Origin of the sequence: Orrella sp. JC864 (assembly GCF_037026685.1) — a bacterium.
GTDB lineage: Bacteria > Pseudomonadota > Gammaproteobacteria > Burkholderiales > Burkholderiaceae_B > Orrella.
Map to the genome: position 1 here is coordinate 1 of NZ_JBANET010000005.1, position 55,216 is coordinate 55,216.

The window sequence follows — 55,216 nt, forward strand, 5'->3', positions numbered from 1 at the left end:
CTACCAGCTCAGCCCCAATCCCGTGGCCAGCTGCTTCTCGTTCAGGCTTTCGCGCCCGCCGCTGACCTGGTTGCGCGAATAGCTCAGGAACCACGATACCCAGTCGGTCAGGCGATAGCGCACGCCCACGGCCGCATCCAGGCCGAAGTCGGCGGCGTTGTCCAGGGGACGGGACAGCTCGCCGGCGGTGTAGAACTCCAGGCGCTGGCTGCCCAGGTAGCGCTTGTAGTCCCAGCGCAGGCTGGCGGCGTAGAAGTTGTCCGAGCCGCCGTCGTCGTAGTCGTAGCGCACCCGGCCCAGCAGGGCGGCCAGCGAGAAGGCGCCCAGCTCGTTGTCCCAGAACTGGTAGCCCGGACCGGTGCCCACGGCGGCCTGCCGGGACAGTTCCTCGATCTGGTCGCGCTTGTACATGGCGCGGCTCTGCCAGAAGAAGGCGTCGCTCAAGAAGCGGTCGCTCGACCAGGTGCCGCCGTAGCTGTGCTCGGTGGTGGCCGCATCGTCGGTCTTGCGGACGTAGCTGGCGTTCAGCTTGTGGCGCCAGCGGCCGTGGCGCGCTTCGGTGGCCAGGTCGGCCACGTAGTCCTCGGTGCGGGTCGAGGCCGTCTTGTAGTTCAGCCCGAGATCCAGCGTGCCTTGCCAGAGCGCGTCGTTCACGAAAGGGCGCGGCCTGATCACCTGTTCGAGCTGGGCCAGCGCCACGGGCCGCTGCGCTTGCGAAGTGGCGATCAGCACGCCGCCTGCGTCCACGCGCCGCAGGCGCGCCAGGCCGCTCCGGCACCCAGCAGGGCCAGTGCGGTGCTAAGGGCCAGCGCGGCGCAAGCCAGGCCATGCGGCAGGCGGACAGGTATCGGGCCGGGCAGGATGGCGCGCGGGCGCGCGGGCGGGGCAAGGGCGGTTTTCTTCATGGCGGAAATGGTAGAGGCAAGGCGAGGGCCGGCATCGCCCTGAATCACTCCATTACAGCTTTCAGAAAGTTGTCACCCGGCTGTCTTTCGGCTGCTGCATCATCGCGGCTCCACCGGGATCGCGCCTTGCCGGCGCGGGCCCGGGCCCCGTGGCCGCGCACCGGCGCCGCCATCCTTTGACGACTTTTTGACGGTCAGGCGGCGATGATGCTCCACGGTTCAACAGCGTCGGCGCACCGGCGGCTGCCCGCGCGCGGCCCCGTCGCCCCACCCTCGTTCATGACAGCGGATATCGTCGTTTTCCTGCGCAGCAAAAAGTTCTTCGGATCGCAGATCGTCGCCTTTCCGGCGCTCTACCAGATCAAGCAGTGCTGGCCGGGGCATCGGCTGCGCGTGGTGGCGCAGGACGACGTCGGCCACTATTACCGTCCTTTGCCGTGGGTGGACGAATTCGTGCAGACGCGCGGGCTGCGCACCAACCTGGCCGTGCTGGCGCCCCAGACCCGGGCCATGGTGGCGCTGCACCATACCAGCGAGCAGTACGCGCTGATCGCCTGCCTGAAGCGCCCGCCCCTGCGGCTGGGCTACCGCAACGGGCGCGTGGGCGACTTTGCCTGGACTCATGCCTGCGACAAGCGGCTGGACGAATACATCGGCCTGAGCTACATGAACCTGCTGCGCACGGTGCATGCCTTCGATCCGGTGGAGGCGGCCCGGCGCTGCTTTGCCGAAGTGGCCGCGCTGGCGCGCGAGCAGCCGCGCCAGACCGACGTCGTGCTGGTGCCCGGCGGCGGCCACGGGGCCTACAAGCGCTGGGGAGTGGACAACTTCCTGAAGCTGGCCGAAGGCCTGAAGGCACGGCTGGGCCGGGACACGACCTTCAGCTTCGTGCTGGGCCCGGTCGAGCAGGAGGCCTATCGGACCCTGCAGGCGCTGAACCGGCCCGATTTCAGCCTGCTGATGTCGCGGCCCTATCCCGAGCTGGCGCATCTGATGGCCCGCGCCCGGCTGGTGGTCGCCAACGATTGCGGGCCTTCGCACCTGGCGCAGGGCACCGGCGTGCCCTATGTGGGGATATTCCATCGCAGCAACCCCCAATGGTTCTGGGTGCGGCCCAATGCCCGCAAGGTCATTCCCGAGAACGAGGCCCAGGGCATCCGGTCTATCCCGCCCGAACGGGTTTTGCAGGCCTGCCTGTCGGTGCTGCGCGCGCCGGCCGCCTTGCAGCTGGCGCCCTCGCAAAGGCGCTACGCGCCCGCGGCGGTGGGCGATGACGACATGCCGTCCCTGCTCACGCCAGCGTAGGCCGGGCCCTCGGCCAACGCCGTTTCCTGGGCGGCGGGCCGCCGGCATGGCGCAAGCGCTTTATTTTTTGACTTTTTGTAATCGTTTCTGTCGTCTCGGGAGTGGGCGCTTACCCGAGCTGGCCGCCGCCCGGGCTGCGGCATCCTGATCGCGGCGGATGGTCTAATGGCGCCTGGCGGAGCCGGCGGTCGGCCTGCGCCTCCGAATCTCAGGAGCCCTTTGCGTGAATAGCCTTGCCACGCCCGAGCAGGTTTGCGTCGCCGTCGTCGGCGGCGGGCCGGCGGGCTTGATGGCCGCCCAGGAACTGGCCGCCGCCGGGGTGCGGGTCGATCTTTACGATGCCATGCCCTCGGTCGGCCGCAAGTTCCTGCTGGCCGGCCGCGGCGGCTTGAACCTGACGCACAGCGAAGCCTGGCCCGCTTTCCTGTCGCGCTATGGCGCCATGCCGCCGGCCCTGCGGCAGGCGCTGCAGGCCTTCGATGCGCAGGCGGTGCGCGATTGGGCGCACGGACTGGGCGTGCAAACCTTCGTGGGCAGTTCCGGCCGCGTGTTTCCGCAAGAGATGAAGGCAGCGCCTTTGCTGCGCGCGTGGCTGCATCGCTTGCGCGTCCAGGGTGTGCGCCTGCATATGCGCCATCGCTGGCAGGGCTGGGACGCGGCAGGCCGCCTGGTGTTCGGCACCGGAGCCGGCGAGCTTGCGGTGCAGGCCCGCGCCGTGGTGCTTGCGCTGGGCGGCGGCAGTTGGCCGCGCCTGGGCTCGGATGGCGCCTGGCTGCCCTGGCTGGCTGCGCGCGGCGTGGCGGTGCGGCCTTTGCTGCCGGCCAATTGCGGCTTCGAGGCGCGCTGGAGCGAGCATTTCGCCAGCCGGCATGCCGGCACCGCCCTGAAGTCGGTGGCGCTGGCCTTGGCGCCGCAAGGCCCTTGGCGGCCGGGCGAATGCATGGTGACCGCCCACGGCCTGGAAGGCGGCGCGGTCTACGCCTTGTCGGCCTGCCTGCGCGAGGCCATCGGCGCGGCCGCGCCGGCGCCGCTTTACCTGGACCTGCTGCCCGGCCGCGACGCGGCCTGGGTGCGTGCCGAACTACTGCGCCCGCGCGGGGCGCGTTCCTGGAGCAGCCACCTGCGCACCCGCCTGAACCTGCCCGCGGTCAAGGTCGCGCTGCTGCGCGAGTGCCTGGGCGCACAGCGTTTCGCCGATCCGCTGGCGGCGGCGCAGGCCCTCAAGTGCCTGCCCGTGCCGCTGTTCGCGCCCCGGCCGCTGGAGGAGGCGATCAGCTCGGCCGGCGGGGTGGCCTTCGAGGCCATGGACGGGCACGGCATGCTCAAGGCCGTGCCCGGTGTGTTCTGCGCGGGCGAAATGACGGACTGGGAAGCGCCTACCGGCGGCTACCTGCTGACCGCCTGCCTGGCGCAGGGCGCCGCCGCGGCGCGGGGCGTGCGCGCCTGGCTGGACGGATAATTTTTGTTACCTATGTGTCTGCATGTCTCCGTATGATTGCCGGCATTACCGGGCAGCTTACGGGAACCTGAAAGCCGGTGCCCGATCACAAGCTGCAAAGTGGGGAACGGCATGGTGCAGGCATATTCAGGCTGTTCGGTGCAAGCCAGCCAGGCGTACGGCGACCTGGTCTCGAGAACGACCGACGACGCGGGCGAGCAGGCCGAGCTGCTGCGCGCGGTGCCCAGGCGCTATTACCAGACCGGCATGGGCCGCTACCTGGGCGGCTTCGACGGCTTCATGCTGCCCGACATCATCTACGGCCGCGAATGGCAGAACCAGCCGCTGCTGCGCTGCGTGGCCATGCCGCCGGACCTGTGCACCTTCTTCGTGCCCAGCCGCCCGGCCGACGCCATGCGCGTGGACGTGCGCCAGGTCGAAACCGGCGCGATCGCCTACCAGCCGGCCGGCAGCGATTTCGACGTGCACACCTGTTCCGGCTCGGGCGTGGTGTACTTTACCGTGAGCCAGCAGGCGCTTCGCCAGGCGGCCATGACCCTGGACCCCGAGCTGTGGGAGTCGCGCATCGGCGAGCCGCTGATACTGAAGGTGGCCGATGCCGGGCTGGTCCGCAAGCTGGTGGACGGGGCGATCGCGGCTGCGCCGTACTGGCTGGCGGCGGGCATGGAGCAGTCCTGGGCCCACGAATTGCGCCAGTCCTCCCTGAGCGCGCTGCTCGGCGCGGTGGGCCAGGCCTGCGACGCCCGGCATCCGCGCAACCGGGCGCAGCAAGGGCTGCTGCACGCCGGCCAGCTGGCCCGGCGCGCGCGCGATTTCATCGAAGGCATGCTGCCGCGCCGCGTGACGGTGCTGGACATCTGCGGCGAACTGGGCGTGAGCCGGCGCACGCTGCAGGACGTATTCCAGCGGGTGCTGGGCATGAGCCCCGTGAGCTACCTGCGCATGGTGCGGCTGCACCGCGCCCGCCAGGACCTGCGCCGGCCGGTCCTGCCTTCGGTCTCGGTGGGCCAGGTCGCCACGCGCTGGGGTTTCCTGCATCCCAGCCAGTTCTCGGTGGACTACCAGCGGCTGTTTGGCGAACTGCCCTCGTATACCTTGCGCAAGGCCTATGCCGGCAGCCCGGGCGCGGCGTACCGGCCGGCGCCGGGCGCGGCGGCAAGGGCCTAGCGATAGGCGGCGATCAACTCGCCCAGCACCTGTACGCCAGCGCGGATTTTTTCTTGCGGCACGGTCACGAAGCTCAGGCGCAGGGTGTTGTGCGCCGCCTGCCCGCCGGCATAGAACGGCGCACCCGGCACGAAGGCCACGCCGCGCTCGATGGCCTGCGCCAGCAGGCGCGTGGTGTCGATGTGCGCAGGCAGGGTGACCCAGATGAACATGCCGCCTTGCGGCACCGTCCAGCTGGCCTGCGCCGGAAAATGCTCGGATAGCGCCTGGAGCATGTACTCGCATTGCAGGCGGTAGCGTTCGCGCACCCGCGGCATGTGCTCGGCCAGGAAGCCGTCCTTGACGATCTCGTAGACGGCCATCTGCGTCAGGCTGGCGGTATGCAGGTCGGTGGCCTGCTTGGCCTGCACCAGCTTGTCGATCAGCGCCGGCGCCGCGCACAGGTAGCCCAGGCGCAGCCCCGGCGATAGCACCTTGGAGAACGAACCCAGGCGCACCACGTTGGCGCCGGCCTGCCCGGCCAGGGCCAGCAGGCCGGGCAGCGGTTCGCCCGCGTAGCGCAGTTCGCCGTACGGATCGTCCTCGACCAGGGGCAGGCCCAGGCGCGCGGCGGCCTGCACCAGGGCGTGGCGGCGCGCCAGGTCCAGCGTGCGGCCGGTGGGATTCTGGAAATTGGGCAGGGCGTACAGGAAGCGCGCGTCGGCGGCCAGTTCGGGCGTCAGGGCCTGGGGCAGCAGGCCGCCCTCGTCCGAGGGCACGGCCTTAAAGCGCGGCTGGTAGAGGCTGAACGATTGCAAGGCGCCCAGGTAGCTGGGCGTCTCGACCAGCACCTTGCTGCCCGGATCGATCAGGACCTTGCCCAGCAGGTCCAGTCCCTGCTGCGAGCCCGACAGGATCAGGACCTGCGCGGGCGAGACTTGCGCGCCCTGGGCGCTCAGGTGCTCGGCTACCCAGGCGCGCAGCGGCGCGTAGCCTTCGGTGGGGCCGTATTGCAGCGCGTTGCGTCCGGCCGTGGACAGCACCCGGTCGTAGGCGGCCTGCACGGCCTGGACCGGAAAGCCCTCGGGGGCGGGCAGGCCCCCGGCGAAGGAAATGATCTCGGGCCGTTCGGTGACTTTCAGTATCTCGCGGATGGCCGAACTGGTGAGTTGGCGTGCGCGTTCGGAAAACGAAAACAGAGAGTCGGACTGCTGGTCCACGGTAGGCCTCGTGCGGATGGATGCGCGGCACCGGGGTGGCTGCCGCGGGCGAAAGCCTGGAGAATACGCGCTTCGAGGCAAAAAGCACCGGTACACCTTTCATCATGTTCACCATCACAGTCCAGGCCGGCGCCGCCAAGGCGCAGTATTACGCCGAGCTGGCCGCGCAGGCGCGCGCGTTGCTGCACGGCGAGCGCGACCGCATCGCCAATGCCGCCAACCTGGCCGCCCTGGTGTGGGCGGTGGTGCCGGGGATCAACTGGGCGGGGTTCTATTTCTTCGACGGCGCCGAGCTGGTGCTCGGTCCTTTCCAGGGCAAGCCGGCCTGCGTGCGCATTCCCCTGGACCGGGGCGTGTGCGGCGCCGCCGCAAGCCAGCGGCGCACCCAGCTCGTGCCCGACGTGGCGGCCTTTCCGGGGCACATCGCCTGCGATGCCGCCTCGCGGGCCGAAATCGTCGTGCCGCTGGTGCGCGATGGCCGCCTGCTCGGCGTATGGGATGTCGACAGCCCCGAGCCGGGCCGCTTCGACAGCCAGGACCAGGCGGGCATGGAGGCGCTTTGCGCCATCTACCTGGACAGCCTGGCGCCGCCGCAGCCGGCGGGCCCTATGGCCTAGGCGGCGCCGGGTTGCGCCTGCCATGGCGCAGCAGCGGCAGGCACAGCGCCAGCACCGCCACGCCCACCCAGGCCCCCGCGCCGGCGTACAGGATGCTGGACCAGGTCAGTGCCGCGCACACCAGCACGAGCAGCAGCGGGGTCAAGGGATAGAGCGGCACCTTGAAGGGGCGCGGGGTCTGGGGCTCGATCACCCGCAGCCGCCATAGCGCCGCGGCGGTCAGCATCATGAAGAACCAGAACACCGGCGCGGTATAGGCCACCATGGCCTCCACGCCTTCCTGGCGCCAAGCGCCGAAGGCGATCAGCGCCAGGGTGATGGCGCCTTGCAGCAGCAGCGCGCGCGCCGGCGAGGCGCTTTGCGGGTTCCAGGCGCCCAGCGCGCGCAGGGCCGGGACATCCTGGCCCAGGGCGTAGTAGATGCGTCCTCCGGTCAGGATGCAGGCGTTGATGGTGCTGCCGGCCGTCGCGCAGATCAGCAGGCTGAGCACCACGGCCGCGTCCGGGCCGGCCACCTGGCGCAGCACCGCCGCGCCGACCGCGTGGGTGTCGCGCAGGCCTTCCAGGCCGAACAGGTTGAGAAAGCCCAGGTTGATGAGCAGGTAGCAGGCGGTGACCACCAGGGTGCCCAGCACCATTACGCGCACCAGGTCGCGCTGCGGGTTGCGCAGCTCGCCGCTGAGATAGGCCGCTTCGTTCCAGCCGCCGAAGGTCAGCAGCACAAAGACCATGCCCATGCCCAGCATGCCCGCGATGTTGCCGTCCGGGCGCGCCGGCGCGGCGCCCGGCAGCCCGGCGGGCGCGCCCGAGCCCGGCTCGGCGGCGAAGGCTGCCATGGCCACCACGGCCAGCGCGGTCAGCGTCAGCGTGGTCAGGACGATCTGCAGGTGCTTGGAGCGGCGGGTGCTCAGCACGTTCAGCGCCGTCAGCGCCGCCACCGCGCTGGCCGCATGCACGGCCGGTCCGTAGGGCGTGCCGGGCCACAGCGGCAGCAGGTCCTGGGCGTATTCGCCGTAGATGAAGGCCACGGCCGCGATGCCGCCGGTCTGGATCACGGTGCCCCGCGCCCACGCGAACAGCATGCCGGTGCGCGCGCCCCAGGCGCGGCACAGGTAGTGGTATTCGCCGCCGGCCCCCGGATAGGCCGAGCCCAGTTCGGCATAGCATAGCGCCCCGACCAGCATGACGGCGCCGCCGGCCAGCCACAGGCCGATGTACAGCTGCTCGGTGGGCGCATGCGCGGCCACCAGCGGCGGAAAGCCGAACACGCCGATGCCCACCACCACGCCGATCAGCACCGCGGTGCCGTCGAGGACGGACAGGCCTGCGCCTGCGCGCCGGCCCACGGTCCTGGGTATGCCTGCCCGTATCGTCAAGCTTGCGCTCCGCCCGGCTGCCGCGCGGCTAGCGCGTGGCGCGCCAGCCCGCCGCCGCGCCCGGCGCGGCCACGGCCGTGATGCCGCCGGGGCCGACCTCGCCCTCGTAGCGCTGGCCGTCCAGCGTGAATTGCAGGCGCGCGCCGCGCAGCCGTGCGTCGGCGATGGGCAGGGACCGGCCCTGGCGCTGCGCGGTGCCCTGCACCCTCTGGAAGTCCTGCGTCAGCGACAGCGTGAAGCCGCCCTGCGGGCCGGATACCTGCCATTGGCCTTGCACCTTGGCCGGCACGATCCACAGATAGACGCGCCGGCCGTCCACCTCCTCGGTGGCGTCGGGTTCCCATTCGGCCATGGTGAAGGCGTGCGACACGACGCGCGTGCCGGCCGGCAGCTTGTCCAGGATGACCGGCCGCAGCTTCAGGTTGACGTCCGGCAGCAGGTACATGGTCAGCACGGTGGCCTGGCTGAAATCGGTCTTGAAGAGATCCTGCTGGCGGAACTGGACCTTGTCGGCCACCCCGGCGTTGCGGGCATTGGCGCGCGCCTCGGCGACGCGGTCCGGATCGATGTCCACCCCCAGCGCCCCGCGCGCCTGGCGGTCGCGCACGGCGGCGATCGCGATGCGGCCATCGCCCGAGCCCAGGTCGATCACGTAGTCGTCCGGCCGCACGTCCGCCAGGCGCAGCATGGCCTGCACCACCGCCTCGGGCGTGGGCACGTAGGGCACGTCCAGCGTCTGGAACTGCGCCAGCGCCGGGGCCGCGGCCAGCGCCAGGGCGGCTGCGGCCAGGCGCGCGGCGGCTCGCACAGGCCTTGCGGCCGTCAGGAAAAGGCTCATGGGGATCTCCTGCAGAGAAAACGGGCTGGCAGCCGCCCGCCGCCCGGACCGGCCCAGGGGCCGTCTACGTCCATACAACTTTAAAGACTTTAATCGGACGGGCCACCGTCATGGAAGTTCATAAAGATGTCTACGGGTTTTCCCTGGTTCCACCCGGCACGGCCTCGGAAAAAAAGTGGAAATGTTCATGTTTGAAAACGCTGGATGTTTAGATTTATGAACATCGGCGGTATATTGCTGCGTCTTTCCGGGCAAGCGCACCGCCTCGCGTCCCTGCCGCTTGCCGCCGTTAAAAGCTTCCGCCGCCGTCATGTCCGTCACTCCCATCGAAATCCTGGCCACGGCGCTGTTCGCGCTGGCCGTGCTGCACACCTTTTCCGTCCCGGTGTTCGCCCGCCTGGCTCACCGCAACGGCCCGCACGCGGGCATCTGGCACCTGCTCTCGGAAGTCGAGGCGGTGTTCGGCGTCTGGGCCTTCGTGCTGATCGTGGGCATGGCGGCGCTGGCGGGCCCGTCCTCGGCCATCGAGTACCTGGACACCCGCAATTTCACCGAGCCGCTGTTCGTGTTCGCGATCATGGTCGTGGCCGCCAGCCGGCCGATCATCGACCTGGTTGGGTGGCTGGTGCGGGTGATCTCCCACGCGCTGCCCATGCCGCGCGAGCTGTCCACCTTCTTCGTCACCCTGTCGGTGGTGCCGCTGGCCGGCTCGCTGGTCACCGAGCCGGCGGCCATGACGCTGGCCGCGCTGCTGCTGCGCCGCGCCTATTTCAGCGTGCCCGGGCAGACCGGCTTCAAGTACCTGACCCTGGGCGTGCTGTTCGTGAACGTGTCCATCGGCGGGGTCATCACCGCCTATGCCGCCCCGCCCGTGCTGATGGTGGCCGGCACCTTCGGCTGGGATACGGCCTACATGGCCACGCATTTCGGCTGGCGCGCGGCCATCGCCGTGTTCCTGAACGCGACGGTGCTCACCTTCGTCTGCCGCAAGGCCCTGCTCGCCGGCGAAGTCGGCCGCCAGCACGGCGCCGCCGAGACAAACGAGAGCCGGCCGGCGGTGCCCTGGCCCTTCATCGCGATCCACGTCGCCTTCCTGGTGGCCGTGGTGCTGACCGCGCACCATCCCGCGGTTTTCCTCGGCCTGCTGATGCTGTTCATCGGCTTTTGCGAGGCCTACAAGCGCCACCAGTCGCGCCTGATGATCAAGGAGGGCCTGATGGTGGGCTTTTTCCTGGCCGGCCTGGTGGTGCTGGGCGGCTTGCAGCGCTGGTGGCTGCAGGACCTGCTGGGGGGGCTGTCCCCCATGGTGCTGTTCTGGGGCTCGGCGGCGCTGACGGCCATCACCGACAACGCCGCGCTGACCTACCTGGGCTCGCTGGTCGAGGGCACCTCCGACATCTGGCGCTACATGCTGGTGGCCGGCGCGGTCTCGGGCGGCGGCCTGACGGTGATCGCCAACGCGCCCAACCCGGCGGGCTTTGCCATCCTCAAGGGCACCTTTCCCGACGGGGCGATCTCGGCTGGCCGGCTGCTGCTGGCCGCGCTGGCGCCCACGCTGGTGGCCGCCTGCCTGTTCCTGCTGCCGGTCTGAGCAAAGGCCCGGTATGCCCGCCGTTTCCCCGGGTGTTCGGGCTACCGGCACGCGCAGCAAAACCCGTTAAAATCCAGCGTTTTACGTCTTTGTTGCGTTCCGGGCCGCGCGGCTCATGCGCGCCGCGGCCCGAAGCGATCCGGGGCGGTATCCCCGGGGAGTCCATATCGTGCCGATCTATGCCTATCAGTGCAGCGCCTGCGGCCATGCCCAGGACGTGCTGCAGAAAATGTCCGACAGCCCGCTGACCGTGTGTCCCGCCTGCGGGCAATCCACCTACGTCAAGCAGGTGACCGCCGCCGGTTTCCAGCTCAAGGGATCGGGCTGGTACGTGACCGATTTCCGCAACAACAACGGCGGCGGCGCCAAGCCGGCCGGCAAGCCCGCCGAGGGCGCGGCGCCGGACAGCGGCGCCGGCGCCGCGTCCGGCAGCACCGCTTCGGGCGGTGCTGCTTCGGGCGGTGCTGCTTCGGGCGGTGCTGCTTCGGGCGGTGCCGCCACGCCGGCGCCGGCCGCGCCCGCAGCCGCGCCGGCGGCGTAAGCGGCGGGCCGCCCCGCTTTTCCTGGCCTCGCGCCGGCGCGTCCGGCCGGGGCCTGCAAAGATCCAACCCATTACGGAGCTATCCCGCATGCGTACGTGCTACACCGGCCAGGTCTGCCGCGATCATCTCGGCCAGACCGTGACCCTTTTCGGCTGGGTGCATCGCCGCCGCGACCACGGCGGCGTCATCTTCATCGACCTGCGCGACCGCGCCGGGCTGGCGCAGATCGTGTTCGATCCCGATGACGCCGAATCCTTCGCCGCGGCCGAACGCCTGCGCAACGAGTTCTGCGTGCGCGTGACCGGCCTGGTGCGCGAGCGCCCCGAGGGCACCGTCAACAAGGACCTGGCCTCGGGCGAGGTCGAGGTGCTGTGCAAGCAGATCGAGATCCTGAACGCCTCGGTCACGCCGCCCTTCCAGCTCGACGATGACAACCTGTCGGAAACCACCCGGCTCACGCACCGGGTGCTGGACCTGCGCCGCCCGCAGATGCAGCGCAACCTGATGCTGCGCTATCGCGTGGCCATCGAGGTGCGCAAGTTCCTGGACGGCCTGGGCTTCATCGACATCGAGACGCCCATGCTCACCAAGAGCACGCCCGAGGGCGCGCGCGACTACCTGGTGCCCTCGCGCGTGAACGCCGGGCATTTCTTCGCGCTGCCGCAATCGCCGCAGCTGTTCAAGCAGATGCTGATGGTGGCCGGCTTTGACCGCTACTACCAGATCACCAAGTGCTTCCGCGACGAGGACCTGCGCGCCGACCGCCAGCCCGAGTTCACGCAGATCGATTGCGAGACCTCGTTCCTGTCCGAGACCGAGATCCGCGCCATCTTCGAATCGATGATCCGCCACGTCTTCAAGACCGTGCACGGCGTCGAGCTGCCCGAGCCGTTCCCGGAGATGACCTACGAAGAGGCCATGCGCCGCTATGGCTCGGACAAGCCCGACCTGCGCGTGGCGCTGGAGTTCACCGACCTGAACGACGTCATGCAGGACGTCGAGTTCAAGGTCTTCTCGCAGGCGGCCCTGACCCCGGGCAGCCGCGTGGTGGCGCTGCGCGTGCCCGGCGGCGGCGCGCTCTCGCGCAGCGAGATCGACGCCTATACCCAGTTCGTGGGCATCTACGGCGCCAAGGGCCTGGCCTGGATCAAGGTCAACGAGGCCGCCAAGGGCCGCGAGGGCCTGCAGTCGCCCATCGTCAAGAACATCCACGACGCTGCGCTGGCCGAGCTGCTGCGGCGCACCGGCGCGCAGGACGGCGACATCCTGTTCTTCGGCGCCGACCGGGCCAAGGTGGTCAACGACGCGCTGGGCGCGCTGCGGGTGAAGATCGGCCACAGCGAGTTCGGCCGCAAGCAGGGCCTGTTCAGCGATGGCTGGCGCCCGCTGTGGGTGGTGGACTTCCCCATGTTCGAGTACGACGAGGAAGCCGGCCGCTACACCGCCGCCCACCATCCCTTCACCAGCCCCAAGGACGGCCACGAGGACCTGCTCACCACCGATCCGGGCAAGGCGCTGGCCAAGGCCTACGACATGGTGCTCAACGGCTGGGAGATCGGCGGCGGCTCGGTGCGCATCCACCGCGAGGAAGTGCAGAGCAAGGTGTTCCGCGCCCTGAAGATCGATGCCGAGGAGGCCCGCGAAAAGTTCGGCTTCCTGCTCGATGCGCTGCAGTACGGCGCGCCGCCGCATGGCGGGATCGCCTTCGGCCTGGACCGCATCGTCACCATGATGACCGGCGCCGAGTCGATCCGCGACGTGATCGCCTTCCCCAAGACCCAGCGCGCCCAGTGCCTGCTGACCCAGGCGCCGTCCGAGGTCGACGAGAAGCAGCTGCGCGAGCTTCACATCCGGTTGCGGCAGACCGAGGTGAAGTAAGCAAGGGGCGCGGCATGTCGGTGATCCGCGTCGTCAGCTACAACATTCACAAGGGCCGCTCGGCCCTTGGGCGGCGCCAGTCGCTCTACGAGCTGCGCCTGGGCCTGCATGGGCTGCGCCCCGACCTGGTCTTCCTGCAGGAAGTCCAGGGCCGCAACGAGGTCTCCAACGTGCTGCATGCCCAGCACGAATCGCTGGCCGCCGGCCTGCACATGGAAGCGGCCTATGGCCGCAACGCCATCCGCGCCGCCACCGACCACGGCAATGCGCTGCTGTCGCGCTTTCGCATCCTGAGCTACGAAAACCAGGACATCTCCGACCACCGGATGGAGCAGCGCGGCCTGCTGCATGCGCTGGTCCAGATCAAGGACCAGCAGGTGCATTGCTTTGTCGTGCACCTGGGTCTTTTCGCCGGCAGCCGCGTGCGGCAGATCGGCGCGCTGGTCGACCGCATCGACCAGCTGGTGCCCGACGACGCGCCGCTGCTCATCGCCGGCGATTTCAACGACTGGAAGGACACCCTGTCGCCGCTGTTCGTGCGGCGGCTGGGCGTGTACGAAGTGTTCGCCCACGCGCAGCGCGCCCACAACCCCGGGCTGCCTACCTTGCGCGAATCGGTGCGCAGCCTGCGCGATGCCCTGCTGCACGGCCAGCCCCGCCCCGGCGGCAAGGGGCCGGTGCTGCGCAACAACCAGCTGGGCGTGGAAGGCGCCTTCTGCCTGCTGCCGCCGCCGCGCACCTTCCCGGCCGCCTTCCCTTGGTTCCGGCTCGACCGCATCTACCAGCGCGGCTTCGCGGTGCGCAGCGCGCGCGTGCTCAGCGGCGCGCCCTGGCGCGCCCTGTCGGACCATTCGCCCATCCTGGCCGAGCTCGAACTGCCGTGAAGCGTCCCGCCGCCCGGCTGCATTGGACCGAAGACAACGAGGTCGCGCTGCTGGAGAACGGCCTGGCCCTGTTCCCGGCGCTGTTCGAGGCCATCGGGCAGGCTGCCGACAGCGTGCACCTGGAGACCTACATCTTCCGGCTCGACGACGTGGGCCAGGCCCTGCTCGGCTGCCTGGAGCGGGCCTGCGCGCGCGGGGTCAAGGTCAGGGTGGCGATCGACGGCTACGGCAGCGCCGGCACCGCCCGGGCGCTGCAGGCGCGGCTGGCGGCCATGGGGGCGCAATGCCGCATCTACCGGCCCGAGCCGCGCCGCGCGGCCTGGCTGGTGCCCAACCGCCGGCGCCTGCGCCGGCTGCACCGCAAGACCGCGGTGATCGACGGCGAACTGGCGTTCATCGGCGGCATCAACGTCATCGACGACTATGCCGACGAGTCCGATGCGCGGCGCATGGATGCGCCCAGGTTCGATTACGCGGTGCGGGTGCGCGGCCCGGTGGTGTCCGAGCTGGCCCATGCCCAGGCCCTGCTGTGGGTGCGCATGAACCCGCCGGGCCGCCGTCCCGCCGGCTGGCGCTGGCTGCAGCGGCTGCGCCCGCCGGCGCCGCCGGCCGTGCCGGCCGGCCGCACGCGGGCCGCGCTGGCCCTGCGCGACAACCTGCGCAACCGCAAGACCATCGAGGCCGCCTATCTGCACGCCATCGGCCAGGCCCGGCGCGAGATCGTCATCGCCAACGCCTATTTCCTGCCAGGCCGCAGTTTCCGCAAGGCGCTGCGCCAGGCCGTGCTGCGCGGCGTGCGGGTGCGGCTGCTGCTGCAAGGCATGGTCGAATACCGCATGCAGTACCACGCCACGCGGGCGCTGTATGACGAGCTGCTGCGCCACGGCATGGAAGTCTACGAATACATGCCCAGCTACCTGCATGCCAAGGTGGCGGTGGTGGATGACTGGGCCACGGTGGGTTCGTCCAACCTGGATCCGTTCAGCCTGCTTTTGGCGCGCGAAGCCAACCTGATGGTGCGCGACGCCGGTTTCGCCAGCCAGTTGCGCGCCTCGCTGGAGCGGGCCATCGACACCGGCGGGCGGCGCGTGCTGGCCCACGACTATGGGCGCCGGGGCTGGCTGCACCGGCTGGCCGATGCCGTCTCGCATGTGCTGTTGCGCATCGCCGTGGCGCTGACGGGCAAGGGTGGCGAATACTAACTTTTCGTATAGTTTGGATACCGCATGTCGTCAGCGGGAAATGCGGCCGGGCACTACACTGGCTCTCCCTGCGCGCGCCCGCGCCGCACCCTGCCTTAGTCAGAAGGAGACTGCAGTATGGCCAGCCACCCCTCCAGCGAGCAACATTCGGGCACGGTGGCCGTGCGCAAGGTGGCCGTGCTGGGCGCAGGCGTCATGGGCGCGCAGATCGCCGCGCATTGCGCCAACGCGGGCGTGGCGGTCGTGCTGTACGACCTGCCTGCCCCGCAGGGCCCGCGCAACGGCATCGCCGAGGCGGCCATCGCCAGGCTGCAAGGCATCAAGCCCGCGCCGCTGGCCGCGCCGGGCCTGGGCGCGCGCATCCAGCCGGCCAACTACGCCGAGCACCTGGACCTGCTGGCCGACTGCGACCTGGTCATCGAGGCGGTGGCCGAGCGCCTGGAGATCAAGCGCGAGCTCTACGAAAAGATCGTGCCGGCGTTGGGTCCGCACGTGATCCTGGCCTCCAACACCTCGGGCCTGTCCATCGGCGAACTGGCCAAGGTGCTGCCGGCCGGGCTGCGCCCGCGTTTTTGCGGGGTGCACTTCTTCAATCCCCCCCGCTACATGCACCTGGTCGAGCTGATTCCCACGGCCGAGACCGAGGCCGGGCTGCTGGACCAGTTGGAAACCTTCCTGGTCTCGGCGCTGGGCAAGGGCGTGGTGCGCGCGCGCGATACCCCCAATTTCGTGGGCAATCGCATCGGCGTGTTCGGCATCCTGGCCGCCGATATCGAGGCGCGCAGGTTCGGGCTTACCTACGATGTGGTGGACGAGCTGACCGGCAAGCGGCTGGGCCGCGCCAAGTCGGGTACCTACCGCACGGCCGACGTGGTGGGCCTGGATACGCTGGCCCATGTGATCGAGACCCTGCAGCGCGGCTTGCCCGAGGATCCTTTCCGCAGCCATTTCGCCATGCCGCGCGCCCTGTCCGGCCTGCTCGAGAAAAAGGCCCTGGGCCAGAAGAGCGGCGCGGGCTTCTACCGCAAGGAAGGCAAGGACATTCTGCGCCTGGATCCGTCCAGCGGCCGCTACGTGCCGGCCGAGGGCCGCGTCGATGACGAGGTGGCCGCCATCCTGGCCCAGCGCGACGCGGGCGCGCGCCTGAAGGCGCTGCGCGAATCCGAGCACCCGCAGGCGCGCTTCGTGTGGGCGCTGCTGCGCGACACCTTCCATTACAGCGCGGTGCACCTGGCCCAGATCGCCAATAGCGCGCGCGACGTGGACCTGGCCATGCGCTGGGGCTTCGGCCACGAGCAAGGGCCATTCGAGCTCTGGCAGGCCGCGGGCTGGCGCCAGGTGGCCGGCTGGATCGCCGACGACATCCGTGCCGGCGAGGCGCTGTCCTCGCAGCCGCTGCCCGAATGGGTCACCAAGGGGCCGGTGCCCGAGGCGGGCGGGGTGCATACCACCAAGGGTTCCTGGAACCCCCGGCTGGGCCGCTTCGAGCCGCGCTCGGCGCTGCCGGTCTATGCCCGGCAGATCTCGCCGCTGCGGCTGTTCGGCGAACTGGGCCGCTCGGCCACGCGGGTCTCGGCCGCGGGCGGGCGGGTGCTGCACGAGGACGAGGCGCTGCGGCTGTGGACCCTGCCCGCGCCGCACCCGGCCGACGTGCTGGTGGCCTCGTTCAAGACCAAGATGCACACCATCAGCCCGCAGGTCACGCGCGGCCTGCTGCAGGCCATCGAACAGGCCGAGGCGGGCTTTCGCGGCCTGGTCATCTGGCAGGACGGCCAGCCCTTTTCGGCCGGGGCCGATCTCAAGGCCATGCTGCCGGCCTTCCAGGAGGGCGGCCCGCAGGCGCTGGAGCCCGAAGAGCGCCGCATGCAGGAGCTGGCCCTGCGCCTGCGCTATGCGCAGGTGCCTACCGTGGCCGCGCTCAGCGGCCTGACGCTGGGCGGCGGCTGCGAGCTGGCGGTGCACTGCGCCAGCCGCGTGGCCCATCTGGAAACCTATATCGGGCTGGTCGAGGTGGGCGTGGGCCTGGTCCCCGGCGCGGGCGGGCTGGCGTATTGCGCGCGCCGCGCCGCCGAGCAGCAGGCGCTGGCCGCGCCCGGTGCGCCGCTGCTGCACTTCCTGCAGAAATTCGCCCAGGCCGTGGCCGGCGCCAAGGTGGCCGGCTCGGCGCGCGAAGGCATCGCGCTGGGCTATCTGCGCGAGTCCGATCCCATCGTGATGAACGAGCATGAGCTGCTCTACGTGGCGGTGCGCCAGGCCCACATGCTGGCCGAGGCGGGCTGGCGCGCCCCGGTGCCCGAGCGCTTCCCGGTGGCCGGGCGCGACGGCATCGCCACGCTGACCGCGCAGCTGGTCAACCTGCGCGAAGGCGGCTATATCTCCGAGCACGATTTCCTGCTGGGCCGCACCGTGGCCGAGGTGCTGTGCGGCGGCGAGGTCGATCCGGGCACGCTGGTGGACGAGCACTGGCTGCTGGCGCTGGAGCGCCGCGCCTTCCTGTCGCTGCTGGCGCACCCCAAGTCGCAGGCGCGCATCGAAGGCATGATGAAGACCGGCAAGCCGGTGCGCAACTGAAAGGAGCATCCATGACCCGCAACGTGCAAGACGCCTACATCGTCGCGGCCACGCGCACCCCCATCGGCCGCGCCCCGCGCGGCAGCCTGCGCCACTACCGGCCCGACGACCTGCTGGCCATGACGCTGCGCGCGCTGATGGCGCAGGCGCCCTCGCTGGATCCGGCCGCCGTCGAGGACGTGATCGCCGGCTGCGCCATGCCCGAGGGCTCGCAGGGCCTGAACGTGGCGCGCATCGCGGCGCTGCTGGCCGGCCTGCCGGCCAGCACGGGCGGCGCGACCGTCAACCGCTTTTGCGCCTCGGGCCTGACCGCGGTGGCCATGGCCGCCGACCGTATCCGCGTGGGCGAGGCCGACGTGCTGATCGCCGCCGGCGTCGAATCCATGAGCCAGAACCCGCCGCTGGGCGCCAACCCCTCGTTCAGCCCGGACATCTTCGCGCGCGACGAGAACCTGGGCATCGCCTTCGGCATGGGCCTGACCGCCGAACGGGTAGCCGCGCAATGGCAGGTCTCGCGCGAGGACCAGGACGCCTTCGCGCTCGAATCGCATCGCCGGGCGCTGGCCGCGCAGGCCGCCGGAGAATTCGCCGACGAGATCACGCCGGTCAACGTGATCAACCGCAGCCCCGATCCCGCCACGGGCGAGATCAAGACGCGCAGCGCCCAGCTGCTGGCCGACGAAGGCCCGCGCGCCGACACCAGCGCCCAGGCGCTGGCCCGCTTGCGCCCGGTGTTCGCCGCGCGCGGCAGCGTCACCGCCGGCAACAGCTCGCAGACCTCCGATGGCGCGGGCGCGCTGCTGGTGGTGTCCGAACGGGCGCTCAAGACCCACAAGCTGACGCCGCTGGCGCGCTTCGTGACCTTCGCCGTGCGGGGCGTGCCGCCCGAGATCATGGGCATCGGCCCCAAGGAGGCCGTGCCGGCCGCCCTGAAGCAGGCCGGCCTGAAGCTGGGGCAGATGGGCTGGATCGAGCTGAACGAGGCCTTCGCCGCCCAGTCGCTGGCGGTGATCCGCGACCTGGGGCTGGATCCGGCCGTGGTCAATCCGCTGGGCGGGGCGATCGCGCTGGGCCATCCGCTGGGGGCCACGGGCGCCATCCGCTCGGCGACCGCCATCCACGCGATGCGCCGGCGCAAGCTCGACTACGCCATGGTGACCATGTGCGTGGGCACCGGCATGGGCGCGGCCGGGATCTTCCAGCGGGTCTAGCGGCGCCGGCCCCGCGGGCCGTGGGCATGCGGGCGGCCAGCCGGCGTCAACAGGCCCTAGGCCATCACGTTGCGCATCTTGATCCGCGAACAGATCACCATGCAAAGCACGCCCAGCGCGGCACAGAACGCCAGGCCCACGCGGATGCCCGTGAGCACCGACAGGTGCGAGATGGCGATGCCCACCGCCGCCGTGCCGGCCGCGCTGCCCACGGCCCGGGTGGTCTGCACCAGGGCCGAGGCCACGCCCACGTCGGCGCGGTCGGCCAGCATCTGCATGAACAGCGTCAGGTTGGGCAGCAGAAAGCCCAGGCCCACGCCGTTGACCAGGAACACCGCCAGGATCCACCAGGGCGCGCTGCCCGTCTCCAGCGTGAGCACGGCCGCCGAGCCGGCGGCCAGCAGCGCCGCGCCGAAGACCATCAGGCGCTGGGGCTCGTTCTGGCGCGGGAACAGCCGGCCGTTGATGATGCTGCCCACCGGGATGCCCGCCACCAGCGGCGTCATCAGCAGGCCGGCCTGGCTGGGCGAGAAGCGCAGTTCGTGCTGCAGCAGCAGCGGGCCGTAGAAGATCAGGATGAACATGATGGCGCCGGTGGCGACCGCCGCCACGTTCAGCAGCTGCGATTGCCGGCTGGCCAGGATGCGCAGCGGAAAGATCGGCGCGGCCACCCGGCGCTCGAGCGGGATCAGCAGCGCCCAGGCGCCCAGGCCCACCAGGGCCAGGCCCAGGCCCCACCACGGACGGGCATGCTCGCCGGGCGCGAAAGCCAGCTCCAGCGCGGCCAGCGGCGCGGCCACGCCGGCCACCAGCAGGAAGGCGCCGCGCCAGTCGATGCGCCGTTCGCCGCGATGCAGCGAGCACATGTTGGGAAAATGGCGCGCCAGCAGGTACAAGGCCGCCAGCGCCGCCACCGGCGTGATGAAGAAGGCGGCCCGCCAGCCCAGCGCCTGCGTGATCGCCCCGCCCAGCACGGGCCCCACCCCGCTGGAGACGGCGAAGGTGGCCGAGACCATGGCCATCCAGCGCACCCGGTCGTGCGGCAATGGGAAGAGATCGGCCGGGGCGGCGAAGGCGGTGGCGATCATCATGCCCCCGCCCACGCCCTGCAGCACGCGAAAGGCGATCAGCTGCGGCATGTTCTGCGCCAGCCCGCACAGCACCGAGCCCAGCGCCACGATGGCGACCGAGGCCAGCATCAGCCGCTTGCGCCCGTAAAGATCGCCCAGCCGTCCGAACACCATGATGGACGCGGCCGTGGCCAGCAGGTAGCCGGTGCCCACCCAGGCATAAAGCGACATGCCGTCCAGCGCCTGGGCCACGCGCGGCATGGTGGTGCTGACGATGGTGGAATCGAAGGCGACCAGCACCACGGTGGCGCAGACGCCAAGCATGGCCAGGAGAAGTTCGCGGTGGGATCGTTCGGCGGGGGAGCTACTGGGGGAGTCTTCGGCAGGCGGCGCGTTCATGCCGCAAGAATAGCACCGCGCCCCCGGGCGCTTGTATCAGATTTCTTACAGCCGGCGCGGGTCCTATTTCATGAAATGGTAGGTCACCAATATGCCGACCACCCCGAGCACGGCGGCCCACGACCAGTTCGAGGCCAGCAGCCCGCGCTCCTCGCGCTGGGCCGGCGGCTCGGCCTTGGGCAGGCGGCAGGCGTGGTCCGTGAAGGCGGCGAAGAAGGCCTCGATGATGTGTTCGGCCGCGCCGCGCACCGCCTTTTCGCCCAGCTCCTGCAGCTTGCCGCCCACTTGCGCGGCCACCGTGTAGGACACCCGCGTGCCCTTGTCCTTGGGGCTGAGGTTGACCTGCGCGGTGCCGATCACCAGGCCGGCCGCCTGGCCCTTGCCCTCGAAGGCCAGCGTACAGCCGTTGGGCGCGTCCACGTCGGCGATCAGCAGCTCGCCCTGGTAGCTGGCCGCGATGCCGGCCACCCGGGTTTGCACCGTGACCAGGAACTCGGCATCGGAGACCCGCTCGACCTGGGTGCAGCCGGGCAGGCACTTCTGGATCACCGCCGGGTCGTTCAGGGCCTGCCAGGTCTGGTGCTGCGTGGCGGGAACCCATTGAGCATCTGAAAGGCGCATGGCTGTCTCCTGCTCTGTCGTTGTGGTTCTTTTGCGTCTATTTTGGACCTGCGGCGCCGGCTTGGCTAGCGGCGCGGGCAAGCCTGTGCAACCAGGCATTACCGGGCGGCGGGGCCGGGCGCGGCCTAGGGGATGTGTTGTACATTCCCGGAAATCTTTCCTCCGGCCCCATGGGTCCGGGCCTGGCGGCCCGTTGCGCGTTTACCGAACATGTCCCTGCAGATCCTCATCGTCCGCACGTCCTCGCTGGGCGACCTGGTTCACATGCTGCCCGCCATCTCGGACATCGCCCGGCACGTCGAAGGCGCCCGGATAGACTGGCTGGCCGAAGAGTCCTTTGCCGAAATACCGGGCTGGCATCCGGCCGTGCGCGAAGTCATCCCGGTGGCCCACCGGCGCTGGCGGCGCGCCTGGTGGTCCGGCCCGGTGCGGGCCGAGCGGGCGGCGCTGCGGGCGCGCCTGAAGGCCGTGCGCTACGACATCGTGCTGGACATGCAGGCGCTGCTCAAGTCGGCGTGGCTGGTGCGGCAGGCGCGCGGCGTCAAGCACGGGCTGGACTGGAAATCGGCGCGCGAGCCGCTGGCCTCGTTATTCTACGACGTCAAGCACAAGGTCGAGTTCTGGCAGCCGGCCGTCACGCGCCAGCGCCAGCTGGCCGCATCGGTGTTCGGCTACCGCCCCGCGGGCGCGCCGGATTTCGGCCTGCAGGCCTTCGCCCGCGGCGCGGGCGCCGAGACGGGGCCCTATGCGGTCATCATGCCTTCGGCCAGCCGCGACGACAAGCTCTGGCCCGAGGACGACTGGCGCGCGGTGTTCGACCAGCTGCAGGCGGCCGGGCTGCAGCTGCGGCTGCTGGCGGGCAACCCGGCCGAGACCGAGCGCGCCCGCGCCCTGCTGGGCGGGCGCGCCGACGCGGTGGTGCTGCCGCGCATGGACCTGACCGGCATCGCCCGCGAGCTGGCCGGCGCGCGCGTGATGGTGGGGCTGGACAGCGGGCTGACCCACCTGTCGGCCGGGCTGGGCCGGCCGACCGTGGGCATCTACAAGGCGTCCACGCCTGTGCGCACGCCCTTGGTCGGCAGCGCCTATACCGCCAGCCTGGGCGACCGGGGCGCGCCGCCCTCGCGCGATGCGGTGCAGCGCGCGGTCGAGCAGGCGCTGGGCTACCGGCCCGGCGGCTAGGAGCACCGCGCCATGCCCTCGCGCGCCGTCTATACCCTGGCCCTGCGCGCGCTGGCGCCCGCGCTCTGGCTGTGGATGGCGCGCCGGGCCCGGAGCGCCGGCGGGCAGTGGCAGATACTGGGGCGCGAGCGGTTCGGCCGCCATGACCGGCCGCCCTTCGCGGCGCGGCCGGTGTGGGTGCATGCCGTCAGCCTGGGCGAGACGCGCGCCGCCCAGCCCTTGCTGCATGCCTTGCTGGCGCGCGGGTTGCCCGTGCTGCTGACCCACGTCACCGCCACGGGCCGCGCCGAAGGGCAGCGCCTGTTCGCGGCGGCCATCGCGCAGGGGCAGCTGGCGCAAGCCTGGCTGCCCTACGACTTTCCCGAGGCGGCCGACCGTTTTTTGGCGCACTTCCAGCCGCGCTGCGGAGTGCTGGTCGAACGCGAGCTTTGGCCCAACCTGCTGGCGGCGGCGCGCCGGCGCGGCGTGCCGATGACGCTGGCCAGCGCGCGCTTTTCCGAATCCTCGCTGGCGCAGGCGCGCTGGCTGGGCGCGGCGCTGCGCGAAGCGCTGGGCGGGCTGCAGGCCGTGCTGGCGCAAACCGGGGCGGACGCCCGGCGCCTGGCGCTGGCCGGCGCCCGCGACCCGCAGGTCGTGGGCAACCTGAAGTTCGATGTCCAGTTGCCCGCCGCGCAGTTGCAGGCCGGCCGCGCCTGGCGCGCCGCCCTGGACCGTCCGGTGCTGGCCGTGGCCAACACCCGCGAAGGCGAGGAGGCGCCGCTGGCGCAGGCGCTGGCCCGCTGGCTGCAGGCCGCCGGCCAGGCGCGGCCCTTGTGCCTGTTCGTTCCCCGCCATCCGCAGCGCTTCGAGCAGGCTGCCCAGGCGCTGGCCCAGGCGGGGCTGGCGGTGGTCCGGCGCAGCGCGGGCCAGTTGCCCGGCCCGCAGGCGCAGGTGCTGCTGGGCGATACGCTGGGCGAGATGCCGTTCTTCTATGCCGCCGCGGACGTGGCCATCGTGGCCGGCAGCTTCGCGCCGCTGGGCGGGCACAACCTGATCGAGGCCTGCGCGGCGGGCCTGCCCGTGATCGTGGGCCCGCACACCCACAACTTCAAGCAGGCCGTCGAGGACGCGGTGGCCGCGGGCGCGGCGTTGCGGGCGGACGATGCGGCCCAGGCGGTCAGCCAGGCCGCATCCCTGCTGGAGGATGCGGCGCGGCGCGCCCGCATGGGCGAAGCCGCCCGCGCCTGGACGGCGCAGCACGCCGGGGCCACCGGCCGGATCCTGGCGGCCTTGCCCGGCTTGCAGGACTGAGGTCGGGGGGCGCTTGCCGCCCGCCGTCAGCGCGGCGCCTGCGGCAGCCGGACGGCCTCGGCGTTGAACTGGCGCGCCAGCTGCGCCGGATCGCGGCCCGTCTCGGCCGGCGGGATGCCCAGCCAGCCGCGGCCGATGGCGAACACCGCCGCGTTGGCAAGCATCACGAGAACGAAGAGGACGCGCATGCGGGGCTCGCTGGGGCTGGGGGGAGAAACGGGTTACGGACGCGGGCCGCCGGTTGGCGGGCAGTCCTTCGGCGGACATGATGCACCGGCCAGGCGCGCCAGTCCATCGAGCACCGGGTGCGCGACGTATTGGATGGCCGGCGGCGGCAGGCCGCGGGCGGCGGCGGCGGCGTGCAGCATGGCCTGCGTCTCGGCCTGGACCTCGGGCCAGCCGCCGCCCGAGACGTATAGCGCGGGCGGCCGCCCGTAGCGCGCCAGGGCCTGCAGCCATTGGCGCAGCACCGCGCCGGCCTGCGCGGCGGCCACGCCGGTGACGATGGCGGCGTGGGTGTCGCCGGGGTAGTCCTGCACGCTGCCGGCCGCGTGCGGCAGCTCCGCCGTGCCGTGCGCCAGCGAGGCGCGCATCAGGGCCGGCCCGGGCAGGATCAGCCCGCCGGCGTAGCAGTCGTCCGGTCCGGTGGTATCCAGGGTGGTGGCAGTGCCGAAGGTGGCCAGCATCATGGGCGGGCGCGGCGCGGCCAGCGCGCTCCAGACGCCCAGCACGGCCATCCAGCGGTCCGCCCCCAGCTGCGCGGGATCGGCATAGCCGTTGCGCAGGCCCAGCATGTCGCGCGCCGGCCGCACCCATTGCACGCCGTAGCCGGCTTGCGCCAGCATGGCTTGCAGGCGCTCGGCCATGCGCGGGCCGGCCACGTTCACGCCCAGCGCGGCGCCGCCCGTGCCCGGCAGTTCGGCCAGGCGCGCCGGCAGGGTGTGCAGCTCGGCATGGGCCAGGGCGATGACCTGGCCCTCGGGCGCCGGCCCCGCGCGGGTCCAGCCCAGCTTGATGCGGCTGTTGCCGGCGTCCAGCAGCAGCTTCATGCCGGCCTGACCGAGACTTCGCCGACCAGCACCGGCTCGATGCCGGTGTCGGTGGCGACCTGCAGGCGGCCCTGCGCGTCGGTGCCGCAGGCCAGGCCGGCCAGCAGCGTGCGGCCGCCTTCGATGACGCGCACCGGCGCATCGCGCAGCACGTCGACCTGCGCGTGGCGCGCCACGAAGGGCGCGTAGCCGCTTTGCACGTACAGGGACACCGCCTGCCCGCAAGCCTGCGCCACGGCCTGCACCAGCGCGGCCGGATCGCCCTGCGGGCACACCTGCGACCAGTCGGCCACCTCGCGGCCCAGCGCCTGGCTCAAGGCGGCGGCATTGCGCAGGTTGATGCCCGCGCCGACCACCACCACCGGCAGGCCGCTGCCGGCATGCCGGATGCTTTCGACCAGCACGCCGACTAGCTTGGCCTGGCCGAACTGGATGTCGTTGGGCCATTTCATGCCCAGCTGCGCCGCGGCAGGCCCGGCCTGCCCGCGCAGCGCCTCGCAGATCGCCACGCCGCAGGCCGGCGACAGGGCGGGCAGCCGCTCTAGCGGCACCGGGGCCGCGAAGGCGCAGGAGAACATCAGCGCATCGCCGCGCCGGTTGTCCCAGCGCCGGCCGGCGCGCCCGCGGCCGCTTTCCTGCAGCCAGGCGCCTTGCAGCCAGGGCAGCGGCGCAGGGTCGCCGGCGCGCGCCAGCGCGATCAGGTCGGCGTTGGTCGAGCCGGTGGCCTCGGCCCAGGCCAGGCGGCCGAAGCCGGGCAGCCGGGCCCGCAGCGATGCGGCGAAGTCGTCGGCGCCGGGCAGCACCGGGGCCGGAGGCAAGGTATTCATGGGCGCGATTTTACGGCGAGCGCCGCCGCCGGCTTTGCTACAGTGCAGGCTGCAAGCAAAACAGCAGGAAGCAAGCCATGGCAGCAAGAACCGAAACCGAGGTCTTCGACGGCAAGGCCGGTCCCATCGACTGCGCGCTGGACTGGCCCGACAGCCCGCGCGGCTGGGCCCTGGTGCTGCATCCGCATCCCCTGCAGGGCGGTGCGCGCGACAACAAGGTGGTCACCACCATTGCGCGCGCCTGCGTGCAGCAGGGCCTGGTGGCGGTGCGGCCGGATTTTCGCGGCGTGGGCAAATCCGCCGGCCAGTTCGATCGCGCCGTGGGCGAGACCGAGGACATGCTGGCGCTGGTGGAGCAGTTCGCGCAGCGGTATCCCGAGCAGGCCGGCGGGCCCTGGGTGCTGGGCGGCTTTTCCTTCGGCAGCGCGGTGGCCGCGGCGGTCTACGGCACCCTGGCCCAGGGGCAGGCGCGCCTGCCCGGGGCGGTGATACTGGCCGGCACGGCGGTCAAACGTTTTGCCGACGGGCGCGGCCAGGTGCCCGAGGACGCCCTGCTGGTGCATGGCGAACAGGACGATGTGGTGCCGCTGGCCGAGGTGCTGGACTGGGCGCGGCCCCAGAGCCTGCCCATCTGCGTGGTGCCCGGGGCGGGCCACTTCTTCCATGGCAAGCTGCTGGTGCTGCGCCAGCTGGTGCAGGCGCGCCTGCTGGCCTTGAAGGCGGGCTAGGCCGCCTGGTCCAGCGGCTTTTGCGGCGGGTGGCTGCGCACGAAGTCCTCGAACTCGCCCACCGGCAGCGGCCGGGCCAGCAGGAAACCCTGCACCTGGTCGCAGTGCAGGCTGCGCAGCTTTTCCATCTGCGTGGCGGTCTCCACGCCCTCGGCCACCACTTCCATCTTGAGCGAATGGGCCAGGGCCACGATGGCCGAGACGATGGCCTCGCCTTCCTCGCCGTGGGCATCCAGGCCGTTGGTGAAGAAGCGGTCGATCTTGAGCTGCTGCACGCGGAACTGCTGCAGGTAGGCCAGGCTGGAATAGCCGGTGCCGAAATCGTCGATGGCCACCTCGAAGCCGCAGCGGTGAAAGGCGTGGATCACCTCGGCCGTGCGCCGGGCGTTGTCCATCGCCACGCTTTCGGTGATCTCGAAGATGATGCGCTGCGGCGTCACGCCCGCCTCGCAGGCGATGGCGTGCATGCCTTCGACGATGCCCGGATAGGACAGTTGCTTGGGCGAGAGATTGACGGCGATCACCAGGGGCGGCAAGCCTTGCTCGTCCCAGCGGCGCAGCTGCTGGCAGACCTGGCGCACCACCCAGTAGCCGATCTCGATGATCTGGCCCGAGCGTTCGGCGATGGGAATGAACTCGCCCGGCGGCACGATGCCCAGGGTGGGATGCTGCCAGCGCAGCAGCGCCTCGGCGCCGGTCAGCCGCTGCGAGGCGCCTTCGAACTTGGGCTGGAAATGCAGCGTCAGGGTGTCGCGCGTCAGGGCTTCCTGCAAGCCCTGCTGCAATAGCAGCATGCGCAGCGCGTGTTCGCCCATGCTGGCCTCGTAATGGCGGTAGGTATTGCGGCCCTGCTGCTTGGCCGAATACATGGCGATGTCGGCGTGCTTGATCAGGTCGCCCACGTCCTGCGCGTCGTCCGGATACATCGAGATGCCGATCGAGGGCGTGACGCGCAGCGCCGTGCCGCCGGCCTGCAGGTCGGCGCGCATGGCCCACAGGATCCCGTCGGCGATCTGCCCGGCCAGTTCCCGGCTGGTGTCCTCCAGCACGACGACGAATTCGTCGCCGCCCAGCCGGGCCACCATGTCGTGCGGGCGCACGTGCCGCCGCAGCCGGCCCGCGAAAGCCTTGAGCATGCCGTCGCCGATGGTGTGGCCCAGCGAGTCGTTGATGGTCTTGAACCCGTCCAGGTCCATGAACAGCACCGCGAAAGGCCGCTGGCCGGGCTGCGCGTGCTGCAGGCAATGCTCCAGGTGCTTGAGCAGGGTCGAGCGGTTGGGCAGCTCGGTCAGCGGGTCGACCGTCTCGAGCTGCCGCAGCGCGCGCGATACGCGGCTGAGCGAGCCGGTCAGCTCGCGCGTGGAGGTGTCGTGGCGGTGCTCGATCAGCGCCAGCACCAGGGTGATGGTCAGCAGCATGGCGGTGATCGCGGCCGCGGCCAGGCCCAGGCCCGTGCCGCTGAGCTCGCTGGCGGCCAGGCATACCGAGCCGGCCGCGAAGCGGGCCGCGCCCATGCCGGTGTAGTGCATGCCGGTGATGGCCGCGGCCATCACCAGCGCGGCGGCCAGGCGCTTGGCCAGCAGCATGCGGCTGGACGCGCGCAGCTGGTGGGCGATCCAGAGCGCGGCGCTGGAGGCGGCCACGGCGATCAGCACCGATAGCGCGAGCAGCGCCGCGTCGTACTGGATGGCCGGGTACATGCGCATCGCCGCCATGCCCAGGTAGTGCATGGACACGATGCCCGCGCCCATGACCGCCCCGCTGAGCGCCAGCCGCCGCCGGCCCAGTTCGGGCTGGCTGGAGACGTGCAGGGCCAGGCACGAGGCCAGGATGGCGATCAGCAGCGAAACCGCCGTCATGCCCAGGTCGTAGCCGACCTCGATGGGCAGGGACAGGGCGATCATGCCGACGAAGTGCATGCACCAGATGCCGGTGCCCAGCGACACGGCGCCGCCGATGAGCCAGTAGTAGCGGCGCGGATTGCCCTGCAGCAGCGCGATGCGGCTGACCAGGCCAAGCGCCGTATAGGATGCCAGCGCCGCGATCAGCAGCGACATCAGGACGATCCGGAAATCGTAGGTTCCGTACATAAGGATCGCGCGGCGCGAATGGTGCAAGGGCCCGCGCCCAGGCGCGGACAGGGCGCTAATCATAGCCCACGCCCTTGACGCCGTCTTGGCGGCGCGCAAGGCGCAACACCGGCGCGCGCGGGCGCCGGCGGGGCTGCGGAACCGATGCCGGTCGCGGCGGTCCGACTGCCTGCCTATAATTGGACGCCTCCGGGACCGCGGCGCGCGGTCCCCTCACACCTGCGATGCTCATGACGAAATTCCCCGCTTTCGACCGTTACTCCCTGACCGCCCGCGCGGCGCTGGCCGGCCTGGCGCTGGCCCTGGCGCCTGCCTTGGCCCCGGCCCAGAACCCCAATCCCCAGGTGGCGCAAACCGGCAAGCCGGCAGAGGTGCCGGTCGTGCCGGTCTCGGAAGTCTCGCCCATCCCCGCCCCGACCATCGCCGCGCGGGCCTGGATCGCGGTGGACGTCAACAGCGGCCAGGTGCTGGCCGCTTCCAATCCCGAGCAGCAGGTCGAGCCCGCCTCGCTGACCAAGATCATGACGGCCTATCTGGCCTTTACCGCGGTCGACGAGAACCGCCTGTCGCTGGACCAGCAGGTCAACGTGTCCGAGACTGCCTGGAAGACCGGCGGCTCGCGCATGTTCATCGAGCCGCGCAAGCCGGTCACGGTCGGCGAGCTGCTGCAAGGCGTGATCGTGCAGTCCGGCAACGACGCCTCGGTGGCGCTGGCCGAGGCGGTGGCCGGCAGCGAAGCGGCCTTCGCCACGCTGATGAACCAGGAGGCCGAGCGCCTGGGCATGACCCGCACCCACTTCATGAACGCCACCGGCCTGCCCGACCCGCAGCACGTAACGTCGGTGCGCGACCTGGCCACGCTGGCCACCCACCTGATCGTCAACCATCCGCAGCATTTCCACTACTACAAGCAGCGCGAGTTCACCTACAACAACATCACCCAGGCCAACCGCAACCGCCTGCTGTGGGCCGATCCTTCGGTCGACGGCATGAAGACCGGCCACACCGAGTCGGCCGGCTACTGCCTGGTGGCCACTGCCCTGCGAGGCGAGCGCCGCGTGCTGACCGTGGTGGTGGGCACCGACAGCGAAGCCACCCGCGCCGAGGAAAGCCTCAAGCTGCTGAACTGGAGCTTCCAGAACTTCGACACCGTCAAGCTGTTCGACAAGGACCAGCCCGCGGTCGAGGCCCGCGTCTGGGAAGGCAAGGCCCAGACCGTCAAGCTCGGCCCGCCCGAGCCCGTGTGGATCACGGTGCCGCGCGGCAAGGCCGGCGAGATCAAGCCGGTGGCCCAGCGTCCCGATCCGCTGGTCGCGCCGCTCGAGCAAGGGCAGGCCATCGGCACGGTGGCGCTGACCCTGGACGGCAAGAACCTGCGCGTCGAGCCGCTGGTGGTGCAGCAAGGCGTCGAGCGCGCCGGCTTCTTCGGCCGCATGACCGACATGGTCAAGCGCTGGTTCGAATAAGGGCGCGCCCGCCATGTCCATACCCGGCGTCGCGCCCGGCACGCCGGCCTTCCTGAACGGCGAGTTCCTGCCGATCGAGCAGGCCAGGGTCTCGGTGCTGGACCGCGGCTTTCTCTTCGGCGACGGCGTCTACGAGGTCGTGCCCGTGTATGGCGGGCGGCCGTTGCGCATGGCCGAGCACCTGGCGCGCCTGGCGCGCAGCCTGGCGGCGGTGCGCATCGCCTCGCCGCGCGACGAGCAGGGCTGGCGCGCGCTGGTGGCCGAACTGGCGCGGCGCAGCCCTGTTCCCGATTGCCTGGTCTACCTGCAGGTCACGCGCGGCGTGGCCCGGCGCGACCATGCCTTTCCCGTGGATCCGGCCGTCACCCCCACGGTGTTCGGCATGGCCAGCCCGTTTTCCCCGCCGGACGCGGCCCTGCGCAGCCGCGGCCTGCATGCCCTCGGCATCGAGGACGAGCGCTGGCTCAACTGCCACATCAAGGCCACTTCGCTGCTGGGCAACGTGCTGGCCCGGCAGCGCGCCGTCGATGCCGGCGTGGACGAGGTGCTGCAGTTTCGCGATGGCCTGCTGACCGAAGGGGCGGCCAGCAACATCTGGGTGGTGCGCAAGGGCATCCTGATGGCGCCGCCCGTGGGCCGGCTGCTGCTCGAAGGCATCCGCTACGGCCTGACCGCCGAGCTGGCGCAAGAGGCCGGCGTGCCCTTCGAGGCCCGTCCGCTGTCGCTGGCCGAGGTGCGCGGCGCCGACGAAGTGCTGGTCACCTCGGCCTCGCGCGAGATCCTGCCCATCGTGCGCCTGGACGGCGAGCCGGTGGGCGCGGGCGTGCCCGGGCCGGTGTATGCGCGCCTGCGCGCCGGCTACGATGCCCGGATCGCCGCCTTGCGCGCGCAGCCGGCAGTATGATTGACGGAGCTGGCGCCCGCATCGGACGCCGGCCCATCCGCCATGCCCACGCTGCCATGAACATACCGCCCGAACAGTCGCTCATCGAGTATCCGTCCGATTTCCCCATCAAGGTCATGGGGCGCCAGGACCCGACGCTGGCGCAGGTGCTGACCGAAGTGGTGCTGCAATTCGATCCCCAGTTCGATCCGGCCACCGTCGAGATGCGGCCCAGCCGGGGCGGCAACTACATCGGCCTGACCTTTACCGTGCGGGCCACCTCGCGCGAACAGCTGGACAACCTGTACCGCGCGCTGCATGGCCATCCCATGGTGGCCGTCGTGCTCTGATGCCGCCGCTGCGCACGCATTGGCTGGCGCGCCCGGCCGATTACGCGCGTACCTGGCGGGCCATGCGCGATTTCACCGAGGCGCGCGATGCGGCCACGCCCGACCAGCTGTGGCTGGCTGAGCACCCGCCGGTCTACACCCTGGGCCAGGCCGGCCTGCCCGAGCACGTGCTGGCCGCCGGCGACATCCCGGTGGTGCGCACCGACCGGGGCGGCCAGGTCACCTACCACGGGCCGGGCCAGCTGCTTCTGTACCCTTTGGTGGACCTGCGCCGCGCCGGCCTGCTGGTCAAGGGCTACGTGCACGGCCTGGAGCAGGCCGTGATCGACATGCTGGCCGGCCTGGGCATCGCCGCCTGCCGCAGGCCCGGCGCGCCGGGCGTCTACGTGCGCGCGCCCGACGGCGGGCTGGACAAGATCGCGGCGCTGGGCATCAAGATCCGGCAGGGCCGCGCCTACCACGGCCTGGCCCTGAACGTGGCGATGGACCTGGCGCCGTTCGGCGGCATCAATCCCTGCGGCTATGCCGGGTTGCGCGCCACCGACATGGCCGCGCACGGCGCGCCGCTCACGCTGGAGGCGGCCGCCGAGCAGCTGGTGCCGCACGTGCTGCGCGCCTGCGCGCCGCGCATGGCCTGCGCCTGAAACGCTGGCCGCTTCCGCGCGGCCGGACGCCAGGCGGTACACTGGCGTTTTGTCCCGGCCGCCGGCCCGTTGCCGCGGCCGCCGTCGACAAGGTGCCTTTCATGTCCGTCCCCCCGACCCCCGCCGAGCGTGCCGCCGAGACCGCCGCGCCGGCCTACGACGCCACGCAAAAGCAGAAGGCGCAGGCCAAGACCGCCCGCATCCCCATCAAGGTCGTGCCCGTCGAGCGCCTGAAAAAGCCCGAGTGGATCCGCGTGCGCGCCGCCGCGCCCGGCTCGCGCTTCTACGACATCAAGCGCATCCTGCGCGAGCACAATCTGCACACCGTCTGCGAAGAAGCCTCGTGCCCCAACATCGGCGAGTGCTTCGGCAAGGGCACGGCCACCTTCATGATCATGGGCGACAAGTGCACGCGCCGCTGTCCCTTCTGCGACGTGGGCCACGGCCGGCCCGATCCGCTCGATGCCAATGAGCCGCTGAACCTGGCGCGCACCATCGCCGCGCTCAAGCTGTCCTACGTGGTCATCACCTCGGTGGACCGCGACGACCTGCGCGACGGCGGCGCCGGCCACTTCGTCGACTGCATCCGCCATGTGCGCGAACTGTCGCCCGCCACCCGCATCGAGGTGCTGGTGCCCGATTTCCGCGGCCGCCTGGACCGCGCCCTGCACATCCTGGACGCCTGCCCGCCGGACGTGATGAACCACAACCTGGAAACCGTGCCGCGCCTGTACAAGCAGGCGCGCCCGGGTTCGGACTACCAGCATTCGCTGCGCCTGCTGTCCGAGTTCAAGGCCCTGCATCCGGACGTGCCCACCAAGTCGGGCCTGATGCTGGGCCTGGGCGAGACCGACGAGGAAATCCTGCAGGTCATGCGCGACATGCGCGCGCACAACGTCGACATGCTGACCATCGGCCAGTACCTGCAGCCTTCCGAGCACCACCTGCCGGTGCTGCGCTACGTCCATCCGGACACCTTCGCGATGTTCGAGCGCGAGGCCTACGCCATGGGCTTTACCCACGCGGCCGTGGGCGCGATGGTGCGTTCGTCCTATCACGCGGATGAGCAGGCGCACGCTGCCGGCGTGCAGTAATACGAAAGACCAGTCTTATCGGAGTCAAGCAGGCATGGATCTGGGTATCGCAGGAAAGACCGCCCTGGTGGGCGGCGCAAGCAAGGGATTGGGCTACGGCTGCGCGCTGGCGCTGGTGCGCGAGGGCGTGAACGTGGTCATCGTCGCGCGCGGGCACGACGCGCTCGAGGCGGCGCGACAGCGCCTGCTGGCCGAGCGCACGCGGCCCGACAGCTTCGTGAAGGCCGTGGCCGTGGATATCACCACGCCGCAGGGCCGCGAAGCCGTCTTTGCCGAGCAGGCCGACTTCGACATCGTGGTGACCAACGCTGGCGGTCCGCCGCCGGGCGATTTCCGCGACTGGGACCGCGAGGCCTGGGTCCGCGCGGTCGAGGCCAACATGCTCACGCCCATCGAACTGATCCGCGCCACGGTGGACAAGATGGCCGAGCGCGGCTTCGGGCGCATCGTCAACATTACCTCCAGCGCCGTGAAGGCGCCCATCGACGTGCTGGGACTGTCCAACGGCGCGCGCAGCGGCCTGACCGGTTTCGTGGCCGGGGTGGCGCGCAGCGGCATCGCCGCGCGCGGGGTGACCATCAACAACCTGCTGCCCGGCGCATTCGAAACCGATAGGCTGACGTCCACCTTCTCGGCCGTGGCGGCCAAGACGGGCAAGGACATCGAGGCCCTGCGCAAGGAGCGGCTGGCCGGCATCCCTGCCCGTCGCTTCGGCAACGCAGAGGAATTCGGCGCAATCTGCGCCTTTCTGTGCAGCGTGCATGCCGGCTACATGACCGGCCAGAACGTGCTGGCCGACGGCGGCACCTACCCCGGCACCTTCTGACGTCCGGGCAGGGCGCGCGCACCGGCCACGGCGTATCGCAACGCCTGCTGGCCGGCCTGGGCGCGCCCGTTCGTTTAGCTCCCTCCCATTTGCGGTCAGGCCCGCCCGCGTGCCGGCGGCTGGTCTGCGCGCGCCATGCTTCCCCGCACCCGTACACGGGTGGATTGCTGCGCCGCAGCTCAGGGAAAACGCCTAGAAAACCGGGGTCCAGGGCTCGGTAAAATCTGTCCATAAAATAAACATATAATCCACATTATGGACAATTTCGATGCCTGTTGAGACTGCGGAAGCCAATCCGATGATGCCGTACCAGTATCCGAATCCTTCGGATGCGCTGCCGGAAATCGTCATTCCCAACGCCATTCCCACCGACGACCGCCTGTGGGTGCCTCAGGCCGAGAACGTATGGTTTCGCCCGCTCTGCCTGAACGCCAGCCAGGGCTATTGGATGAACCTGCTGAAAGTGCGCAAGTCGGGCGTGCTGAGCCGCCACCGCCATCCCCAGGCCGTGCACGGTTTCGTTCTGAAGGGCCGCTGGCGCTATCTCGAGCACGACTGGGAAGCGACCGAAGGCAGCTATGTGTTCGAGCCGCCGGGCGAGACCCACACGCTGTACGTGCCGCCCGACGTGGAAGAGATGATCACGTACTTCCAGGTCAACGGGATCATGTACTACACCGACCCCTGGGGCAAAGGCAACGGCTACGAGGACGTCTTCACCAAGATCGAGATGTGCCGCAAGCACTTCGCCGCGGTCGGCCTGGGCGAGGACTACGTGCAGCAGTTCATCCGTTGACCATGGCGCACGCAAAAGCCCGATACGACTTCACCGGCCGCGTGGCGGCGGTCACCGGCGGCAGCAACGGCATCGGCGCCGAGGTGGCCGCCCAGCTGCGCGGCCATGGCGCCACCGTGGTGGTGTGGGACCTGCAGCCGCCGGCGGGCGGGCTGCCGGCCTGCCGGATGGACGTGACCGACAGCGACAGCGTGGCGCGCGCCTGCGGCGATACGCTGGCGCGTTACGGACGCTTGGACATGCTGGTGAACAATGCCGGATTCGCCGGGCCCACGGTGCCGGTGGACGAATACGAGCCGGCCATGTGGGACCGCATCCTGCAGGTGAACTTGACCGGCGTGTTCAACGTCTGCCGTACGGTCGTGGCGCACATGCGGCAGGCAGGCGGCGGGCGTATCGTCAACATCGCCTCGCTGGCGGGCAAGGAAGGCACGCCCAACGCATCGGCCTACAGCGCCGCCAAGGCGGGGGTGCTGGCCTTGACCAAATCGCTGGGCAAGGAACTGGCCGCCACGCCGATCCGGGTCAATGCCGTCGCCCCGGCGGCGGTGCGCACCAGCCTGCTCGCGCAAATGGCGCCGGAGCACGTACAGACGATGATCGACAAAAGCCCCATGCAGCGCCTGGGCGAGCCGGCAGAGGTGGCCGAAATGGTTGCGTGGCTGTGTTCGGATTCGTGCACGTTCAACACCGGCGCCGTGTTCGACCTGTCGGGCGGCCGCGCCACCTATTAGGACACGCGAGCAGGCATCCCGGCTTCCCGGAACTTCCCGATTTCGCGCTTCGAAAACCGGCCGCCACGGCGCACAGCCGCGGCGGCCGCGAGAAACCCTGCGCGCCGGCAAGGCGCGATTCCACTATCCATATGGAGACGATTGAATGAAAAAGCTTTCCCTGCGCACCGCGGCCTTCGCCCTGTTTGCGACCTTGGCGTCGGGCGCCGCGCATGCCGACTATCCCGCACGGCCGATCCAGCTGATCGTGCCCTGGGCGGCCGGCGGGGGCACCGATTCGGTGGCCCGCTTCCTGGCCAGCGGCCTGGAGCGGGAACTGGGCCAGCCGGTCAACGTGATCAACCGCCCGGGCGCGGGGGGCGTGATCGGCCATACCGCGATCGCCCGCGCCCGCCCGGACGGCTACACCATCGGGCTGGCGACGGCTGAACTGGCGACCTACCATTGGATGAAGACTTCGCCGACCTCGTACAAGGACATGCAGGCGATCTCGCAGGTCAATTTCGATGCGGCCAGCTTCAGCGTGAAGGCCGACAGCCCCTGGCAGGATGTCAACGCCGCATTTGCCGCGATCAAGTCCGAGCCGGGCAAGTACAAGCTCTCCGGCATTCCCGCCGGCGCCGCCTATCACCTGGCCCTGGCGCGCGCCTTAAGCGATGCCGAGATCGACCCGCGCAGCGTGGTCGTGGTGCCCAGCCAGGGTGCCGCGCCGGGCTTCCAGGAACTGGCCGCCGGCGGCGTGCACATGGTGACGTCCGCGGTGCCGGAGGGCAAGTCCATGCGCGACGCCGGGCTCATCAAGACGCTGGCGGTGATCTCCGACAAGCGGCTGGATGCCTATCCCGACATCCCGACCATCGGCGAGGCAACCGGCCGGGAACTCTCGGCCGGCACCTGGCGCGGCCTGATCGGCCCCAAGGGCATGCCCGAGGAAGCCGTCGCCCGACTGGCCGAGGCGGCCCGCAAGGTCACCGCATCGCAGGAGTTCAACGAACTCATGGGCAAGGCGGGCTTCGGCGTGAAATGGAGCGATCCGCAAGCGTTCGCCGCCTTCATGGCCGAGTCCGACGCCACCAGCGGCGAACTGATCCAGCAACTCGAACTGGTGCGCTGAGCACGCCAAGCAGGAGACCGACATGCGAGTCAATGATGCCATCATCGGCATGGTGCTGGCGGTATGCAGCCTGCTGCTGCTGGGCTATGCCCGTACCTTGCCGGTCATGCCCGATCTTGGCCACGGACCGGGCACGTTTCCGGCGCTGGTCGGTTATGGCTTGCTTGCCGGTTCGCTGGGGCTGATCGTCTCGGGTCTTAGGGCGCGCCGTGCGCCTCGTGCCGAAGCGGCGCCGGCGGCGGCCGATGAGGGTGCCGATGCCAGCGCCGCCGGTATCGGCGGCGCAGCCGGGCCGGGCGCCCGGGCCCGGGGCGACCGTCTGCGCGCCGTCCTCTACGCACTTTCAGTGCCGGCGGCGGTCGCGGCCTACGTGTGGCTGTCCGAGGATCTCGGCTTTCCGCTGGTCTCGTTCGCCATCATCGCGTCGATGACGGCATGGCTGACGCGCCGCTGGCTGCTTGCGGCCGGCGTGGCCGCCGTGGCGACGGCGGTCATCTGGTACGCCTTCGCGCAGGTCTTGCAGGTTCCGATCCCCCGGGGCTTCTTCTAAGAGACAAAAATGGGCGACTTCATGATCGCGCTGGGCAATGTCCTGAGCGCGCAGATCCTGCTGACCATCCTGGCTTGCTCGCTGTTCGGCTTGTTCGTGGGGGCTATCCCCGGGTTGACGGCGACCATGGCCACGGCGCTGCTGGTGCCGCTGACCTTCTTCATGGATCCGATCCAGGCCATTGCGGCCATCGTGTCCGCCACGGTGATGACGATCTTCGCCGGGGACATCCCGGGCGCGCTGCTTCGCATTCCCGGCACGCCGGCTTCGGCCGCCTATACCGATGATGCCTACCTGATGGGCCGCCAGGGGCGCGCCGGCCTGGCGCTGGGAATCAATCTGATTTGCTCGGCAATAGGTGGCGTGCTCGCCGTGATCGTGGTCATGCAGTTTGCGCCGGCGCTGGCGCGGATCTCGCTGAATTTCACCAGCGACGAGTATTTCTGGCTGGCCCTGCTGGGCCTGTCCAGTGCCGTGCTGGTGGCGCGGGGCAGCCCCTTGAAGGGCAGCATTTCGTTGGGCCTGGGCCTGTTGCTCGGCATGATAGGGATCGACCGCGTGATGGGCGTACCGCGCCTGACCTTCGACAGCATGGACCTGGCCGCAGGCATCACGATTCTGCCGACGATGGTGGGCGTTTTCGCCGTCGCCGAGCTGCTGCGCAAGGTGCCGCTGCTGCGCCGTCCGCAATCCAGGCTCACGCCTTTGGAGGCCGGCCCCGTGTTCAAGGGAGCGGGGCCGCTGCTGTGGCGGTACAAGCGCTCGGCCGTCGGCGGCAGCATGACCGGCACGGTGATCGGCGTGCTGCCCGGCGCGGGCGCCGACATCGCGGCATGGATTTCCTACGCGATATCCAAGAAATTCTCCAAGACCCCCGAAAAGTACGGGACGGGACATCCCGAGGGCATCGTGGCCGCCAGCGCGTCCAACAACGCGGCGCTGACCGGCTCGTACGTCCCGGCGCTGGTGTTCGGCATTCCGGGCGATACCGTCACGGCCATCGTCATCGGGGTCCTGCTCATGAAAGGCATTACTCCCGGCCCGTTGGTGTTCATCAACGAGGCGCCGCTGGTGTATTCCCTTTACCTGGTGTTCATCATCGCCAGCTTGCTGATGATTCCCCTGGGCTGGCTGGCGGTGCGGGGGGCCGGCCGCGTCCTGTCCGTACCCAACGGCGTGCTCTATCCGCTCATCCTGATGTTTTGCATCGTGGGCGCCTATTCCGCCAACAATTCGCTTTTCGACGTATGGGTAATGCTGGCGCTCGGCCTGCTGGCCTATGTCATGGAGGAAAACGGTTTTCCCACGGCGCCGCTGATCCTTGCGCTGATCCTGGGGCCGGTCGTCGAGGAAAACTTCATGAAGTCGCTGATCAAGGCCGACGGCGACATGCTCATGTTCTTCGAGCGCCCGCTGGCCCAATGCCTGGGCGCGGCCACGCTGGCGATCTGGTCGGTGCTGATGTTCGGCGGGACGATCAAGCGTTTGATACGCGGCGCCCGGCGGCCCGCCGCGGCCTGATCCGCCCTTTCCTCATTCTTTACATCACGACGCGCACATCATGACTTTCTCCAAAGACGTATTCCAAGACAAGCGGGCGCTGGTGACGGGCGCCACCCAGGGCATCGGCGCCGCCATCGCCAACCGCCTGGCCGCGCTCGGCGCGCACGTAACGGCAGTGGGCCTGGACCACGGCGACGGCTCGCTGGACCCCGGTGTCCAGGTGCGCACCGCCGATGTCAGCCGCGGCCAGGACATCGACACGCTGTTCCAGGACATCGGCGAACTGGACATCGTGGTCAATTGCGCGGGCATCATCCGTCGCGGCGCCGAGCACGATCCTGCCGTGTTCGAGCAGGTGCTGGCGGTCAACCTGACCGGTACCATGCGGGTGTGCACTGCCGCGCGCGAACGCCTCAAGCCGCGCAGCGGGTGCATCGTCAACATCGCCTCGATGCTGAGCTTTTTCGGCGGCTCGCTCGTGCCGGCGTATTCCGCCAGCAAAGGCGGCGTCGCGCAGCTCACCAAGTCGCTGGCCCTGGCCTACGCGGTCGACGGCATTCGCGTCAACGCGGTCGCGCCGGGCTGGATCGCCACGCCGCTGACCCAGGCGCTGCAGGACGACCCTACCCGCTCCGGGCCCATCCTGTCGCGCACGCCGTTGGGCCGCTGGGGCACGCCCAAGGACGTGGCCGAGGCCGTAGCCTTCCTGTGCACGCCGGCCGCCGCCTTCATGACCGGGGTCATCCTGCCGGTCGACGGCGGCTATCTGGTCGCGTGAACCAGAGGCGGCGATAATGAAGCCCCGCTCCTTCGGGAGCCCGCGTTTGCACACGAACATGCCAGGCACGCAGTCCGCCCCCGAACCTCCTGTCGCGCAGATCGCCGGCACCGCGGCATTCTCCAAGTTTGTACACCTGATGCAGCTGGTTGCCGACACGCCCGAGCCCATGAGCGTGTCGGAATTGAGCAAGGCAAGCGGCTATCCCCGGCCCACCGTGTACCGAACGGTTGCCGCACTGCTGGCCGAGCGCCTGCTCGAGGAAAACCCCCGCACGGGCAAGCTGGCGCTTGGCCCGCGCCTGATCCAGCTCGCCAGCCGAAGCTGGGGGCGCTCCGAACTGCGGCTGGCCTCGGTCGAAGACCTCAAGCGGCTGCGCGACATCACCGGCGAGACCGTGCACCTGGCCGTGCCCAACGGACAGCACATGGTCTATATCGAGAAGCTCGAAAGCCCCAGCGCGGTGCGGATGAGTTCGCGCATAGGCACCAATGTCTCGATGCACTCCACCTCGGTGGGCAAGGCCTATCTCGCCATGCTCGACGACGCGGCGCGCGAGGCGGTGCTCGCGGCGCTGCCGCAGCCCTTTGCGCGCTACATGCCCAACACGATCGGCGATCTCCAGGCCCTGCGCGAGCAGCTCCAGCAAGTGCGCGCGCGCGGCTGGGCCGTCGATGACGAGGAGAACGAGGCCGGCATCTACTGCTTCGGCGCGCCCGTCTTCGGCGGGCGCGGCGTGCCGGTGGCGGCCATCAGCGTGAGCACGTTGCGGTTTCGCCAGAAGGAAGATCCCGAGCAGGCCTACGTCGCTCCTTTGCTGCGGGCCTGCCGGGCCATCTCGCAACGCATCGCCGATACGCCGGCGTTGTCGGCCACCGAAGCGCTCTGAATGCACGCCTAAGACCCCGGAGCCTAGGGCACCCGGGTGGCAGGCTGCACGGCCGCCGGCAGGCATGCCGGTGTGCCGTGCCGTCGCCGCGGCCCATCGCTAAAAAATAAAATCATTATCTTCTGAATTTACCGGAAGCAACTTGTTTTGACTTCCGCTCATCTCCACAATCGGCACTCCCTTCCCACGGCGCCGCCGGCCGGACGCCGTCCAAGATTCCAGAACGAGGAGATGACCCATGCCGACTCACGCCTTTTCCATCCCTTCCTGTCTTGCGCGCCTGGCCCGGGCGCGGCTGGGCCGACGGCTCGGCGGCCTTGCGATGGGCGCGGCCCTGGCCGGCGCGCCGGCCTTGCCCGCAGCGGCGGCCGACGGTTTCCCCAACAAGCCCGTACGGGTGGTGGTGGGCTTCGCGCCTGGCGGCGGCGCCGACGTAGTGGCGCGGCTGGTGGGCGCCAAGATGTCCAATGTGCTGGGCCAGCAGGTCGTGGTCGAGAACCGTCCGGGCGCGACAGGCACCATCGCCGCCGACAACGTGGCGCGTTCGCCGGCCGACGGCTATTCGATGTTCCTGGGCTCGCAATCGACCATGATCGTCGCGCCCAACATGTATCCCAACCTGGCGTTCGACCCGATCAAGGATTTCACGCCGATCTCGCAGATGGTCTCGATGCCGCTCGTGCTGGTGGTCAACCCGAACCTGGTCAAGGCCACGACCTTGGCCGAACTCACCGAGGAGCTCAAGCACAAGGGCGACGGCAACACCACTTACGCTTCGTCCGGCCAGGGCGGGCCGCAGCACATCGCCGGCGAGCTCTACAAGAAGATGATCGGCATGAACATCACCCACGTGCCGTACAAGGGCGAGTCCGCCGCCATTGCCGACGTGCTGGGCGGCCACGTTCCCTTCATGTTCGCCAACCTGCCGGTGGCCCAGCCCCACGTCGCCAACGGCCGGCTGCGCGCCCTGGCCATCACCAGCCTGGCTCGCAGCGAGAAGGTGCCCGAGATCCCCACCTTGCACGAGTCGGGTTTCAAGGACTTCGAGGTTCTGACCTGGTACGGTGTCTTCGCGCCGGCCAAGACCCCCGAGCCCGTGGTGGCCAAGCTGAGCGAATCCATCCTGCGCTCGCTCGAGGATCCGGACCTGCGCCGCAGTCTGGACGAGCAAGGCTTGACCATCATCGGCAGCACGCCCGCCGAGTTCGGCCGGATGCTGGAAACCGAGGCGCCGCGCTGGTCCAAGCTGATCAAGGAAATGGGCCTGCGTCCGGAGTGATTCCCCCGGGCCGGACCGGCACCGTCCGGCCCGCTTCTATGTTCGTTTCGAGGTTGTCATGATCGAGTTTTCCGAAAAGCGCGTCACCGGGCCGGTGATCCGCCTGCATTGCGCCGATAACGTGGTGGTGGCGCGCGTTCCCATCGGCCTGGGCACGGAGGTGCCGTCCGAGGGATTCACCAGCCGCAGCCAGGTGCCGGCGGGCCACAAGCTGGCCGCGCGCGACATCAAGGCCGGCGAGCCCATACTCAAATACAACGTCTGTATCGGCTTTGCCGCCACCGATATCGCGGCTGGCACCTACCTGCATTCGCACAACACCGATTTCCGGGAGTTCGACCGCGACTATGCGCACGGCCGGGACTACCGTCCCACGGTCCTGCTGCCCGAGGCCGAGCAGGCCAGCTTCCAGGGCATCGTGCGGGCCAACGGCCAGGTGGCCACGCGCAACTACATCGGCATCATCGCCACCGTGAACTGCTCGGCGACGGTGGTGCACCGCATCGCCGAGGCGTTCACCGCCGAGCGCCTGGCGGCCTATCCCAACGTGGACGGCGTCGTGGCCCTGAGCCACGGCATGGGCTGCGGCATGGAGATGTCCGGCGAGCCCATGGACCTGCTGCGCCGCACCATCGGCGGCTATGCGCGCCACGCCAACTTCGCCGCCGTGCTGGTCGTGGGCCTGGGCTGCGAGCGCAACCAGTTGAACCTGCTGCTGCAAGATCAGGGCCTGTCGCCCGATGCGCGCCTGCATGCCTTCGTCATGCAGGAAACCGGCGGCACCCGCAAGACCATCGAGGCCGGCGTGGCGGCCATCGAGAAGCTGCTGCCCCAGGCCAACGCCGTCGTGCGCCAGCCCGTGCCGGCGCGCCACCTGAAGATCGGCCTGCAGTGCGGCGGCTCGGACGGTTTTTCCTCCATCACCGCCAATCCGGCGCTGGGCGCGGCCATGGACATCCTGGTGCGCCACGGCGGCACGGCCATCCTGTCCGAGACGCCGGAGATCTATGGCGTCGAGCATACCTTGACCAGCCGCGCGCGCAGCCGCGAGGTCGGCGAAAAGCTGGTCGAGCGCATCCGCTGGTGGAAGCAGGAGTATTCGCCCGGGCGCGACGTGCAGATCAACGGCAAGGTCAGCCCGGGCAACCAGATGGGCGGGCTGGCCAACATCTTCGAGAAATCGCTGGGCTCGTCGATGAAAGGCGGCACCACGGGCCTGATGCAGGTCTACCGCTATGCCGAGCAGGTGGACCAGCCGGGCCTGGTGTTCATGGACACGCCGGGCTTCGATCCGGTGTCGGCCACCGGCCAGATCGCCGGCGGGGCCAACATCATCTGCTTTACCACCGGCCGCGGCTCGATGTTCGGCGCCAAGCCCGTGCCCTCGATCAAGCTGGCTACCAACACGCCGATGTACCAGCGGCTGGCCGAGGACATGGACCTGAACTGCGGGGAGATCCTGGACGGGACCGCCAGCATGCAGGAAATGGGGCAGCGGATCTTCGAGAAGATCCTGCGGGTGGCCTCGGGCGAGCGTTCCAAGAGCGAAGCGCTGGGCCTGGGCGACCATGAGTTCGTGCCCTGGAATATCGGCGTGGTCAGCTAGGCGGTCCGGGCCGGCGCCAGGATCCTAAAATCGCGGGGATCCGCCATGCTGCCCTGGGAGCTGCTTTGGACACCCGTTACGTACAGAGTTTTGTCGCCGTGGTCGAAAGCGGCTCGCTGGCCGAGGCGGCGCGCCGGCTGGACCTGACCCCGGCCGCCATCGCGGCCCGGGTGCGCTCGCTCGAGCAGGACCTGGGGGTGCCGCTGGTCAAGCGCGCCGGCCGGCATGTGCGGCCGACCGCGGCCGGGCTCAAGATCCTGGCGCGGGCCCGCTCGGTGGTGCGCGAGGTCCGCGACCTGCGGGCCAGCGCCAGCGACGATGCGCCGCTGGGCGAATTCCGCCTGGGCGTCTCGACCTCGGCGCTGACCGGCCTGCTGCCGCCCGTGCTGCGCCGGCTGTACGCCCGCCACCCCCGGCTGGCGGTCTTTGTCGAGCCGGGCACCTCCAGCCACCTGTATCGCCAGGTCACGCAGGGCGTGCTGGACGCCGCGCTCATCGTGCAGCCGCAGTTCGTCCTGCCCAAGGGCTACGAATGGCGCCTGCTGGCTGAGGAAGCGCTGGTGGTGCTGGCCCCGCTGCGCCATGCCGGGCGCAATCCCCACGCCCTGATGGCCGAAGAACCCTTTATCCGCTATGACCGGGACACCTGGGGCGGGCGCATGGCCGACCGCTATCTGCGCCAGCACGGCATACGCCCGCACGAGCGCCTGGAGATCGACGCCATGCCGGCCATCGCCGCGATGGTGGCCGAAGGCCTGGGCGTGTCGCTGATCCCGGACTGGGCGCCGGCCGGGCTGGCCACGCTGCCGGTGCTGCGGCTGCCCTTGCCCGGGCCGCCGCCGGTGCGCCGCATGGGCCTGCTGTGGGCGGCCGGCGCGCCGCACGCGGCGATGGCGCAGGCCTTTCTGGAGGCCGCCACGGCGGCCCGCGGCGGCGAGTAGCCCGCGGGCGCGCGCCCGGGCCGGCGGCCTGAGCGCGCTTATCCAGCCAGCATGGCCGCGTTGGGTACCGTAAAGCCCACCTTGTCCAGCCCTTGCTGCAGCGCCTGGCGCTGCTCGGCGGACAGCTCGACCAGGGGCGCGCGCACATTGGCCCAGGCCGGATCGCCGGATTTCCAGGCCAGCGCGGCCTTCATCGCCGGGATCATGGGGAACTGCTGGAAGACGTTGCGCGTGGTGACCAGCGCCGCTTGCTGGGCATCGGCGTCATCCTGCTGCCAGGTCCTGTACAGCTGCACGATGGGGCCGGGGTTGACGTTGCCCGTGGCGGTGATGCAGCCCACGCCGCCGGCGCGCAGCGTGCGCAGCAGGAAGGCCTCGCTGCCGGCGAACACCTGGAAACCCTGCGGGGCGAAGCGTTCGATCATGGCCTGGGTGTTGTCCCAGTCGCCCGAGCTGTCCTTCACGCCGGCGATGATGCCCGGATAGGCGCGCAGCAGGCGCTCGATGAGCGCCAGGCTGATGGGCACCTGCGCCACCGGCGGGATGTGGTACAGGAACACGCGCAGGCGCTCGTCGCCCACGGCCTCGATCACCTGCGAGAAATAGCGGAACAGGCCTTCGTCGCTCACGCCCTTGTAGTAGAAGGGCGGCAGCATCAGCACGCCGGCCGCGCCGGCCTGCACGGCATGGCGGGTCAGCTCGACCGCATCGCCCACCGCGCAGGCGCCGGTGCCGGGCATCAGGCGCTGGCGTTCGATGCCGGCCTGCAGCAGCGCGTCGATCAGCGAACGTTTCTCGGCCACCGTCAGCGAGTTGGCTTCGGAGTTGGTGCCGAAGATCGACAGCCCCACGTCCTGGGAGAGTAGCCACTGGCAGATGTTGACCAGGCGCTTGGCGCAGGGCTTGCCGGCGTCGGTGAAGGGCGTGAGTACGGGCGAGTAGACGCCGCAGAGGCGGTCGGAGGCGGTCATGAGTCTGTGTCCCCAGGTTTTTTTACGGACTGGAGATTCTCGCATCCGCCAGGGCCGGGTGGGCGCAAGCTTTCGTGGGTTCAGACCATAAAATTGTTATGTTCCCGCGATGCGCGGGTCCTCCTGGATCCCGCGCCGCCGCCAATAGACGTCGCCGCATCCTTGCGCGGCATTGAGCGCGCGGGCCAGCACGAACAGCAGGTCCGAGAGCCGGTTCAGGTACTGGCGCGGCGGCGCCGGCAGGGGCTCGGCCGCATGCAGGGCCGCCACGCTGCGCTCGGCGCGCCGGCATACGGCGCGCGCCACGTGCGCCTGCGCCGCGGCGGGCGCGCCGCCGGGCAGGATGAACTCCTTCAAGGCGGGCAAGGCCGCGTTGTAGTGCGCCAGCCGCTCGTCCAGGAAGGCGACGTGGGCCGCGCCCAGGGCGGTGTGGCCGGGGATGCACAGCTGCGCGCCCAGGTCGAACAGGTCGTGCTGCACGGCGCTCAGGTCGGCGTCGATGCCGGCCGGCAGGCCCGGCTGCGCGCGCAGCAGGCCCAGCACGCTGTTCAGTTCGTCGACCTCGCCCAGCGCCGTGACGCGCAGGCTGTGCTTGGCCGTGCGGCTGCCGTCGCCCAGGCCGGTGGTGCCGTCATCGCCCGTGCGCGTGGCGATGACCGAAAGGCGGTTGCCCATGGAAAAGTCCCGTAGCAGTGATGGCTGGCGATTGGGCTATTCTATCGGCACGCATGCGCCGGCGTGCGCGCCGCCGAGGGGCGCCGCGCGCGGCGGCGCCAGGAGGACGCAATGGTAAAACGTAGCTACTTGATCGCCGCCACGGGCGTGGCCCTGGCAGCCGTGCTGCTCAGCACGATGATTCCCTTGCGCGCGCAGGCCGCCGAGCCAGCCACCCAGCCGGCGGCCGCCAGCGCCTCGGCCAGCGGCGAGGTGCGCCGCGTCGACGCGGCCGGCGGGCGCATCACCATCAAGCACGGCGAAATCAAGGCGCTGGACCTGCCGGCCATGACGCTGGTGTACCAGGCCGACCCCGCCCTGCTGGCCAAGGTCAAGCCCGGCGACCAGATCCGCTTTACCGCCGCCCGCCAGGGCACCAGCTACGTCGTGACCGAGATCCACTAAGGGCCGCGCCGGCCCTGCTACAGCACGTAGCGGGCCAGGTCCTGGCTGCCGGCCGTCTCGGCCAGCTTGTCGTTGACGTAGGCCGCGTCGATGCGCACCGTCTGGCCGTTGCTGCTGGCCGCATCGAAGGACAATTCCTCCAGCAGCTTTTCCATCACGGTGTAGAGCCGGCGCGCGCCGATGTTCTCGGTGCGCTCGTTCACCTCGAAGGCCAGCTCGGCCAGGCGCTGCACGCCCTCGTCGGTGAATTCCAGTTCCACCCCCTCGGTCTGCAGCAGGGCCTTGTACTGCTTGGTCAGCGAGGCGTCGGTGTCCGACAGGATGCGCACGAAGTCGGCCGCGGTCAGCGATTCGAGCTCCACGCGGATGGGAAAGCGCCCCTGCAGCTCGGGGATCAGGTCCGAGGGCCGCGACAGGTGGAAAGCCCCCGAGGCGATGAACAGGATATGGTCGGTGCGCACCATGCCGTAGCGCGTGTTCACCGTGGTGCCCTCGACCAGCGGCAGCAGGTCGCGCTGCACGCCCTGGCGCGACACGTCCGCCCCGCTGGCTTCCTGGCGCGCGGCGATCTTGTCGATCTCGTCCAGGAACACGATGCCGTTCTGCTCGACGTTCTGCAGGGCGGCCGTGCGCAGGTCTTCCTCGTTGATGCGCTTGGCCGCCTCTTCCTCGACCAGCAGCTTGAAGGCTTCCTTGACGGTGATCTTGCGCGGCTTTTTCTTGTCGCGCGCCAGGCCGGCGAACATGCCGCGCAGCTGCTCGGCCATCTCTTCCATGCCCGGCGGCGTCATGATGTCCATGTGCTGCGGCGCCTGGGACAGTTCGATCTCGATCTCGGTCTGGTCCAGCTGGCCTTCGCGCAGGCGCTTGCGGAAAGTCTGGCGCGCGGTGTTTTCCTCGCGCTGCGGCGTGCCGTCGGCGTTGCGGGGCGGCGGGATCAGCACGTCCAGGATGCGGTCCTCGGCGGCGTCCTCGGCCTGGCTGCGCACGCGGCGCATCTCCAGTTCGCGGGTCTGCTTGATCGAGAACTCGGCCAGGTCGCGGATGATGGTGTCCACGTCGCGGCCCACGTAGCCCACCTCGGTGAACTTGGTGGCCTCGATCTTGATGAAGGGCGCGTTGGCCAGCTTGGCCAGGCGGCGCGCGATCTCGGTCTTGCCCACGCCGGTCGGGCCGATCATCAGGATGTTCTTGGGGTGGATCTCGTTGCGCAGCGGCTCGGGCACCTGCTGGCGGCGCCAGCGGTTGCGCAGCGCCACGGCCACCGCGCGCTTGGCGCGGTTCTGGCCGACGATGAACTTGTCGAGTTCCGAGACGATTTCCCGGGGGGTCATGGTGGAGGCGGACATGGCGGTCTCTGGATGGGGCGGGGCGGCGGCACGCCGGCGCGGGCGGGCTGGCGGCCGGTGGCTGGGCGGCGTCAGTCGCCCAGCGTTTCGACGATGTGGTTCTGGTTGGTGTAGATGCAGAGGTTGCCGGCGATCTCCAGCGATTTCTTGACGATCTCCTGGGGCGCCAGCCCGGTGTTCTGCAGCAGGGCCAGGGCCGCCGAATGCGCGTACGAGCCGCCCGAGCCGATGGCGGCGATGCCGTGCTCGGGCTCGAGCACGTCGCCGTTGCCGGTCAGCACCAGCGTGTGCTCGCGGTCGGCCACGATCAGCATGGCCTCGAGCCGGCGCAGCACGCGGTCGGTGCGCCAGTCGCGCGTGAGCTCGACGGCGGCGCGCAGCAGGTTGCCCTGGTGCTTTTCCAGCTTGGCCTCGAAGCGTTCCTGCAGGGTGAAGGCATCGGCCGTGGCGCCGGCGAATCCGGCCAGGATCTTGTCGTTGTACAGGCGGCGGATCTTGCGGGCCGTGCCCTTGATGACGACATTGCCCAGCGTGACCTGGCCGTCGCCACCCAGGGCGACCTGGTCGCCGCGCCGCACGCAAAGGATGGTGGTGGCGTGAAATTGTTCCATGATCGTTATCGTAGTGGCATTAAGCAATGAGATGGGGACCGCCGAGCCGAAGTTCAAGGCGCCCGCGCGCCGGCCGCGTCAAAGAAAACGGACCGTGCCGCGCTGGCGCGGTGACGGTCCGTTCATGGTGCTGGGCTGGGCAGGGCCCGGGCGTAAGGAAGATCCGGTCAGTCGCCGAACATCTTCTGGCGCATTTCGCGCCGCTCCTGCGCTTCGAGCGACAGGGTGGCGGTGGGGCGGGCCAGCAGGCGCGGGATGCCGATGGGTTCGCCGGTTTCCTCGCACCAGCCGTACTCGCCGCTTTCGATGCGGGCGATGGACTGCTGCACTTTCTTGAGCAGCTTGCGCTCGCGGTCGCGGGTGCGCAGTTCGAGCGCGTGCTCTTCCTCGATGGTGGCGCGGTCGGCCGGGTCGGGGACGAACTGCGTCTCGCGCAGGTGCTCGGTGGTTTCGCCGGCGTTGTTCAGGATGTCCTGTTCGAGCTGGCGCAGGCGTTCACGAAAGAAATTCAGCTGCCGTTCGTTCATGTAGTCCGAATCGGGCATGGCCAGCAGTTCTTCTTCGGTCGGCAGGTCGATCACCGACGAGTCGTTCGCCGATTTGCTGGGTTTCTTGGTTGCTGCCTTGGTAGCCATGAAAGCACTCCGTCTAGATTATCTGGCGGGCGGGCATTGCACCGGATGTCGCGGCGCCGATGTTACCCCACCAGGCACTGCTCCAATCCCCGGGTAAAAATCTCCTGGGGCAGCTTGCGGCCGATAAACACCATCTTGGTGGCCTTTTTCTCCTGCGTGGTCCAGGCCTTGCCGGGCTCGGCGCCCATCATCATGTGCACCCCCTGGAACAGCATGCGGCGATTGACGCCCTTGATGTACAGGATGCCCTTGTAGCGCAGCAGGTCGGGACCGTAGACCTGAACCAGACCGCCCAGGAATTCCTCCAGGCGCTCCGGATCGAAAGGTTTGTTCGAGCGGAACACGAAAGCGCCGATCTCGTCGTCGTGGTGATGATGAGGGTGCCCGTGGTGGTCGTGCCCGCAATGGGGGCCGCACTCGTGGCCCTCGTGTTCGTGCTCGTGAGCGTGGTCGTGGTGGCCGTGGCCGTGCCCATGGTCATGGCCGTGCGCCGCATCGGGGTGCTCGTCGGCCAGGAACTGCGGGTCGATGTCCAGGATGGTGTTCAGGTTAAAGCCGCTGATGTCGAGGATGCGGCTCAGGTCGGCCTGGCCGAAATGCACCGGCTCGATGGACGCCCGCGGGTTGATGCGCACCAGGCGGCGGCGCAGGGCCTCGTAGTCGGCCTCGTTGACCAGGTCTTTCTTGGACACCAGGATGCGGTCGGCAAAGCCCACCTGCTTCTGGGCTTCTTCCTGGGCGTCCAGCGTCTGCATGCCGTGCTTGGCGTCGACCACGGTGACCACCGCGTCCAGGCGGTAGTACTCGGCGATGTCGTCGTCCATGAAGAAGGTCTGGCAGACCGGGCCGGGGTTGGCCATGCCGGTGGTCTCGATGATGACGCGCTCGAACTGCACCTGGCCGGCCTGGCGCTTGGTGCGCAGGTCGTTCAGGGTGTTCATGAGGTCGCCGCGCACCGTGCAGCACACGCAGCCGTTGGACAGCTCGATGATCTGCTCTTCGCTGTCCTGCACCAGCAGTTCGTTGTCGATGCTCTCGGGCCCGAACTCGTTTTCGATCACGGCGATGCGGCGGCCGTGGTATTCGGTCAGGATGCGCTTGAGCAGGGTGGTCTTGCCCGCACCGAGAAAGCCGGTCAGGATCGTGACGGGAACCATCTGGTCGAGGCTGCGGGGGGTGTTCATGGCTGGCAATACCTACGGAATACGGTCCGGCCCGGCCCCGGGGGCATGTGGCACCCGAAGCGGTGCGCGGACCGCCCGGCCGGCGCCCGCAAAAGGCGGTGCCGTGCTGGGCGAACGCCGGATTACATCACAGCCCGCCGCCGGCGGCAAACCTCTTTTGTTGCGGCGTGTACCGGACAATACGGCGCTGAAACAAACCTGTTCAGGGGGCGTAACGCGACGATGCCGCGCCGGCCCGAGTGGCCTAGATGGGGGCGTGAAGAGGATTTTGCAAGGGGCCGGCAAGGCGGCCGGCGATGCTGCCCCGCGACGGCGCCGGTCCGTGCGGCGGCGCTAGTGGGAGTGCGCGTGGAAATGGTGCTCGTGCGGCTGCTGCTGGCATTGCGGGCACAGCGCGCGGATCTCGGTCTCGTGGGTGGCCGGCACATATCCGGTATGGCTGATGCGTTCGGCCAGCATGCGGTTGATTTCGGGGTCGGATAGTTCGGCCACGGTTCCGCAGCAAGTGCACACTACCAGCAAGTCGTGCGGCTGGCCTTCCGCATGCTGGCAGGCGCTCCAGGCGTTGACCGCATCGAGGCGGTGGATCAGCCCTTCCTCGACGAGGAAATCGAGCGCCCGGTAGACCGTGGGCGGCGCCGCGCCGGGATGCACGGCCCGCATTTCCTCGAGCAGCTCGTAGGCCTTCAGGCTGCGCTGCTGGCGCAGCAGCAGTTCAAGCACCTTGCGGCGGATGGGGGTCAAGCGCCGGCCGCGCTCGGCGCAGAGCGTCTCGGCCACCTGCAGGCGGGCGGCTACGGAATCGGAGCGCGGACGGCGGGATGAGGACATGGGGGCGGAAGTCCGGACGGTTTGGGCGATTCTACCGCGTGGGTGCGCCGTGCCGGGATCGCGCCGCACATGATGGTTATGTTATAACGTTCTATATGTCTGTCAAGCCGCGCGTTTCTTCTCCCATGCCGCCGTCTCCCGCTTTTTCCGGTCCGCCCCGCCGTGCCGTCCGTCCCCGGCTGGCCGATTCGGCCAGGCAGCGCATGCTGGCGGCGGCTGTCCTGTGCGCCGCGCTTTGGGCATTGGTGGCCTGGGCCATGGGCGCCCTGTCCGCATGAGGCGGCAAGCTTGTCCCGCCACCGGCGGGGGATCCGGGCCGCGTGTGGCGCCGGAGCAGGCGGCGGCCAGCCTGCAGGCGGTCAGCCTGGGCTGGCCGGGGCGCGTCGTCGCCGCCGGCCTGACGGGCGATTTCGCCGCCGGCTCGCTGACCGCCGTGGCCGGCCCCAACGGGGCCGGCAAATCCACCCTGCTCAAGACGCTCATGGGCGAGCTTGCGCCTGTGTCGGGCACCGTCCGCCTGGCGCCGCGTCATGCCGCCTCGCGCGCCTGGCTGCCGCAGGCCGCCCGGCTGGACCGCAGCTTCCCGCTGCGCGTCATCGACGCGGTGCTGATGGGCGCCTGGCATCGGGTGGGCGCCTGGCGGCGCATGCCCGCCGGCGAATGGGAGCGGGCCTGGGAAGCCCTGGAGGCGGTGGGCCTGCAGGATTGCGCCGACCGCTCGCTGCAGGCGCTTTCGGGCGGACAGTTCCAGCGGGTGCTGTTCGCGCGGCTGCTGGTGCAGGACGCCAGGCTGCTGCTGCTGGACGAGCCGTTTGCCGCCGTGGACCGCGCCACGGTCCAGGTGCTGATGGCGGTGATCTCGCGCTGGCACGCGCAGGGCCGCACCGTCATTGCCGTGCTGCACGACCTGGCCCTGGTGCGCCAGGCCTTCCCGCAGACGCTGCTGCTGGCGGGGGGCGCGGCGGCCTGGGGCGATACCGCCCAGGTGCTGGATGCCTACGCCCGCCAGTCGAGCGTGGAGTGGCTGGCGTGACGCTTTACGAGGCGCTGCTCTCGCCTTTCCTGGATTTCGGCTTCATGCGCCGGGCGCTGGCCGGCAGTCTCACGCTGGCCGCGGCCTGCGCGCCGCTGGGGGTGTTCCTGGTGCTGCGCCGCATGAGCCTGATGGGCGATGCCTTGGCGCACGCCATCCTGCCCGGCGTGGCCGCGGGTTTCCTGGTCTCGGGGCTGTCGCTGGGCGCCATGCTGGCCGGCGGCCTGGCCAGCGGCCTGGCGGTCGCGCTGCTGGCCGGCTTCGTGGCGCGGCGCACGCCCTTGCGCGAGGACGCCAGCTTTGCGGCCTTCTACCTGATATCGCTGGGCCTGGGCGTGCTGCTGGTATCGCTGCGCGGCTCCAGCATGGACCTGCTGCACCTGCTGTTCGGCACGGTGCTGGGCCTGGACGACGACGCGCTGTACCTGGTGGCCGTCAGCGCCACCATCACCTTGCTGGCGCTGGCCGCCTGTTATCGCCTGCTGGTGGCCGAGTGCATGGACCCGGGATTCGCGCGCGCAGTGGGCGCGGCTGGCGGATGGGCGCACATGGGGTTCCTGTGCCTGGTGGTGCTGAACCTGGTGGCCGGCTTCCAGGTGCTGGGCACCTTGATGGCGGTGGGGCTGATGATGCTGCCGCCTGCCGCCGCGCGCTTCTGGTGCGCCACGCTGGATCGCCAGCTTGCGCTATCCATGGCGCTGGGCATGAGCGCCTGCGTGCTCGGGCTGCTGCTTTCCTTCCATCTGAACGTGCCGGCCTCGGCCGCCATCATCCTGACCGCCGGCCTGTTCTACGCGCTGTCGGTGGCGGCCGGGCCCCAGGGCGGGCTGCTGCGCCGGCGCGGGCCTTCCTCGACCCTTGGAGACTTGCCATGAAATCGTTGTCCTTGCCCTCGATCCCGCGGCGCGGCGCGCTTGCCGCCCTGGCGCTGGCCCTGTCCGGCGTCCTGCTGGCCGGGCCTGCCGTGGCCGAGCCGCTGAAAGTGGTGACCAGCTTTTCCATCCTCCAGGACATCACCGAACAGGTAGGCGGGCCGGACGTCTCGGTGCAGACGCTGGTCGGACGCGGGGGCGATGCGCATGCCTACGAACCCACGCCGGCCGACGCCCGCAAGCTGGCCGACGCACAGGTGCTGGTGGTCAACGGGCTGGAATTCGAGGCCTGGCTGCCCCGCCTGACCCGGTCGGCGGGTTTCGCCGGCCAGACCATCGTGGCCAGCGCCGGCATCGAGCCGCTGCGCTTCGCGGGGCACGGCCATGACCACGACCACGGCCATGACCATGATCACGACCACGATCACAGCCACGGCCATGACCACGGCAAAGGCCATAAGCATGAACACGGCAAGGATCACAAGCATAGCCACGGACATGGACACAGCCACAGCCACGGCCACGATCACGGCCACGCGCACGGCGAATGGGATCCGCATGCCTGGCAGGACCCGCGCCTGGGCGCGCGCTATGCGCTGAACATCGCCCAAGGGCTGGCCCAGGCCGACCCGGCCAATGCACAGGCCTATCGCGAGCGCGCGCAAGCCTACGCCGGCAGGCTCTCGGCGCTGCACGAGCGGCTGGCGCAGGCCTTCCAGGCCCTGCCTGCCGAGCGGCGGCGGGCCGTCGTCTCGCACGAGGCCTTTGCCTATTTCGGCCGTGCTTACGGCCTGACGCTGATGGCGGTCGCGGGAGTCTCCACGCAGGCCGAGCCTTCGGCCGCGGACATGGCGCGCCTGATCCGGCAGGTCAAGGAAAAGCAGGTGCCGGCGGTCTTTGTCGAGAACGTTTCCAGCCCCAGGCTGGTCGAACAGATCGCGCGCGAAACGGGCGCGAAAGCGGGTGGTACGCTGTATTCGGACGCCTTGTCCGAGGCGGGACAACCCGCCGCCACCTATCTGGATCTGCTCGAATGGAACGCTTCACGATTCCTGGAGGCCTTGCGCCCTTGATGCTGCTTGCCGCCCTGTTGCTGCCCTGGCGCGCCCATGCGCATCCGCACATGTGGATCGACGCGCGCGCCACCATCGTCTTCGACGAGCAGGGCCGCATGACGGCGATCGATCAATACTGGCTCTTCGACGAAATGTTCTCGGTCTATGCGATGCAGGGCCAGGCGCGCGACAAGCAGGGCAACTATCCGCCAGCCGTGCTGCAAAGCATGGCCCAGGACTGGATCCAGGCCCTGGGCGTGCCCGAGAGCCATTACTTCACGCGGGTCACCGTGGGGGGGCGCTCGCTGCCTTTCGGCACGCCGCGCGATGCCCGCGTGCATTGGGACCAGGCCTCCTCGCGCCTGGCGCTGTCCTTCGTGCTGCCCCTGGCCGAGCCGCTGCCGCCCGGGCCGCTGCAGGCCGACGTGGACATCTATGACCCGACCTTCTTCGTGGCCTACGCCTTCGAGGACGAGACCGTGCGCATCGCGCCGGCGCAGGCCGGCTGCGCGGTGGCCTACCGGCCGCCGCGCGAGCTCGACTGGAAGACCATGCAGCAGCTGGCCGAGATCCCGCCCGACCCGGATCCCAGCGTCCTGCCCGAAGAGCTTTTCGCCATCACCAAGTCCCTGACCCATCGCCTAGAAGTCCGATGCTCCTGACGCTCCCGCCGCCGCGCCTGCTGCGCTGCGCCGTGCTGGCCATGCTGCTGGTCCTGCCGGGGCTGGCGCTGGCGCAGTCCTCCCACCCCTTTGGCGTGCCCGAAACCACGACGGCGGGCACAGGCGGCTGGCTCTCCGGCTTTTATGCGCAGATGTCGGCCTGGCAGGCGCATTTCTACCGTCAATTGACCGGCGCGCTGCGCGCCTGGCAGCAAGACCCTTCGGCGGGCTGGCTGCTGGCCGGGCTGTCGTTCGCCTATGGCGTGTTCCATGCCCTGGGGCCCGGCCACGGCAAGGCCGTGATCTCTTCCTACGTGCTGGCCAACCGCCAGACCGTGCGCAACGGCGCCTTGCTGGCCCTGGCCTCGGCCATGGTCCAGGCGCTTACCGCCATCGTGCTGGTCACCGTGGCCGGCCTCATCCTGAACGTGACCGGCGCGGTGATGAACCGCGCCACCTGGTGGCTGGAAACCGGCTCGTACCTGCTGGTGCTGTTGCTGGGCCTGTGGCTGACCTGGCGGCGGGCGCTGCTGCCGCTGCTGCGCGCGCTGGGCCGGCGCAGGCTGCATGCCGGGCGCAACGAAGCGGCGCTTGCCTGGACGCAGGCTGGGCATCGTCACGACGGCGGCGGCATGCATCACGGCCACCACCACCACCATGACCACGGCCACCACCATGACCACCAGTATGGCCACCACCACCACGGCCACAGTCACGGTCACGACGAGCATTGCGGCTGCGGACACGCCCACATCCCCGATCCTTCCCAGATCGCCGGGCGGCTGGACTGGCGGCGCGCCTGGACTGCCGTGCTGTCGGTGGGCTTGCGGCCCTGCACCGGCGCCATCATCGTGCTGGTGTTCGCGCTGTCGCAGCAGTTCTACTGGGCCGGCATTGCCTCGGCGCTGGCCATGGGGCTGGGCACCGGCCTGACCGTCGCCGCCCTGGCGGGCGCCACGCTGGTGGCCGGCAATCTTACGGTGCGCCTGGGTGGGCGGCAAAGCGCCTGGGCAGCGCGCCTGCGCGTGGGCATCGAGGCGGGCGCGGCGCTGCTCGTGCTGGCCCTTGGGCTGCTGCTGCTGGGCGGCAAGCTGGCGGCGTAGCGGCCTGGCTTTGCGTGCGGCGCACCGCCGCAAGGGCACGGCTATCGAACCAAATACTGTTATGTTATATCATTTCGGTCTTTGTTCGTCCCCGTTCCGGAAGGATTTGCCATGCGTGGTTCCCTGCATCCCCTGGCCGCGGCGCTTGCCGTGGCCTATTGCCTGCCGGCCGGCGCCCAGCAGGCCGCCGCCCGGGCGCCAGCGCCCGCCGTGCAGCTCGCGCCCGTCACGATCTCGGCCAGCGCCCTGGATACCGAGCTGGAGAGCACGGCCACGCCCGCCATCAAGCTGCAGGGCCAAGCGCTGCGCCTGCGCCGCCAGCCCACGCTGGGCGATAC

At 70.0% G+C, this 55,216-nt stretch carries 54 protein-coding genes (1 of these 54 cut by a window edge); 37 read left to right on the plus strand and 17 right to left on the minus strand.

Translation table 11 applies throughout. From position 1 onward, the window contains the following. Complete coding sequence (locus V8Z80_RS06260; RefSeq protein WP_336061394.1) at window positions 1–747, minus strand: DUF481 domain-containing protein; 747 nt, start codon at window positions 745–747, stop codon at window positions 1–3. 437 nt (window positions 748–1,184) lie between these two features. Between V8Z80_RS06260 and V8Z80_RS06265 the strand changes: the two genes are divergently transcribed. The 3 genes from V8Z80_RS06265 to V8Z80_RS06275 all read left to right on the plus strand — a co-directional run bounded on the left by V8Z80_RS06265 (window position 1,185) and on the right by V8Z80_RS06275 (window position 4,836). Then, complete coding sequence (locus V8Z80_RS06265; RefSeq protein WP_155195088.1) at window positions 1,185–2,210, plus strand: glycosyltransferase family 9 protein; 1,026 nt, start codon at window positions 1,185–1,187, stop codon at window positions 2,208–2,210. 223 nt (window positions 2,211–2,433) lie between these two features. Next, entirely contained in the window at window positions 2,434–3,669 is a 1,236-nt protein-coding gene (locus tag V8Z80_RS06270) for an NAD(P)/FAD-dependent oxidoreductase (RefSeq protein WP_336061395.1), read from the plus strand. Window positions 3,670–3,780: 111 nt separating this feature from the next. After that, window positions 3,781–4,836 (plus strand): helix-turn-helix domain-containing protein, encoded by a 1,056-nt coding sequence (locus V8Z80_RS06275; RefSeq protein WP_155195087.1) that lies wholly within the window; start codon window positions 3,781–3,783, stop codon window positions 4,834–4,836. On the opposite strand, the gene V8Z80_RS06280 is transcribed toward V8Z80_RS06275, so the two are convergent. Beyond that, window positions 4,833–6,035: an aminotransferase-like domain-containing protein gene (locus tag V8Z80_RS06280; protein ID WP_336061396.1), complete on the minus strand. Its 1,203-nt coding sequence runs from the start codon at window positions 6,033–6,035 to the stop codon at window positions 4,833–4,835. The genes V8Z80_RS06275 and V8Z80_RS06280 overlap by 4 nt on opposite strands. 104 nt (window positions 6,036–6,139) lie before the next feature. Between V8Z80_RS06280 and V8Z80_RS06285 the strand changes: the two genes are divergently transcribed. Beyond that, complete coding sequence (locus V8Z80_RS06285) at window positions 6,140–6,652, plus strand: GAF domain-containing protein (RefSeq protein ID WP_155195086.1); 513 nt, start codon at window positions 6,140–6,142, stop codon at window positions 6,650–6,652. On the opposite strand, the gene V8Z80_RS06290 is transcribed toward V8Z80_RS06285, so the two are convergent. After that, a complete protein-coding gene (locus V8Z80_RS06290) occupies window positions 6,642–8,021 on the minus strand; it encodes an APC family permease (protein ID WP_336061581.1) in 1,380 nt (459 codons plus the stop codon). The genes V8Z80_RS06285 and V8Z80_RS06290 overlap by 11 nt on opposite strands. A gap of 34 nt (window positions 8,022–8,055) precedes the next feature. Next, complete coding sequence (locus V8Z80_RS06295) at window positions 8,056–8,865, minus strand: methyltransferase domain-containing protein (RefSeq protein ID WP_155195084.1); 810 nt, start codon at window positions 8,863–8,865, stop codon at window positions 8,056–8,058. Window positions 8,866–9,175: 310 nt separating this feature from the next. Between V8Z80_RS06295 and V8Z80_RS06300 the strand changes: the two genes are divergently transcribed. The 7 genes from V8Z80_RS06300 (at window position 9,176) to V8Z80_RS06330 (ending at window position 18,744) form a co-directional block, all read left to right on the plus strand. Further along, window positions 9,176–10,456 carry a putative Na+/H+ antiporter gene (locus tag V8Z80_RS06300; RefSeq protein ID WP_336061397.1) on the plus strand — a complete coding sequence of 427 codons (1,281 nt, stop codon included), beginning with the start codon at window positions 9,176–9,178 and terminating at the stop codon, window positions 10,454–10,456. A 169-nt stretch (window positions 10,457–10,625) separates the two neighbouring features. Then, entirely contained in the window at window positions 10,626–10,997 is a 372-nt protein-coding gene (locus V8Z80_RS06305) for an FmdB family zinc ribbon protein (RefSeq protein WP_336061398.1), read from the plus strand. Window positions 10,998–11,085: 88 nt separating this feature from the next. Continuing rightward, window positions 11,086–12,876 carry an aspartate--tRNA ligase gene (aspS, locus tag V8Z80_RS06310; RefSeq protein WP_155195080.1) on the plus strand — a complete coding sequence of 597 codons (1,791 nt, stop codon included), beginning with the start codon at window positions 11,086–11,088 and terminating at the stop codon, window positions 12,874–12,876. Window positions 12,877–12,890: 14 nt separating this feature from the next. Continuing rightward, on the plus strand, window positions 12,891–13,760 hold the full coding sequence (locus V8Z80_RS06315; protein ID WP_155195079.1) for an endonuclease/exonuclease/phosphatase family protein: 870 nt from the start codon (window positions 12,891–12,893) through the stop codon (window positions 13,758–13,760). Beyond that, window positions 13,757–14,962 (plus strand): cardiolipin synthase ClsB, encoded by a 1,206-nt coding sequence (gene clsB / locus V8Z80_RS06320; protein WP_336061399.1) that lies wholly within the window; start codon window positions 13,757–13,759, stop codon window positions 14,960–14,962. Before V8Z80_RS06315 ends, clsB begins: the two co-directional genes overlap by 4 nt. Window positions 14,963–15,079: 117 nt before the next feature. After that, the gene (locus tag V8Z80_RS06325; RefSeq protein WP_155195078.1) at window positions 15,080–17,533 is read left to right on the plus strand and encodes a 3-hydroxyacyl-CoA dehydrogenase NAD-binding domain-containing protein; all 2,454 of its coding nucleotides are present in this window, start codon (window positions 15,080–15,082) and stop codon (window positions 17,531–17,533) included. An 11-nt stretch (window positions 17,534–17,544) separates the two neighbouring features. Continuing rightward, window positions 17,545–18,744 carry an acetyl-CoA C-acyltransferase gene (locus V8Z80_RS06330; RefSeq protein ID WP_336061400.1) on the plus strand — a complete coding sequence of 400 codons (1,200 nt, stop codon included), beginning with the start codon at window positions 17,545–17,547 and terminating at the stop codon, window positions 18,742–18,744. Between the two features lie 56 nt (window positions 18,745–18,800). Here the strand turns inward: V8Z80_RS06330 and V8Z80_RS06335 are convergent, their stop codons facing one another. Both V8Z80_RS06335 and V8Z80_RS06340 read right to left on the minus strand, forming a co-directional pair. Next, a complete protein-coding gene (locus V8Z80_RS06335; protein WP_336061401.1) occupies window positions 18,801–20,213 on the minus strand; it encodes an MFS transporter in 1,413 nt (470 codons plus the stop codon). Window positions 20,214–20,276: 63 nt separating this feature from the next. Next, window positions 20,277–20,834, minus strand: coding sequence for an SRPBCC family protein (locus tag V8Z80_RS06340; protein WP_336061402.1), 558 nt, complete (start codon window positions 20,832–20,834; stop codon window positions 20,277–20,279). Window positions 20,835–21,044: 210 nt separating this feature from the next. Here V8Z80_RS06340 and waaC point away from each other — a divergent pair, with 210 nt between their 5' ends. Together waaC and V8Z80_RS06350 are read left to right on the plus strand one after the other, a co-directional pair. Further along, a complete protein-coding gene (waaC, locus tag V8Z80_RS06345) occupies window positions 21,045–22,016 on the plus strand; it encodes a lipopolysaccharide heptosyltransferase I (protein WP_155195074.1) in 972 nt (323 codons plus the stop codon). A 12-nt stretch (window positions 22,017–22,028) separates the two neighbouring features. Next, a complete protein-coding gene (locus V8Z80_RS06350) occupies window positions 22,029–23,306 on the plus strand; it encodes a 3-deoxy-D-manno-octulosonic acid transferase (RefSeq protein WP_336061403.1) in 1,278 nt (425 codons plus the stop codon). Window positions 23,307–23,332: 26 nt separating this feature from the next. Here the strand turns inward: V8Z80_RS06350 and V8Z80_RS06355 are convergent, their stop codons facing one another. Genes V8Z80_RS06355 through V8Z80_RS06365 form a run of 3 tightly spaced genes read right to left on the minus strand, consistent with a single transcriptional unit; the run spans window position 23,333 to window position 25,182 of the window. Further along, a complete protein-coding gene (locus V8Z80_RS06355) occupies window positions 23,333–23,494 on the minus strand; it encodes a hypothetical protein (protein ID WP_336061404.1) in 162 nt (53 codons plus the stop codon). Between the two features lie 33 nt (window positions 23,495–23,527). Next, entirely contained in the window at window positions 23,528–24,355 is an 828-nt protein-coding gene (locus tag V8Z80_RS06360; RefSeq protein WP_336061405.1) for a type III pantothenate kinase, read from the minus strand. Then, window positions 24,352–25,182: a biotin--[acetyl-CoA-carboxylase] ligase gene (locus tag V8Z80_RS06365; RefSeq protein WP_336061406.1), complete on the minus strand. Its 831-nt coding sequence runs from the start codon at window positions 25,180–25,182 to the stop codon at window positions 24,352–24,354. Before V8Z80_RS06365 ends, V8Z80_RS06360 begins: the two co-directional genes overlap by 4 nt. A 77-nt stretch (window positions 25,183–25,259) precedes the next feature. Between V8Z80_RS06365 and V8Z80_RS06370 the strand changes: the two genes are divergently transcribed. Further along, window positions 25,260–25,910: an alpha/beta hydrolase gene (locus V8Z80_RS06370; RefSeq protein ID WP_336061407.1), complete on the plus strand. Its 651-nt coding sequence runs from the start codon at window positions 25,260–25,262 to the stop codon at window positions 25,908–25,910. On the opposite strand, the gene V8Z80_RS06375 is transcribed toward V8Z80_RS06370, so the two are convergent. After that, a complete protein-coding gene (locus tag V8Z80_RS06375; protein WP_336061408.1) occupies window positions 25,907–28,000 on the minus strand; it encodes a putative bifunctional diguanylate cyclase/phosphodiesterase in 2,094 nt (697 codons plus the stop codon). The two genes, V8Z80_RS06370 and V8Z80_RS06375, sit on opposite strands and share 4 nt — an antisense overlap. Before the next feature lie 230 nt (window positions 28,001–28,230). Here V8Z80_RS06375 and V8Z80_RS06380 point away from each other — a divergent pair, with 230 nt between their 5' ends. The 16 genes from V8Z80_RS06380 to V8Z80_RS06455 all read left to right on the plus strand — a co-directional run bounded on the left by V8Z80_RS06380 (window position 28,231) and on the right by V8Z80_RS06455 (window position 43,453). Further along, a complete protein-coding gene (locus V8Z80_RS06380) occupies window positions 28,231–29,466 on the plus strand; it encodes a D-alanyl-D-alanine carboxypeptidase family protein (protein WP_336061409.1) in 1,236 nt (411 codons plus the stop codon). Between the two features lie 13 nt (window positions 29,467–29,479). Then, window positions 29,480–30,370 carry a D-amino acid aminotransferase gene (locus V8Z80_RS06385; protein ID WP_336061410.1) on the plus strand — a complete coding sequence of 297 codons (891 nt, stop codon included), beginning with the start codon at window positions 29,480–29,482 and terminating at the stop codon, window positions 30,368–30,370. 56 nt (window positions 30,371–30,426) lie between these two features. Beyond that, window positions 30,427–30,699, plus strand: coding sequence for a DUF493 family protein (locus V8Z80_RS06390; protein WP_155195111.1), 273 nt, complete (start codon window positions 30,427–30,429; stop codon window positions 30,697–30,699). Next, window positions 30,699–31,343 (plus strand): lipoyl(octanoyl) transferase LipB, encoded by a 645-nt coding sequence (gene lipB, locus V8Z80_RS06395; RefSeq protein ID WP_155195066.1) that lies wholly within the window; start codon window positions 30,699–30,701, stop codon window positions 31,341–31,343. Before V8Z80_RS06390 ends, lipB begins: the two co-directional genes overlap by 1 nt. 101 nt (window positions 31,344–31,444) lie before the next feature. Further along, on the plus strand, window positions 31,445–32,437 hold the full coding sequence (gene lipA, locus V8Z80_RS06400; protein ID WP_155195065.1) for a lipoyl synthase: 993 nt from the start codon (window positions 31,445–31,447) through the stop codon (window positions 32,435–32,437). A 34-nt stretch (window positions 32,438–32,471) separates the two neighbouring features. Beyond that, window positions 32,472–33,263: an SDR family oxidoreductase gene (locus tag V8Z80_RS06405; RefSeq protein ID WP_336061411.1), complete on the plus strand. Its 792-nt coding sequence runs from the start codon at window positions 32,472–32,474 to the stop codon at window positions 33,261–33,263. A gap of 268 nt (window positions 33,264–33,531) precedes the next feature. Continuing rightward, the gene (locus V8Z80_RS06410) at window positions 33,532–34,059 is read left to right on the plus strand and encodes a 2,4'-dihydroxyacetophenone dioxygenase family protein (protein WP_155195063.1); all 528 of its coding nucleotides are present in this window, start codon (window positions 33,532–33,534) and stop codon (window positions 34,057–34,059) included. Between the two features lie 2 nt (window positions 34,060–34,061). Then, complete coding sequence (locus V8Z80_RS06415; RefSeq protein ID WP_336061412.1) at window positions 34,062–34,793, plus strand: SDR family NAD(P)-dependent oxidoreductase; 732 nt, start codon at window positions 34,062–34,064, stop codon at window positions 34,791–34,793. A gap of 145 nt (window positions 34,794–34,938) precedes the next feature. Beyond that, a complete protein-coding gene (locus V8Z80_RS06420) occupies window positions 34,939–35,907 on the plus strand; it encodes a tripartite tricarboxylate transporter substrate binding protein (RefSeq protein ID WP_155195061.1) in 969 nt (322 codons plus the stop codon). Window positions 35,908–35,929: 22 nt separating this feature from the next. Further along, entirely contained in the window at window positions 35,930–36,457 is a 528-nt protein-coding gene (locus V8Z80_RS06425) for a tripartite tricarboxylate transporter TctB family protein (protein WP_155195060.1), read from the plus strand. 9 nt (window positions 36,458–36,466) lie between these two features. Next, complete coding sequence (locus V8Z80_RS06430) at window positions 36,467–37,978, plus strand: tripartite tricarboxylate transporter permease (RefSeq protein WP_336061413.1); 1,512 nt, start codon at window positions 36,467–36,469, stop codon at window positions 37,976–37,978. Window positions 37,979–38,018: 40 nt separating this feature from the next. Next, entirely contained in the window at window positions 38,019–38,738 is a 720-nt protein-coding gene (locus V8Z80_RS06435) for an SDR family NAD(P)-dependent oxidoreductase (protein WP_336061414.1), read from the plus strand. A gap of 58 nt (window positions 38,739–38,796) precedes the next feature. After that, a complete protein-coding gene (locus V8Z80_RS06440) occupies window positions 38,797–39,627 on the plus strand; it encodes an IclR family transcriptional regulator (RefSeq protein ID WP_155195058.1) in 831 nt (276 codons plus the stop codon). 238 nt (window positions 39,628–39,865) lie between these two features. Next, entirely contained in the window at window positions 39,866–40,906 is a 1,041-nt protein-coding gene (locus V8Z80_RS06445; RefSeq protein WP_155195057.1) for a Bug family tripartite tricarboxylate transporter substrate binding protein, read from the plus strand. A 58-nt stretch (window positions 40,907–40,964) separates the two neighbouring features. After that, window positions 40,965–42,512 (plus strand): UxaA family hydrolase, encoded by a 1,548-nt coding sequence (locus tag V8Z80_RS06450; protein WP_155195056.1) that lies wholly within the window; start codon window positions 40,965–40,967, stop codon window positions 42,510–42,512. A gap of 65 nt (window positions 42,513–42,577) precedes the next feature. Next, window positions 42,578–43,453, plus strand: a complete 876-nt coding sequence (locus tag V8Z80_RS06455; protein WP_336061415.1) for a LysR family transcriptional regulator — start codon at window positions 42,578–42,580, stop codon at window positions 43,451–43,453. 38 nt (window positions 43,454–43,491) lie between these two features. Here V8Z80_RS06455 and V8Z80_RS06460 read toward each other — a convergent pair whose 3' ends face one another. Beyond that, window positions 43,492–44,424 (minus strand): dihydrodipicolinate synthase family protein, encoded by a 933-nt coding sequence (locus V8Z80_RS06460; RefSeq protein ID WP_336061416.1) that lies wholly within the window; start codon window positions 44,422–44,424, stop codon window positions 43,492–43,494. A 96-nt stretch (window positions 44,425–44,520) separates the two neighbouring features. After that, window positions 44,521–45,099, minus strand: coding sequence for a cob(I)yrinic acid a,c-diamide adenosyltransferase (locus tag V8Z80_RS06465; RefSeq protein ID WP_336061417.1), 579 nt, complete (start codon window positions 45,097–45,099; stop codon window positions 44,521–44,523). Window positions 45,100–45,210: 111 nt separating this feature from the next. Between V8Z80_RS06465 and V8Z80_RS06470 the strand changes: the two genes are divergently transcribed. Then, entirely contained in the window at window positions 45,211–45,543 is a 333-nt protein-coding gene (locus V8Z80_RS06470) for a copper-binding protein (protein WP_442951946.1), read from the plus strand. A 17-nt stretch (window positions 45,544–45,560) separates the two neighbouring features. Here V8Z80_RS06470 and hslU read toward each other — a convergent pair whose 3' ends face one another. The 5 genes from hslU to V8Z80_RS06495 form a co-directional block, all read right to left on the minus strand. Next, a complete protein-coding gene (gene hslU, locus V8Z80_RS06475) occupies window positions 45,561–46,892 on the minus strand; it encodes an ATP-dependent protease ATPase subunit HslU (protein ID WP_336061418.1) in 1,332 nt (443 codons plus the stop codon). A gap of 71 nt (window positions 46,893–46,963) precedes the next feature. Next, entirely contained in the window at window positions 46,964–47,503 is a 540-nt protein-coding gene (gene hslV / locus V8Z80_RS06480; protein WP_155197500.1) for an ATP-dependent protease subunit HslV, read from the minus strand. Window positions 47,504–47,670: 167 nt separating this feature from the next. Beyond that, on the minus strand, window positions 47,671–48,138 hold the full coding sequence (gene dksA, locus V8Z80_RS06485; RefSeq protein WP_336061419.1) for an RNA polymerase-binding protein DksA: 468 nt from the start codon (window positions 48,136–48,138) through the stop codon (window positions 47,671–47,673). Between the two features lie 62 nt (window positions 48,139–48,200). Beyond that, on the minus strand, window positions 48,201–49,322 hold the full coding sequence (locus V8Z80_RS06490; protein WP_336061420.1) for a CobW family GTP-binding protein: 1,122 nt from the start codon (window positions 49,320–49,322) through the stop codon (window positions 48,201–48,203). A gap of 333 nt (window positions 49,323–49,655) precedes the next feature. Beyond that, complete coding sequence (locus V8Z80_RS06495) at window positions 49,656–50,153, minus strand: Fur family transcriptional regulator (protein WP_155197149.1); 498 nt, start codon at window positions 50,151–50,153, stop codon at window positions 49,656–49,658. Window positions 50,154–50,475: 322 nt separating this feature from the next. Here V8Z80_RS06495 and V8Z80_RS06500 point away from each other — a divergent pair, with 322 nt between their 5' ends. The 6 genes from V8Z80_RS06500 to V8Z80_RS06525 all read left to right on the plus strand — a co-directional run. Beyond that, a complete protein-coding gene (locus V8Z80_RS06500) occupies window positions 50,476–51,186 on the plus strand; it encodes a metal ABC transporter ATP-binding protein (protein WP_336061421.1) in 711 nt (236 codons plus the stop codon). Then, a complete protein-coding gene (locus V8Z80_RS06505; RefSeq protein WP_336061422.1) occupies window positions 51,183–52,061 on the plus strand; it encodes a metal ABC transporter permease in 879 nt (292 codons plus the stop codon). The genes V8Z80_RS06500 and V8Z80_RS06505 overlap by 4 nt, the downstream gene beginning before the upstream one ends. Further along, on the plus strand, window positions 52,058–53,131 hold the full coding sequence (locus V8Z80_RS06510) for a metal ABC transporter solute-binding protein, Zn/Mn family (protein ID WP_336061423.1): 1,074 nt from the start codon (window positions 52,058–52,060) through the stop codon (window positions 53,129–53,131). The genes V8Z80_RS06505 and V8Z80_RS06510 overlap by 4 nt, the downstream gene beginning before the upstream one ends. Before the next feature lie 50 nt (window positions 53,132–53,181). Beyond that, a complete protein-coding gene (locus V8Z80_RS06515) occupies window positions 53,182–53,775 on the plus strand; it encodes a DUF1007 family protein (RefSeq protein ID WP_336061582.1) in 594 nt (197 codons plus the stop codon). Continuing rightward, complete coding sequence (locus tag V8Z80_RS06520) at window positions 53,766–54,878, plus strand: nickel/cobalt transporter (protein ID WP_442951947.1); 1,113 nt, start codon at window positions 53,766–53,768, stop codon at window positions 54,876–54,878. The genes V8Z80_RS06515 and V8Z80_RS06520 overlap by 10 nt, the downstream gene beginning before the upstream one ends. Window positions 54,879–54,989: 111 nt before the next feature. Then, on the plus strand, window positions 54,990–55,216 hold the start of the coding sequence (locus tag V8Z80_RS06525) for a TonB-dependent receptor domain-containing protein (RefSeq protein ID WP_336061424.1). The gene runs 1,861 nt beyond the window's last position; 227 of the gene's 2,088 nt are visible here — the first part of the coding sequence; it begins with the start codon at window positions 54,990–54,992; the stop codon falls past the right edge of the window.

Excerpts from the sequence above, each read along its gene's own strand:
- V8Z80_RS06265 (WP_155195088.1), top strand. The coding sequence starts at position 1,185 with ATGACAGCGGATATCGTCGTTTTCCTGCGCAGCAAAAAGTTCTTCGGA.
- V8Z80_RS06275 (WP_155195087.1), top strand. The coding sequence starts at position 3,781 with ATGGTGCAGGCATATTCAGGCTGTTCGGTGCAAGCCAGCCAGGCGTAC.
- V8Z80_RS06285 (WP_155195086.1), top strand. The coding sequence starts at position 6,140 with ATGTTCACCATCACAGTCCAGGCCGGCGCCGCCAAGGCGCAGTATTAC.
- V8Z80_RS06295 (WP_155195084.1), bottom strand. The coding sequence starts at position 8,865 with ATGAGCCTTTTCCTGACGGCCGCAAGGCCTGTGCGAGCCGCCGCGCGC.
- V8Z80_RS06300 (WP_336061397.1), top strand. The coding sequence starts at position 9,176 with ATGTCCGTCACTCCCATCGAAATCCTGGCCACGGCGCTGTTCGCGCTG.
- aspS (WP_155195080.1), top strand. The coding sequence starts at position 11,086 with ATGCGTACGTGCTACACCGGCCAGGTCTGCCGCGATCATCTCGGCCAG.
- V8Z80_RS06315 (WP_155195079.1), top strand. The coding sequence starts at position 12,891 with ATGTCGGTGATCCGCGTCGTCAGCTACAACATTCACAAGGGCCGCTCG.
- V8Z80_RS06325 (WP_155195078.1), top strand. The coding sequence starts at position 15,080 with ATGGCCAGCCACCCCTCCAGCGAGCAACATTCGGGCACGGTGGCCGTG.
- V8Z80_RS06330 (WP_336061400.1), top strand. The coding sequence starts at position 17,545 with ATGACCCGCAACGTGCAAGACGCCTACATCGTCGCGGCCACGCGCACC.
- V8Z80_RS06335 (WP_336061401.1), bottom strand. The coding sequence starts at position 20,213 with ATGAACGCGCCGCCTGCCGAAGACTCCCCCAGTAGCTCCCCCGCCGAA.
- V8Z80_RS06340 (WP_336061402.1), bottom strand. The coding sequence starts at position 20,834 with ATGCGCCTTTCAGATGCTCAATGGGTTCCCGCCACGCAGCACCAGACC.
- waaC (WP_155195074.1), top strand. The coding sequence starts at position 21,045 with ATGTCCCTGCAGATCCTCATCGTCCGCACGTCCTCGCTGGGCGACCTG.
- V8Z80_RS06350 (WP_336061403.1), top strand. The coding sequence starts at position 22,029 with ATGCCCTCGCGCGCCGTCTATACCCTGGCCCTGCGCGCGCTGGCGCCC.
- V8Z80_RS06355 (WP_336061404.1), bottom strand. The coding sequence starts at position 23,494 with ATGCGCGTCCTCTTCGTTCTCGTGATGCTTGCCAACGCGGCGGTGTTC.
- V8Z80_RS06360 (WP_336061405.1), bottom strand. The coding sequence starts at position 24,355 with ATGAAGCTGCTGCTGGACGCCGGCAACAGCCGCATCAAGCTGGGCTGG.
- V8Z80_RS06365 (WP_336061406.1), bottom strand. The coding sequence starts at position 25,182 with ATGAATACCTTGCCTCCGGCCCCGGTGCTGCCCGGCGCCGACGACTTC.
- V8Z80_RS06370 (WP_336061407.1), top strand. The coding sequence starts at position 25,260 with ATGGCAGCAAGAACCGAAACCGAGGTCTTCGACGGCAAGGCCGGTCCC.
- V8Z80_RS06375 (WP_336061408.1), bottom strand. The coding sequence starts at position 28,000 with ATGTACGGAACCTACGATTTCCGGATCGTCCTGATGTCGCTGCTGATC.
- V8Z80_RS06380 (WP_336061409.1), top strand. The coding sequence starts at position 28,231 with ATGACGAAATTCCCCGCTTTCGACCGTTACTCCCTGACCGCCCGCGCG.
- V8Z80_RS06385 (WP_336061410.1), top strand. The coding sequence starts at position 29,480 with ATGTCCATACCCGGCGTCGCGCCCGGCACGCCGGCCTTCCTGAACGGC.
- V8Z80_RS06390 (WP_155195111.1), top strand. The coding sequence starts at position 30,427 with ATGAACATACCGCCCGAACAGTCGCTCATCGAGTATCCGTCCGATTTC.
- lipB (WP_155195066.1), top strand. The coding sequence starts at position 30,699 with ATGCCGCCGCTGCGCACGCATTGGCTGGCGCGCCCGGCCGATTACGCG.
- lipA (WP_155195065.1), top strand. The coding sequence starts at position 31,445 with ATGTCCGTCCCCCCGACCCCCGCCGAGCGTGCCGCCGAGACCGCCGCG.
- V8Z80_RS06405 (WP_336061411.1), top strand. The coding sequence starts at position 32,472 with ATGGATCTGGGTATCGCAGGAAAGACCGCCCTGGTGGGCGGCGCAAGC.
- V8Z80_RS06410 (WP_155195063.1), top strand. The coding sequence starts at position 33,532 with ATGCCTGTTGAGACTGCGGAAGCCAATCCGATGATGCCGTACCAGTAT.
- V8Z80_RS06415 (WP_336061412.1), top strand. The coding sequence starts at position 34,062 with ATGGCGCACGCAAAAGCCCGATACGACTTCACCGGCCGCGTGGCGGCG.
- V8Z80_RS06420 (WP_155195061.1), top strand. The coding sequence starts at position 34,939 with ATGAAAAAGCTTTCCCTGCGCACCGCGGCCTTCGCCCTGTTTGCGACC.
- V8Z80_RS06425 (WP_155195060.1), top strand. The coding sequence starts at position 35,930 with ATGCGAGTCAATGATGCCATCATCGGCATGGTGCTGGCGGTATGCAGC.
- V8Z80_RS06430 (WP_336061413.1), top strand. The coding sequence starts at position 36,467 with ATGGGCGACTTCATGATCGCGCTGGGCAATGTCCTGAGCGCGCAGATC.
- V8Z80_RS06435 (WP_336061414.1), top strand. The coding sequence starts at position 38,019 with ATGACTTTCTCCAAAGACGTATTCCAAGACAAGCGGGCGCTGGTGACG.
- V8Z80_RS06440 (WP_155195058.1), top strand. The coding sequence starts at position 38,797 with ATGCCAGGCACGCAGTCCGCCCCCGAACCTCCTGTCGCGCAGATCGCC.
- V8Z80_RS06445 (WP_155195057.1), top strand. The coding sequence starts at position 39,866 with ATGCCGACTCACGCCTTTTCCATCCCTTCCTGTCTTGCGCGCCTGGCC.
- V8Z80_RS06450 (WP_155195056.1), top strand. The coding sequence starts at position 40,965 with ATGATCGAGTTTTCCGAAAAGCGCGTCACCGGGCCGGTGATCCGCCTG.
- V8Z80_RS06460 (WP_336061416.1), bottom strand. The coding sequence starts at position 44,424 with ATGACCGCCTCCGACCGCCTCTGCGGCGTCTACTCGCCCGTACTCACG.
- V8Z80_RS06465 (WP_336061417.1), bottom strand. The coding sequence starts at position 45,099 with ATGGGCAACCGCCTTTCGGTCATCGCCACGCGCACGGGCGATGACGGC.
- V8Z80_RS06470 (WP_442951946.1), top strand. The coding sequence starts at position 45,211 with ATGGTAAAACGTAGCTACTTGATCGCCGCCACGGGCGTGGCCCTGGCA.
- hslU (WP_336061418.1), bottom strand. The coding sequence starts at position 46,892 with ATGTCCGCCTCCACCATGACCCCCCGGGAAATCGTCTCGGAACTCGAC.
- hslV (WP_155197500.1), bottom strand. The coding sequence starts at position 47,503 with ATGGAACAATTTCACGCCACCACCATCCTTTGCGTGCGGCGCGGCGAC.
- dksA (WP_336061419.1), bottom strand. The coding sequence starts at position 48,138 with ATGGCTACCAAGGCAGCAACCAAGAAACCCAGCAAATCGGCGAACGAC.
- V8Z80_RS06490 (WP_336061420.1), bottom strand. The coding sequence starts at position 49,322 with ATGAACACCCCCCGCAGCCTCGACCAGATGGTTCCCGTCACGATCCTG.
- V8Z80_RS06495 (WP_155197149.1), bottom strand. The coding sequence starts at position 50,153 with ATGTCCTCATCCCGCCGTCCGCGCTCCGATTCCGTAGCCGCCCGCCTG.
- V8Z80_RS06510 (WP_336061423.1), top strand. The coding sequence starts at position 52,058 with ATGAAATCGTTGTCCTTGCCCTCGATCCCGCGGCGCGGCGCGCTTGCC.
- V8Z80_RS06515 (WP_336061582.1), top strand. The coding sequence starts at position 53,182 with ATGTGGATCGACGCGCGCGCCACCATCGTCTTCGACGAGCAGGGCCGC.
- V8Z80_RS06520 (WP_442951947.1), top strand. The coding sequence starts at position 53,766 with ATGCTCCTGACGCTCCCGCCGCCGCGCCTGCTGCGCTGCGCCGTGCTG.